Raw genomic sequence first — 55,683 nt, 5'->3', positions numbered from 1 at the left:
GAAAGTGCCGCCCTTCGTCGTCACGCTGGGTGGTCTCACAGTGTTTCGCGGCCTGACGCTGACCATCTCCAATGGTGGACCGATCTCCGGTTTCGACGCCTCGATGCGCTGGTTCGGCACCGGGCTCATCGGACCGGTGCCGGTGCCGGCGATCATCTTCGCGGCGGCGGCCATCCTGTGCCACATCGTGCTGCGCTATACGCGCTATGGCCGCGCCGTCTATGCCGTCGGCGGCAATGCCGAGGCCGCACGCCTGTCGGGCCTGCGCGTCGACCGCATTCTGATCTCGGTCTATGTCATCGTCGGCTTCTTCGCCGGGCTGGCCGCCTTCGTTTTGTCAGCACGGCTCAACTCCTCCGAAGCCGTGGCCGGCATCGGCTACGAGCTTACGGTGATTTCGGCCGTGGTCATCGGCGGCACCTCGCTATTCGGCGGCATCGGCTCGGTCGGCGGCACGGTGGTGGGCGCAGCACTCATCGGCGTGCTGCAGAACGGGCTACAGTTCAACAATGTCTCTTCCTACACACAAAGCATCGTCATCGGCCTGATCCTGATCCTGGCCGTGGCCTTCGATCGTTGGCTGAAGTCGCGGGTGAGGCGGTGAGGGATCGGCCATGGTTCAGATCAGGGCGATGACAGAGAACGATGTAGCGTCGGTATCGCGGCTGCTGGGAGAGTCTTGGCGGCGCACCTATTCGTCGATCCTGGGACCTGAAAATACCGCGCGGCTCTCGGACGACAAGCATGCGCCCGAGCGGCTGGCAGCCGAACTTCTGGACGACAACAAGATGTCGTTCGTGGCCGAACGGCCGGACGGTTCGATCGCCGGCTACGCGATGGCGGCGATGGACGATCGTGGCGATGTCCTGCTCGACCGGCTGCACATCGACAAGTCAGAGTTCGGCAGCGGGCTCGCCACCGACCTGCTGCACGCGGTGCTTGTCGCGCATGCCGGCATCCCCAGCATTGCGCTGGAAGTGATCGAGGGCAACGACCAGGCGATCGCCTTCTATCGCAAGCACGGTTTCGAGGTGGTCGAACACCGCCCGGCCGCGCACGGCGTCGCCGGCCATGCCTCGCTGATCATGCGCCGGCTGCTGTCGAGGGCGTGAAGTGAATGGGAAACCGCAGTAGTCAGGGCCCTACTGCCCTAACCCCTGCGCCGCCACCGCCTGTGGACCGTCCTCGTCGTCCGGCATATCGAGGAGTTCGATCAGCCGCGCCACCTTCGTTCCCGGCAAGGGGCGGCCCTCGTTGACCAGCGCCTCGTCGGCACCGAGCCAGGCGAACGCCTCGCGCAGTTCTTCAAGGGTGGCGCCGGTCAGCGCGATGTCGGCTATGACTGCCTCGTCTACCGGCCCCAACACCGAAATGATGTCGTCGCGTGTCATGGTCACCTCCATGCTAAGTGCCGGCCGGTCGTCGAGATGACGCCGAGACCCGGCCATCCAGCCAACGGATTGCGAGTAAAAACCGCCGACAAAGCAGAATCTGGGTCTTCTTTTCGACTAAGCAAGATGAACGCGCGCGCCTTTTGCCGTCAAGCAGCCGAGTGCGGATCGATGCTGTAGAGATGCACGGGATAGCCGGGACCGATGGCGTCGCGCACCCGGTCCGTCCAGGCGAGGACCGCCGGATAAGCCGCCAGCGCAAAGCCGCAATCTTCGGCACGGTGGCCGTAGGCATAAACAGCAATGTCGGCGATGGTGAGCGTGTCGCCGACAAGGAACGGCGTGTCGTTCAGGCTGCGCTCCAGCGCTGCCAGCGTGCGGGCGCCGGCTTCGCGCTTGGCCGGAACCATCGCCTGGTTGCGCTCCAGCCTTCCGGCCAGCGTCCAGAAGCGCAGGGAGCCGATGACCGGCTCGACATGGTACTGTTCGAAGAACAGCCATTGCATAATTTTCGCGCTGACATAGCGATCCGCCGGCAGCAAGGGCGTGCCTTCGGCGAGATAAATGAGGATCGCATTCGATTCGGCGATCGCACGGCCATCCTCGAGTTCGAGCACAGGAACGGCGCCGGCCGGGTTGAGCTTCAGGAAGGCGTCGGTGTGGCTCTCGCCCTCGAAAATCGACACCAGGCGGCTTTCATAGGGAATGTTGAGCAGGCCGAGCACGACCCTCGCCTTCCAACCGTTTTGCGACGGCAAATAATCATGAAGCGTGAGCATGGCTGTCCTTTCGCTGCGGTCGACGCCTGATTTGCACGGTGCCACGATACCAGCCACCCGAATCCTGCAATGTGTACGCGCGGAAACAGATAAACTATACGCATGAGAGCTTTATTGACTTCGCTGTATGTGCGATTTACCCGATAAACACTTGCGTCGGATAACTGCGCGGGCAAGCAATCAGTTTGCGTGTGAGAGGAATCGCAAGCATGAGCCTTTCGCGCCGAAGCGAGATCGCCGCCGAGGCCGTGGGGCCAACGATTGTCGCCGGCGAAATCCTGGTCGAGATCATGGCGACGGAACGGGGTTTCGGCTTCCTCGAGCCGCAATCGCTTGTCGGGCCATTCCCCAGCGGTGCGCCGGCGATCTTCATCGACCAGGTCGCCCGGCTGGGAGGCGGCGCCGGCATCATCGGCTGCGTCGGTCGCGACGATTTCGGCACGCTCAACCTGAACCGGCTGGAGCGCGACGGCGTCGACGTCTCCGCCGTCGATATCAGCGACCGCTTCCCGACGGGATGCGCCTTCGTGCGCTACCGGCCCGATGGTATCAGGGACTTCGTCTACAACATCGCCGAATCCGCCGCCGGGCAGATCCACCTGACCACTGCTGCGCGCCTGCTGGCGGACAGGGCCGGCCATCTGCATATCATGGGATCGACGCTGTCGGTGGCAGGGCTGAAGGAGATCGTCAGCTACGCAGTGCAGGCGGTTCGTGCCCGCGGCGGCTCGACCTCATTCGACCCGAATGTGCGCAAGGAGCTGATCGACGGCTCCGACGGCGCACTGTTTTCCGCCCTCATCGACGATGCCGACCTGCTGCTGCCGTCCGGCGACGAATTGCTCGCTACGGCGGGCGTCGATGACGAGCATCAGGCGGTGGCGGCGCTGTTTGCCAGGGGCGTCGGCGAGATCGTGCTGAAGCGCGGTGCTGACGGCTCTTCCTGGTTCGGCGCCGACGGCGCCAGGATCGACTGCGCCGGTTTTCAAGTCGAGGAAGTCGACCCGACGGGCGCCGGCGACTGCTTTGGCGCCACCTACCTGACTTGCCGCCGCCAGGGGATGGAGCCCGGCAAGGCGCTGCTTTATGCCAATGCCGCCGGCGCCCGCAACATCACCCGGCGCGGCCCGATGGAAGGCACCGCCGGCTTCGATGCGCTTGACCAATTCATCAAGGGAACAGCGAGACGGACATGAGCGCCAACCCGCTTGCAGGCCTCGCCAGCGCGCGCAAAAACGGCTCGCCCTACGGCATCACCTCGATCTGCTCCGCGCATCCGCTGGTGATCCAGACGGCGATCAGGCGCGCCGTTGCCGACAGGGAGAAAAACCTGCTGATTGAGGCAACCTGCAATCAGGTCAACCAGTTCGGCGGCTATACCGGAATGACCCCGGCGCTGTTCGTCGCCTTCGTGCTGGAGATCGCCTGCCGCGAGGGGCTGGAAGCCTCGCGCATCATCTTCGGCGGCGACCATCTGGGACCGAACCCGTGGCGCGCAGAGCCGGCGGCGCAGGCGATGGACAAGGCCGAGGCCATGGTCGGCGCCTATATCGCGGCCGGCTTCACCAAGATCCATCTCGACGCATCGATGGGCTGCGCCGGCGAGCCGGCGGCGCTTGACGACGAGACCATCGCCACCCGGGCGGCGCGGCTGGCAAAGGCGGCCGAAACGGGCGCGCACGCCGCAGGCAGCACCTTGCCGGTCTACATCATCGGCACCGAAGTCCCCGCCCCCGGCGGAGTCGACCATGCGATCAGCGAGTTGAAGCCGACCGAGGCGGCGGCGGCGCGGCGCACGATCGAGGTTCACCGGGAGATCTTTGCCCGCGAAGGCCTGTCCGAGGCCTTCGGCCGCGTCATCGCCGTGGTCGTGCAGCCGGGCGTGGAATTCGGCAGCCAGAACGTCGTCGCCTACGCGCCCGAGAAATCCAAGGGCCTGACCGGCTTGCTCGATGAGCAGCCGTCGCTCGTCTACGAGGCGCATTCGACCGACTACCAGAGCCGTGCGGCTTTGACCGCGCTGGTCGCAAACGGCTTTCCTATCCTCAAGGTCGGCCCCGGCCTGACCTTCGCCTTGCGCGAGGCGCTTTACGGGCTCGACCTGATCGCCTCCGAAATGGCCAGGGACTATGGCGACCGGTCGCTCGCCCGGACCATGGAAAGCGCGATGCTGGCAGCCCCCGGCCATTGGCACAGCCACTATCATGGCAATGAAGCAGAGCTCTATGTGCAGCGGCATTACAGCTACAGCGACCGCATCCGCTATTATTGGAGCAACCCCACCGCTGTCGCGGCCGTCGAGCGCCTGCGCAAGGCGCTGGACGACGTTGCCATTCCCGAAACGCTGATGCGGCAATTCCTGCCGGCGCTGCCGGCCGAACTCGGGCCGGCGGGCAATCCCGAGGCTATCCTTCTCGAAGCTGTCGATCAGGTGCTGGCCGACTATGACGCGGCCTGCCGTGGGACCTGAGTGCATTGCGCCGGGTTGATCTTTGCCTCAGCCCAGTGTCTCTGACGTTTCCATGAAACCAGCCATGTTCTTTCTCCTGTTCGCGGCCTCCCTGCTGGCGTCGCCGGCACGCGCCGACTGGAAGCCGGTCGAAAAGGTCGAGACCTACGCCATCGCAGGGCGGACCGGCCCGGAACTCTATGCCGCGATCGGCGAAGCCGGCCCCTTGCTCGGCAAGGGTCGGGTCATTGCGCACACCAATTTCAAGCTGACCTGGACCAGGGACTACAGGCCGAAAGGCGACGCCTGCGTGCTCAAATCGGCGCGCCCGAAACTGATCATCACCTACACCTTGCCGAAGCCGGCCGAACCGTTGCCGGCTTCCGTCCAGAAGAACTGGACGGTGTTCATCGCCGGGCTCGCCGCCCACGAGAGAGTGCATGGCGCAGCCATCGCCGAGATGGTGCGCAAGATCGAGGCGGTGAGCGTCGGCCTGACCGTTACTGATGACCCCGCCTGCAGCAAGATCAGAACCGAGCTGACGAGGCAACTCGCCCAGATCTCGCTGGCTCAGCGGCAGGCGAGCCGCAACTTCGACCGGGTCGAATTCGGCCCCGGCGGAAACCTGCAGAAGCTGGTGCTGGCTTTTGTGAATGGGGGGTAGTTTGCCGGTGTGCCGTTCATTGCGCCGGGTGTTTCGAACGACAAGAAAACCGTCCGCATGGCCGCTTTACAGGCAGGCTTGGTAGCGCTACCGTCTGATCGTCGCGCGACCTGTTGGGGGAATGGGAGACGGTCGCGAGGCGGGAGAGGAGCGGTTTCCTTCGGGGCGTCGCAAGAAGCATTCGGGAGGAGATCGATGGCGTCTGTCGCGATCGGCGACGTTTACAAATCGTTCGGGACCGTCGAGGTCCTGCACGGCGTCAGTGTGGATATCGACGACGGCGAGTTCGTCACGCTTGTCGGCCCGTCGGGTTGCGGAAAATCGACCCTTCTCAGGATGATCGCCGGCCTGGAAAAGATTTCTCGGGGCGAGATCGCGATCGGGGATCGGGTCGTCAACAACGTTGCGCCGAAAGAGCGCGACGTTGCCATGGTGTTCCAGAACTACGCGCTCTACCCGCACATGACGGTCGCCGAGAACATGGCGTTCTCGCTCATGCTCAAAGGTGTTTCGAAGGCCGATTGCGCTACCAGCATTCAGCGCCGCCGAAATCCTCGGGCTGGTGCCATTGCTGACGCGATATCCGCGCCAGCTTTCCGGCGGCCAGCGCCAGCGCGTCGCCATGGGCCGGGCGATCGTGCGCGATCCACAGGTTTTCCTGTTCGACGAACCGCTCTCCAATCTCGACGCCAAGCTCAGGGTGCAGATGCGCGCCGAGATCAAGGAACTGCACCAGCGGCTCAAGACGACCACAGTCTATGTCACCCACGACCAGATCGAGGCCATGACCATGGCCGACAAGATCGTGGTCATGCATGACGGCATCGTCGAACAGATCGGACCGCCGCTGGAGCTCTACGACAGGCCAAACAATCTCTTCGTCGCCAGTTTCATCGGCTCGCCCGCCATGAACCTGATCAAGGGCGAGATCGTCACCGACGGGTCTCCGTCCTTTCGCGGCGCCGGGGGAATTTCCGTGCCGCTGGCCGGCGCGCCGGCCGTTGGCAACGGTCATCCGGTGGTGCTGGGAATACGGCCCGAGCATTTGCGGCTATCGTCAGACCAAGGCATTCCTGTCACCGTCGCGGTGGTCGAGCCGACCGGGTCGGAAGTGCAGATCATCGGCCGCACCGCCGGCGGCGACGAGATCGTCGCCAATTTCCGCGAACGCCATGCCTTAACACCGGGCGAATCCATACGGCTCTCTGCCGCGCCTGGCCTGATTCATCTCTTTGACGGCAAGACCGGAACACGATTTGAAACGCGTAACGGATGGTAAGGACCGCATAGCAAGGAAGATAAACCGGAGGAGACGACCATGAAATTCACGAGACGCGATGTAATCCGCACGACCGCAGGTGCCGCGGCGGGAGCTCTGGGAAGCCGGTTCGTCGGCTCGCCGGCTTTTGCCCAGGAGGGCTTGAAATACAAGCCCGAGGAAGGCGCAAAGCTGCGGCTGCTGCGCTGGTCGCCCTTCGTCAAGGGCGATGAGGATCAATGGCTGGCCAACACCAAGCGCTTCACCGAGGCGACAGGTGTCGAGGTTCGTGTCGACAAGGAAAGCTGGGAGGACATTCGCCCCAAGGCAGCGGTCGCCGCCAATGTCGGTTCCGGCCCGGACCTCATGTTCGTCTGGTTCGACGACCCGCATCAATATCCCGACAAGCTGCACGACGTGACCGAGCTCGGCGAGTATCTGGGCTCGAAATATGGCGGCTGGCACGACGGACCAAAGCAATATGCGACGCGGGACGGCAAGTTCGTCGGCCTGCCGCTGGCCACGATCGGCAATGCCATCGTCTATCGCGAAAGCTGGGTGAAGGAGGCCGGCTTCTCCGAATTTCCGAAGGACACGGCAGGCTTCCTCGAGCTTTGCAAGGCGTTGCAGGCGAAGGGACATCCGGCCGGCTTCACGCACGGCCACGGCGTCGGCGACGGCAACAATTACGCGCACTGGCTGCTGTGGAGCCATGGCGGCCAGATGGTCGACGAGAGCGGCAAGGTGGCGATCAACAGCCCCGAGACGCTAAAGGCGATCGGATACGCGCAGGAACTCTACAAGACCTTCATTCCCGGGACCGAAAGCTGGCTCGACGTCAATAACAACCGCGCCTTCCTGGCCGGCGAACTCGGCGTCATCGCCAACGGCATTTCCGCCTACAATACGGCCAAGATCAACAAGGACAACGATCCGAAGCTGGCTGAGATCGCCAAGGACATCCGCACCACCAACCTGCCGATCGGTCCCGTCGGGAAATCGGTCGAACTGTTCCAGGTGACCACCGCAGTCATCTTCAACTACACGCCCTACCCCAATGCGGCCAAGGCCTATCTGCAGTTCATGTTCGAGGATCCGCAGATGACCGACTGGATCACCTCCTCGGCGGGCTATTGCTGCCAGACGCTGAAGGCCTTCGACAACAATCCAGTGTGGACGGCCGACCCGAACAATGCCGCCTATGCCAAGGCCTCGGCGACGCTGCGCCCCAACGGCTATGCCGGGCCGCTCGGCTATGCCTCGGCGGCGACCATGGCCGACTATGTCCTGGTCGACATGTTTGCCAAGGCGGTGACCGGCCAGGCGACGCCGCAGGAGGCGATGGAGGAGGCGGAGAAGCGCGCCAACCGCTACTACCGCGTTTGATCACGGCACCGCCGGGCAGCGTCTAGTGCGCTGCCCGGCCCGTCGCACAATCCCATGGCGGCCGTTGACGCCGTGACCTGATTCCCCGATGAGGAGCCCTCCATGGCCGTGCCGTCCGTTGCCGCCCAGCCGCGTCCGTCGATGCTTTCGCGGATCTCCGAAAGCCGCAACGCGCTGGGCTTCGGCTTCATGCTGCCGGCGGCGGCGCTGCTGCTGGTCTTCCTGACCTATCCGCTCGGGCTGGGCGTCTGGCTCGGTTTCACCGATGCCCGGATCGGCCGCCCCGGCATCTTCATCGGCGTCGAGAATTATCAGTACCTTTGGAATGACAACGTCTTCTGGCTCTCCGTCTTCAACACGCTGCTCTACACGGTCAGCGCCTCGATCCTGAAGTTCGTGCTCGGCCTGTGGCTGGCGCTCATCCTCAATGAAAACCTGCCGTTCAAATCGTTCTTCCGCGCGATAGTCCTGCTGCCCTGGGTGGTGCCCACTGTACTGTCAGCCATCGCCTTCTGGTGGATCTACGATTCGCAGTTCTCCATCCTGTCCTGGGCGCTGCAGCAAATGGGCCTGATCGACCACCGCATCAATTTCCTCGGCGATCCGGAGAATGCGCGCGCTTCGGTTATCGCCGCCAACGTCTGGCGCGGCATTCCTTTCGTCGCCATCACGCTGCTCGCCGGCCTGCAGACCATTCCGCAGTCGCTCTACGAGGCGGCCACGCTCGACGGCGCCAGTCGCTGGCAGTTGTTTCGTTATGTGACTCTGCCGCTGCTGACGCCGATCATCGCCATCACCATGACCTTCTCGGTGCTGTTCACTTTCACCGATTTCCAGCTGATCTACGTGCTGACCCGGGGCGGACCGGTGAATGCCACGCATCTGATGGCGACATTGTCTTTCCAGCGCGGCATTTCCGGCGGCCAGCTTGGCGAGGGCGCGGCCATCGCGGTGGCCATGATCCCGTTCCTGCTGGCGGCGATCCTGTTCAGCTATTTCGGCCTGCAACGCCGCAAATGGCAACAAGGCGGCGGAGACTGACATGGTCAAGACGGCCGCGACAAGGAAGGCGAAACGTGGGGATATCGACGAAGGCGGCATGGGCTACCTGCAGAGCCTGCCGCGCCGCGTGGTGACGGTCTATCTGCCGCTGCTGGTGTTCGTCTTCGTGCTTTTGTTTCCATTTTACTGGATGACGATCACGGCGGTTAAGCCCAATCTCGAGATGACCGACTATGCGCAGTTCAATCCGTTCTGGGTGGTGCATCCGACATTGGAGCATATCCGCTATCTCCTGTTCGAAACCTCCTATCCGGGCTGGCTGCTCAACACGATCATCATCTCGACCGCCGCCACGTTCCTGTCGCTGCTGGCGTCGGTGTTCGCCGCCTATGCGATCGAGCGGTTGCGCTTTTCCGGGGCGCGGCAGGTCGGCCTCGGCATCTTCCTCGCCTATCTGGTGCCGCCCTCGATCCTGTTCATTCCGCTGTCGGTGATGGTGTTCAACCTCGGGCTCTACGACACGCCCTTCGCACTCATCCTTACCTATCCGACCTTCCTGGTGCCGTTCTGCACGTGGCTGTTGATGGGTTACTTCCGCTCCATCCCGTTCGAACTGGAAGAATGCGCGCTGATAGACGGAGCGAGCCGGTGGCAGATCCTCACCAAGATCGTGCTGCCGCTGTCGGTGCCCGGCCTGATCTCCGCCGGCATATTCGCCTTCACCCTGTCATGGAACGAGTTCATCTACGCGCTGACATTCATCCAGTCCTCGGAAAACAAGACCGTGCCGGTGGGTGTGCTGACCGAGTTGGTGCGCTCCGACGTCTACGAATGGGGGGCGCTGATGGCGGGAGCGCTGATCGGCTCGCTGCCGGTGGTGGTGCTCTATTCGTTCTTCGTCGAGCACTATGTCTCGTCGATGACCGGCGCGGTGAAGGAGTGACGCGCCGGCTCACGCGAGGCGACCGCGCGGTCAGATCGCGCCGATGATGCCGCCGTCGACGCGGATGTTCTGGCCGGTGATGTAGCCCGCACCTTCGGAAGCGAGGAAGGCGATGGTCGCGGCAATTTCCTCCGAGGTGCCGTAGCGCTGCATCGGCACGCTGTCGCGGCGCTCCTCGGTGGCCGGCAGGCTGTCGATCCAGCCGGGCAGCACATTGTTCATGCGCACATTGTCGGCGGCGTAGGTGTTGGCGAAGATCTTGGTGTAGGCGGCAAGACCGGCGCGGAACACGGCGGATGTCGGGAACATCGGGCTCGGCTCGACCACCCAGGCGGTCGAGATGTTGATGATGGCGCCGGCCCTCTGCTTGACCATCTGCGGCGCCACGATGCGCACCGGCCGGATGACGTTCATCAGATAGACGTCGAGACCGGTGTGCCACTGCTCGTCGGTGATTTCGAGGATCGGCGCGCGTGGCCCGTGGCCGCCGCTGTTGACCAGCACGTCGATGCGGCCGTAGCGCTCGAGCGTGAGGTCGGCGAGCCGCTGCAGATCGTCATTCGACTGGTTGGAGCCGGTGACGCCGAGGCCACCAAGCTCTTTCGCCAAGGCCTCGCCCTTACCTGAGGACGACAGGATCGCGACCTTGAACCCGTCCGCCGCCAGCCGCTTGGCCGCCGTCGCACCCATGCCGCTGCCACCGGCGACGACCACTGCCACTTTTTCTACATTCATCTTGATTTTCCTTCGCACGGGTTGGCGGGACTCTGAAGCCCATGTTTCCGACCTTCGAGCAATGCTATAAACGGTGTTGCCATCTGGTTCGAACCAGAAAGCCTGAAATCAAGCTGTAGAAAAACTCCTGCATGCCTGAAGCCTTCCTGAGCCTGCCACCATTGAATGCGCTGCGTGCCTTCGAAGCCGCCGCGCGTCATCTCAACTTCCGCATCGCCGCCGAAGAGCTGAACGTGACGCAAGGGGCGGTGGCGCAGCATATACGCGGGCTGGAGGCCGATCTCGGCACAAAACTCTTCGACCGGCTGCCGCGCGGCCTGGCGCTGACCGATGAGGGCCGCGCCTATATGCCCAACATCCGCCGCGCCTTCGAGCTGATCTCGGAGGCCACCTTGCTGCTGCGGCCCGAACCGGCGCGGCTGACGATCAGCGTCACGCCGAGCTTTGCCACCAAATGGCTGATCCCCAAACTGCCGGAGTTCGTCGCCCACAACCCGCTGGTCGATTTGCGAATCCTGGCCAGCGAAAGCCTGTCGAGTTTTCAGGCCGACGGCGTCGACATTGCGGTCAGGCAAGGCCGCCTGCCCTTCGGCGCCGGCCTGATGGTGGATCTTTTGTTTCCACAGCAGATCGTCGCCATCTGCAGCCCTGCCCTGCTGCCGACCGGCGCGAACGAGATCGCGCCGACCGACATCCAGCACCACGTCCTGCTGCACGACGCGCACAATCTATGGCCGGAATTCATGGAAAAGGCGCTCGGCCTGAGGATGGCCGCCGAGGCCAAACGCATGCGCTTCAACCAGACAGGCCTCGCGATCGACGCCGCCATTGCCGGCCAGGGCATCGCGCTGGCCAGCCGGTTTCTCGTATCCGCCGACATTGCCGCCGGCCGGCTGGTGCAGCCGATCAACGCGGAGATGCGTGGGACGCACGATTTCTATGTCGTGATGCCGCGCAAGCAACGGCACCCAGAACCGACGCAAGCCGTGCGGCGATGGCTGCTGGATGAGGGCGATGCGGCGCGGCTGTGATGGATAGCCGATCTCCCCTTTTACCGCCGCCGCGCAATGTCGGCCGCCACCGCCTTCGCCTCCCTGCCGATTTCTCGTAGCAGACCGGTGACCGGATTGTAGAAGCCGACGAGGTAGAGGCCGAGTTGAGAGGCGCGGGCGTTGACGCCACTGCGCTCCGGCTGCAATTCCACGGGCAGAAACTTTTCGTAGCCCGGGCGATAGCCGGTGGCGAGGATGACGGCGTCGAAATTTTCCTGCCTGCCGTCGGTGAACACAGCGCCGCGCTCGGTGAAGCCCGCTATGTCGGGTGCGATCTTGATGGCGCCTTTGGTGATGGCGTCGACCGTGCCGACGTCGATGACCGGGATGCGGCCGACTTCGTCGATCTGCTGCAGGATGCCCTGCTTCGGCCTGACGATGCCGTATTTCTCGAGCTTGCCCAGCGCGAAATCGAGGATGATCGGGAACATCCAGTCGTTCAGCGCCTGCGGCATCGGCCGGCTGGCGATGCCGACCATCTGGATCGGCACGCCGAACAGCTGGCGCGGCACGATGTGGACGCCCTTGCGCACCGAAATGGTCGGACGCGCGCCACTTTCCGCCAAGTCGAGCGCGATCTCGGCGCCGGTGTTGCCCATGCCGACGATCAGCACCGAGCGGCCGGCAAAGGGCGCCGCTTGCGTATAGTCGGCGCTGTGCAGCACCTCGCCCTTGAAAGCCTCGATAGCAGGGAGCCGGGGGACGATCGGCTCGGCATTGTTACCGCTGGCGATGACGACATGGCGCGCCTTGATGTTGTCCGATCCTGTCTCGACCAGAAAACCGCCGTCCCCGAGGCGAATGGCTTTCACCGTCACGCCGAAGCGCGGGCGCAGATCGAATTTTTCCGCGTAGTCGTCGAGATAGCGGACCACCATTTCGCGCGGCACGTAGCGCGGATAATTTTTGGGAAAGGGCAGGAACGGCAGCGACGAGAACGACTTGACCGTATGCAGATGCAGCCGCCGATAGTGCCGCCGCCAGGCGGGCGCGATCTCCTGCGATTTTTCGAGCAGGATGAAATCCACTCCTGCCCGCTTCAGGCAGGCACCGACCGCAAGGCCGGCGGGCCCGGCGCCGACAATAACGACAGTGGTGTCCAAGCGATTCTCCTCCCGCTAGCTCCTTAGGCTACGCGTAGAAGCGCAGGCGGGACAAGGCGCGCCTCACCTTCTCCCCTTGTTGGAGAAGGTGGATCGGCGCGCTAGCGCCGAGACGCCTTCGCATGCGGCGCGCACGCTGCGCATCCTGTCCGGTCTCGGCTCACCCCCGGTGACGAATGTCTATCCCGGCAATCGCCCATGCTGTCGGACGGGCTGCCTGTCGCCGGCCGCACCGCGGTCGAAGAGCTCTCCGTGCATGGCGGCATGGGCCAATCGGCATGCATGCCGCCCCCGCCATCGCGCGCTGGCTGGAAGAGGCCGTGGTTCGGGCGATGGCAATCCGAAGCAGACATGGCTCCGGCCACAGCGATTTGCGGGATGGGAAGGGTGAGGCTGCGCGACGTCGTGTCGATGTAGCCCGCCATCGGCCCGACGGGAGGGCTGGCGTTGCTCCCTAGCCGATATGCTCGGCGCGCAGCTTCTTCTTTATCTGCTCCAGGCCTGCCTCGCCGCCCGTCGCCAGTTCATCGGCGATCCTTGCCAGCTTGTCATCGGCGTTGCGGTATTTGCTGCCCCAGGCGCCGAGCGTCGCCAGCACCGGCAACAGGTCGATGCCCGCCTCGGTCAGCTTATAGATCGCCTTGAGCTTGTGCGTGGGGTCGTCGCTTCTGGTGACAATGCCCTCATCCTGCAAGGTCTGCAGCCGCTCGGCCAGCGTGCGCGACGAGATGCCTTCGCCTGATAGCAGAAACTCCCGGAAGTGCCTTTTTCCCGCGAAAATCATGTCGCGGATGATCAGCAGCGTCCAGCGGTCACCGAGCAATTCGAGCGACAGGCTGATGGGGCAGCCGGATCTTTCCCTGGTCGACATTCTCAATGCTTCCATTTCTAAATCACTTTACTATTGACATCATTTTTCTCTCGTGTCAATGGTTCCGAAAGTAAAGCAATCACCAACGCCGCCTGACCTGGCGCTGGTGACACCAGAGCTCAATCAGGAGAACAACGATGAGAAAACTGATCCTGCAGATGCAGATGTCGGTCGACGGTTTTGTCGGCGCGGCCGGCGATGAGCACTGGCAGCTCTGGGAATGGGGCGCCAACTGCCCGTGGGACGACGACTTGAAGCAGGATTTCAACGCGGTGTTCGCCGGCATCGATACCATTCTGCTCAGCCGCAAGATGGCCGAAGAAGGCTATCTAACCCATTGGGGCAATGCGGCAAAAAACTATCCGCGCGATCCCTTCTACGCCTTTGCGCAGCGCATCGTCGAGGCGCGCAAGGTGGTGCTGAGCGACAAGCTCGCGGCATCGCGGTGGGAGCGCACGACGCTTGCCAGCGGCGACCTGCCGCGCGAGGTCAAGGCGCTGAAAGCTGAAGGTGAAGGCGACATGGCGGTATTCGGCGGCGCCGGCTTTGCCTCGGCGCTGATTGCAGCGGGACTGGTCGATGAGTTCCAGCTGTTCATCAATCCGGCCGCGCTGGGCGACGGCGAGCGGATTTTCGACTGTGGCGGCTTCCTGAAATTGCGCCTGCTCGGCTCTAAAGCCTATGCCTGCGGAATGGTGGTGAACCGCTACGCGCCGGCAATGTGAAGCAGTTCAGAGATTGAATCCGTGGACCGCTTCAACTCTTTGTTTTTGCGAGAACTCCGGACGGATCACCGCAACCCGCTCCTCGTGAACCTGCGCTAGAAATTGATCTCGACCGAAGCGGCACTTCGCTTTGCCGGCCCGTGAAACACCGCCTCGATGTTGTTGCCGTCGGGGTCGAGCAGGAAGGCGGCGTAGTAGCCGGGGTGGTAGGGCCGCTCACCCGGCGCGCCATTGTCGGCCCCGCCGGCATCGAGGCCAGCCTTGTAGAACGCATCGACCATGGCCTTGTCCCTAGCCTGGAAGGCCAGATGATGGCGCCCGGTCAGCTGTCCCCTCGCCGCCCGGCTGTCGAGGCTTGAGATGAACAGCTCGTCGGCCCAGAAATAGTCCTCGGCCTCGCCGCCGATCGGAATGCCGAGCACCTTGAAGACGGCTTCATAGAAGCGCCGGCTCGCCTTGAGGTCCCTGACCACCAGCTGGACGTGGTCGATGAGGCGGCCGCGATGCAGTTCCATGAGCGATATCTCCCGTCGCGAGACCACAAAGCTAGTGCCGCGGAGCGGCTCGTCAATTCGGCAGTCTATCTTGTCGGCGCGCTTGGCAGCCTTACGCCCCTGCTTTTGTCATATCCGGATGGACTTCCACGCAGACCGGATAAAAAATGCAATCGGATCGTCGGATTCGAAATCCCGCCAACGTCCTTCGGACGCAAGCGGCGCAACGGAGCTGGAGCGAGTGGCGCCGCATCGAAACCGATCTCGGGAGAAGAGCATGAACAGTTCCTACCGTTGGGTGATCGTCGCGTGCGGCGCGCTGATGACCTGTGTGGCGCTCGGCGCGATGTTTTCGCTGGCGATCTTTCTCGAGCCGATGGCGCTCGACACCAACTGGTCGCGAACCGGCATTTCCAGCGCCATGACGCTGAATTTCTTGGTGATGGGCGCAGGCGGTTTCGCCTGGGGCGCCATCTATGACCGTGTCGGCGCCCGCCCGGTGGTTTTTGCCGGCGCGGTGCTGCTCGGTCTGTCGCTGGTGGTGGCAAGCCGAGCCCAATCGCTGCTGGTCTTCCAGCTGAGCTATGGCGTCATCGTCGGGCTGGCGGCCAGCGCCTTCTTCGCGCCGATGATCGCGCTGACCACCGCCTGGTTCGAGACCCATCGCAGCCTGGCCGTGTCGCTGGTCTCGGCCGGCATGGGCGTGGCGCCGATGACCATTTCGCCCTTCGCACGCTGGCTGATCACGGCCTATGACTGGCGTACCGCCATGTTCGACATCGGGATCATGGCCTGGGTGCTGTTGCTGCCGGCCGTCTTCCTGGTGCTCCAGCCGTCGGCGGCGGTCGCGGCAGCGGATGGCAGCGCGCCCGCACCTGCCGCGGCCCCCGGCATGTCAGTCGGCCAGGCGTTGCGCTCGCCGCAATTCCTGGTGCTGGGCATGACCTTCTTCGCCTGTTGCGCGGCGCATTCGGGGCCGATCTTCCACATGGTGAGCTATGCCATGTCGTGCGGCGTGGCGCCGATGGCAGCCGTGTCGATCTACAGCGTCGAGGGCCTTGCCGGCCTTGGCGGGCGCGTGCTCTACGGCGTGCTCGGCGACAGGCTGGGCGCCAAGCCGGTGCTGATCGTGGGCCTCGCCATCCAGGCGGTGGTGATCGCCGCCTATCTCGCCGTCGGCAATCTCGAGCAGTTCTATCTCCTGGCGATCATCTTCGGCGCCACATATGGCGGCGTCATGCCGCTCTATGCGGTTCTGGCGCGCGACTATTTCGGGCCACGCATCATCGGCACGATACTTGGCGCCGCGACCCTGTTGTCCAGCCTCGGCATGTCGTTCGGCCCGCTCGCCGGCGGCATGATCTTCGACGCCTATGCCAGCTATTCCTGGCTGTTCATCGGCTCGGCGCTGATCGGCCTCGGTGCTGCCGGCATCGCCATCGCCTTCCCGCCGCAGCCCGGCCGAGAGAGGCTGCAGGCGGCATGAGCGAAATTTCCCCTCGAGGGGAAATACTCATCACCCTGTCCCCGTTCCCGAGCGCAGCTCTTCTCTGCCCTCGTCGTCGCGGCTGAGCCTGGCGTCCGAGATCAGCACCACCGGGCATTGGCAGCGCTGCAGCACGCCGGTGGTCGTCTCGCCGAAGAAGAGTTCCTCGCCAGGGCGCCGCGCCACGCCCATGACGATCAGCGCCGCCCCCCTGCCGGCCTGGCGGGCAATGGCATCGGCGGCGGCGGCCCGGCTGCGGATGGCCGTCTCGATCTCGACGCCATAGCGGTCGGCTAGTGCGACGGTATCCTTCAGCACCGCCTCCCTGCGGCGATGCGAGACAGTGTCGCGCGGTTCGTCGCGGCCGACGCGCGCGACATAAAGTATCTTGACCCGCGCACCCGTGACCGCTGCAATCGCCAGCGCCATTTCGGCACCCCGGCGGGCGATCGCGGTGCCGTTGACCGGAACCAGAATCTTCCCGCCTTCAGGTCCTAGCCTTGGCATCTGGCGGCCGGCGCCGGTCGCCTTCAGCACCAGGCATAGCGGGCCCTCGAAGGCGCCGGCGATCTCGTTGATGCGGCGGGCAAACCCACCTTTCGACGTGACCGCGCGGCCGAGCCCGATCAGCAGCAGCCCATAGCCTTTGCGCGCCTCCTTGGCAACCGTTTCGGCCGAAAGCTCGGCCTCGTGGCGCCGCGTGACAGGCGCCGCGCGGGCCAGCTCCTCGTCCGAACTCCTGGCGGCCTCGCGGCTGTCCTCGGCACCCTTTTCGATCGGCTCGAGCTTCGCATCCGTGCCGGGCTCGGCCTCCTCCCCCTCGCCTCGGGCATGCAGCACCGTCGTCGGCCTGCCGGCGCCCACGACTCCTGCGAGGTAAGCAGCAAAGCGGCCGACAACGCCCTCATCGGTCACCACCAGCAGTCGTTCCAGATTGGCGATGAAGCCGCGTTGGTCGATCTCCTCGCGCTCCAGACGCTTCTTCTCGTTCTCGCCCATCGGCAAGCGGCCGAGTGCCCAACGCAAGGTCGGCGGCATGGCGAGCGTGGTGATGACGGCCATGGTCACGATCATGGTGAAAAGATCGTGCGACAGAACGCCGATCGACAGGCCAATCGAGGCGACGATGACTTCGGTCGAGCCGCGCGCGTTCATGCCGCAACCGACGGCGATGCCTTCCTTGCGGCTCATGCCGGCAAGCTCGGCGCCGATGAAGGCGCCGGCGAATTTGCCGAAGCTGGCGATCAGCACCAAAGCGGCCGTGAGTAGCGCAAGCTCGTGGTCGACAAGCACGGTGAGATCCGCCGAAAGGCCGGCGACGCCGAAGAAAACCGGCATGAACAGCGCCATGATGACGCCGCGCAATTGCCCTTCGATATGACGCGACAGGATCGGCGATTCCCCAACCAGTATGCCGGCGACGAAGGCGCCAAGCACGGTGTGGACGCCGATCAGATCGGTGATCAGCGCCATTGCGCCCATGATGGCGAGAATGACGGTGACGACGGCGTATTCGCTGCGGAACGTATCGTTGGTCCAGCGGATGGCGTCGAAGACGATGCGGCGGCCAATCGTGAAGGAAAACCCCATGAAGGCGGCAACGCCGACAATGGTGAAGGCAAGGCTGCCGAGCTCGAAGCGCCCCTTGGTGGCGATGCCGATGGTGATGGCGATGATCACCCAGCCGATCGTGTCCTCGATGATGGCCGACGAGACGATGGTCTGACCGAGATCGCGGCGCATGAAGTTCATCTCGCGCACCGCCATGGCGACGATCTTGACCGAGGAGATCGACAGCGCCGTGCCGAGGAAGAGACCGGCGACAATGCGCTCGGTTCCGTCGGCCAGCAGCGAGGCCGGCATGAGCTGTGCGGCGGTGAAGCCGAGCGCGAAAGGCACGGCGACGCCCGCGGCGGAGATGGAAAAGCACGCACGGCCGACCCTGCGCACCAGCCGCAGATCCGTCTCCATCCCGGTGAGCAACAGAAGCATCAACACGCCGAGCTGTGCGATGGCGCTGATCATGCTCTTTTGGGTGGCGTCGCCTGAAAAGATCACGCGTTCTGCTTCCGGCAATAGCCAGCCGAGCAGCGATGGCCCGAGCAGGATGCCGCCGATGAGCTGACCCATCACCGCCGGCTGGCCGAGACGCTCCAGCAATTCGCCGATGCCGCGGCCGACGAGAAGCAGAAGGAGGATTTCGAGAACGAAAATGCCCTCGCTGGACATGCCGGTCTTTTCGGCTGCCAACGATGCGGCCGGCATGAATGCGAAGGCTGCCGCGGCAAGCGCGACCGACCGGCGCCGGTTGACCACGAAGGACATGCACCCCCTCATCGTGCCCGGTATAACGTTTGCGGGCGAGATCGGTTGCACGCCACGCTCCCTTGGCGCGCCGCAGGTTCCTCCTTACCTGAATCGCATAACGGGCCTATCTGACTGCGGATAAACCGCCGAGACCCGGGCCGGCGACGGAACATTTTCAACCGATTGCGCGTTGCGCGGATGGGGATGACCGGCGTCGTTTCGGCCGGCCATGGCGTTGGGAGGCGCGTGGCAAGGGATGTCCCAGGTCAAGACCGTGAAAACCGACGAAGCGGCTGCAGCGCCGCGGGCCTCTGATGCGTTCGCGCTGAAGCTCACCTCATCGGAATTCGTGGCCACCATGTCGCATTTCCACCGCGCCGAAATCGCCCGCATGGCCGGCTGGCGCGACCGGCTGGACCGTACCAGCAACTGGGCGATTACTGTCGTCGCCGCCATGCTCTCAGTCTCACTCTCGACGCCCAGCGCCCATCATGGGGTGCTGCTCTTTGCCATGCTGCTGACCACGCTGCTGCTATGGATCGAGGCGCGGCGCTATCGTTTCTTCGACGTCTACCGGGCCAGGGTGCGCCAGTTCGAGCGCTATTATTTCGCGCAGATTTTCTCGCCGCAGCCCGACTACGCCTCCAACTGGCTGGCCATCGTCGGCGAAGGCCTGCGTTCGCCGCGCTTCCTGATCTCGCAACGCGCGGCGTTGGTGCGCCGGCTGCGCCGCAACTACATTTTCATGTACACGATCCTGATGCTGGCGTGGGTGCTGAAGATCACGACGCCCAGTCTGCAGCGCGAAGGGTCGCCGATAGGCTTGGGCGCGTCATTTCTCGACGCCGCGCGCGTGGCGCAGCTCGGCCCGGTTCCAGGCATCTATGTCGTGTGCATGGTCGGGCTGTTCTATGTCGGCCTACTCGCAGCCGCTTTCCTCATCTCAAGCGACGAGGGCGAGCTTTCGCATGGCACCGTGCATGTCTGAGAGCGGCCTCGAAAAGCGCAATCTGCCGCGGTGATCTTCAGCAGACATTGTCGACCATCAGAGCGGTCGCTTCCGACCGGCTTGCGGCTTCCTCAACCGGAAGCCGTGCGCGATGGCGCTTGTAGGCGGTGAGCGCGATGACCAGCACGCAGCATACGGCGTTCAGCCAGTTGATCGCCGCCAGAGCGGGATCGTTCAGATTGATGTGGGCGTAGAGTCCCGTCGTGGCGTTGGCGCCTGTCCACAACAGCCAGGTCGCGTAGGAAATCGCCGACGCCCCGTGCCTGTCCCGGGCCACCCGCACGATCTGCGGCAGGTAGGACACCACCCGCAAGCCATTGAAAATAGTGAAAAGATAAAAAGACAGATCAGCAAGTGTCATCCGAAACCCCTGTCATGGCCGGACGTCCCATAGCGTTCCTTGCAGTGGCGGCATGTGAGCCCGTTCACATGCCGGTTTCGATTTTCCTGTTGCGGCCCGGCATCCGGATTCTTTCGCCATGGGGGCGTTCGCCGTGAGCCAGCCCGACGAGGTCGACATGAACCAGATCCTGTTTCGGCCGACGGCGCGGGAGTGCTAAACAGATCTCGTGCTTGGGCAAAGTTCGGGTTGACCGCTGCCAAGCGCGCGGCGACTATCCCTGCAACGTGCAGGAGGACATGAGAATGGACGAACCCGATCGCTGGCGGCACATGGCGAGCGCCCCCAAGGACGGCAGCCGCATCCTGGTCACGGTCAGGCCATCGGAACAGGGGCCGGCCGAGGTCGACCTCGCTTACTGGTCGCGCGCCGACCAGTTCGGCACGGAGGGCTGGCGCTCTTCCGATTCGTCGCCAGGACGGGTGATCGAATACCCCGAACCGGAGTTGAAATGCTGGATGCCGCTGCCGACGGCCAATCTGAGCCGGGCTTCAATGCCAAGTCCGTGGCAAGGCGAAGACGTCCCGCTGCTCGACGGCTCCGGGATATGATCTCGGCGGGATGACCGTAGGAAATACGCTGCCGGCCCAATACTTGACGGCCTTACTTCGGCCGACGCACCGATCGCACCATGCCGCCAGGGCCGCTGCCGCAAAAGAAGCGGTCGCCGCCGTCGGATTCGAGCCCGGAAACGCCCACCCCCGCCGGCATGTCGAGCCGTTCCAGCACCTTGCCAGTTTGCGGATCGACGCGCCGGACATCGCTCTGGTCGCCTTCCCAGGTGCCGTGCCAGAGCTCGCCATCGACCCAGGTCACTCCGGTGACGAAGCGGTTTGAGTCGATGGTGCGCAGGATTTTCCCGGTCTCGGGATCGATCTGGTGGATCTTGCGCTCCCGGTTCTGCCCCACCCAGAGCGTGCCCTCGGCCCAGGTCATGCCGGAATCGCGGCCGCCGCCGGGCGCCGGGATGGTGGAGAGCACCTTGCCGGTATCGGGGTCGATCTTCTGGATGCGGTCCCCGGCGAGCTGGAACAGATGCCGGCCGTCATAGGCGGTGCCGGCATGTGCCGCGACATCGATCGAGCGCAGCGTCTCGCCGCTTGCCGGATCGAAGGCGGTCAGCCGCTCGCCCGTCGCAAACCAGACATTCTGTCCGTCGAAGCTCACGCCGTGCACGGTGTCGACATCAGGAAAGGGCCCGTATTCGCGCAGGATTTCCGCTGCTGAATGTTTCATGTCCTGGTCCTCGATCATGGTCACCTTTCCTAGCCGTTCGGCAGCGGCGACGGGAGTAACAAGGTGGTCGTGAAACCAGCGACCGGTGGCGTCATCCAGCGCCGCGCCCGGCCGTGGCCGAAGGACTGCACTTTGCCGGTCTCGGCCAACTGCTCGAGCGCCCGCTGTACGCTGCGCTGTCCGGCGCCCAGCGCCAGCGCCAACGCCGAGCTGGCCCAGGATTCACCATCGGCCAGGAAGGCCAGCACCGCGGCGTGCCGCTCCTCGATCGGCCGCGCCAGCACCGCCACGGAGCCTGCTTCGCGCGGCTTTAGCGCAAAGCCCTGGCTGGTCGCGCCGATGCCCGCCAGCGGCCGCAATTCGGCGCGCAGCCGGCCGATCTCGACCCGCAGCCTGGCGCGATGCGATTCATCGGCATGCCGGCCGCCAAAGGCGCGGGCAATCAGCGTCGCCCTCGGCACATCCGCCGGCCAGGCTTCGGCAAGCGCGCGCGCCAGCGCAAACAGCACCGGCCGCGTTGCCAGCGAGATCGTTGTTTCCTGCTTGTGCACGATATAGCGGAACGTATCGACGACCAGCGCGCGCGACGCCTGCAGCGCCTCGACTTCTTCGAGCAACAGCGGATGCTCCTCGCCGCCTGCGATCAGCCGCGCCGCCGGCGTCTCCAGCGCCAGGAAGGCGCTGTCGACCTCCGCCATGAGACCCGGAATGCCGGCCCGGCGGGCGGCATGGCGCGCCCACTCAAGGGCTGCGCGCGCGGCCTTCGTCTTCAGGCGCCGCATGGCGATGCCGGCAACCGCGAGTTCATGCGCGGCGCGTGAGGCCGGCGGAAGCGGCGACGGATCGAGCCCAGCCAGCACGTCTTCAGCCTCGTCGAGGCGGCCGATCAGCAGCAGGCGGCGCACTTTGAGATGCCCGGCATGCGCCGCGTTCAGCCGGTCGCCATGCTTTTCCAATGTCGACCGCGCCGCGTCGAGCGCCTTGGACGGCCAGCCGAGATCACGCGAAACAAGTGCGATCTCGGCTTCGGCGACAACGCACCTGGCGCGCGCCACCGCCTCCTTTGGACCGAAGGCACGGCCGGCCCTACGCAACAGTACTTTGGCGCGATCGAAATCGCCGAGCTGCGCCATGGCAATGCCGCGCAACGCCAGCGCCGGGGCATCCTCGCGCAAGGCGACGCGGTCGAGTGCCGCCAGCGGATTGCCCGCCGCCAGCGCCAGCCCTGCCGCGGTGATCAGCGAGTCCATGCAAATCCCGTCACATTTGTAACTCCCACCGCTCCCCTTATCGGCCCTAACTTAAGTCACCACCGCCAAGCAGCAAGCCGCGGACGGCGACCTAGCCATCTGGACTGGTTGAAGACGCCCAGGCCTGCGTTGACGGCAATATTCGCATTCGCTAGCCTGAGCATCTCAGACAGTCGTGTTAAGCTTCTCAATAAGGAAAAACCGACCATGCCTGCTTCCGAGGACTTCGAGCCCACCGTGCGGCCTCGCCACCCCTGCTGCGGTGGCCCGCCTGCAAATGCCGTCACATTTGTAACTCCGCCCTCGCCGCCTCGCGGCCCTAGCCTGCCTCACGATCAACAGGCAACGACAAGCCACAACGGCTCAACAACTGGCAAAGGAAACAAGCAATGACCAAGCACGTGGCAATGAAGACCCCACCGGTCGTTTCAAGGCAAGAATGGGAAGCCGAGCGCGAAAAGATGCTGGTGAAGGAAAAGGCAACGATGCGCGCCAGGGACGCGCTGTCGGCCGAGCGCCGGCGCATGCCATGGATGGAAGTAGACAAGGCCTATGTGTTTGAAGGTCCCAACGGCAAAGCGAGCCTGCTCGATTTGTTCGAGGGCCGGCGCCAGTTGATCGTCTACCGCGCCTTCTACGAACCCGGCGTCCACGGCTGGCCCGAACATGCCTGCCGCGGCTGTTCGCTCGGCGCCGACCAGGTCGGCCATCTCGCCCATCTCAACGCCCGCAACACCACGCTTGCCTATGCCTCCCGCGCGCCGCAGGCCGACATTGCCAGCTTGAAGCAGCGGATGGGTTGGGAGATGCCCTGGTACACAATCACCGACAGTTTCGACAAGGATTTCGGCGTCGACGAATGGCACGGCCACAACGTGTTCATCCAGGACGGCAAGAAAGTGTATCGCACCTACTTCATCAACAACCGCGGCGACGAGCAGATGGGCACGGTCTGGAGCTACCTCGACGCAACGCCGCTCGGCCGCCAGGAAATCTGGGAGGATTCGCCCGAAGGCTATCCGCAGACCGAGCTCTACAGCTGGTGGAACTGGCACGACAATTACGACGCCGCACCCGACAAGACGTGGGAGGAAGTGTCGGCGGCCGGCGAAGCCGCGTTCCGCAACAAGGACGGCAAGTAAGGACCTGGAGCGGCGCCCATCCAGCTTGGTTTCCTGTCCCTCACGGGACAGGAAAGCCGGGCATTGATCATCAAGGGATTATGACCATGAGCGATATCGGCACAGGCACCGGCAGTGAGGTCCCTCAACGCTCCGATGCAGTTTCTCTCCGCACCGCCGAGTGGCTATGCCTCGCCGCGGCCCCTGTTTTCGCCGTGATGGCGCTGCTCACCTGCATTCACGCTGGCGACGGCGCCATGTCGTGCCTGGGGGCCGATGCCTCCCCGCTCACCGGCATGCCGCTGATGTATCTCTTGATGAGCGCCGTCCATCTGGCGCCTTGGCTGCGCGTGATTTCCGGCCGGCCGGTCCGGCGATAGGCTGGACCGCCGCCGCCATGCTAACGCTCTTTACGTCGGAGAGAGACTATGAAGCTGGTCAGGCTGAGAGCGCCGGGCGGGTTGGACAAGCTAGACCTGGTCGAGGAGGATCAGCCCCGGCCTGGGCCGGGAGAAATGCTGGTCAGGATTCGCGCCTGCGCGCTGAACATGCGCGACGATTTCGCCGTACAGGGCAAGGTGCCGCTCGCCGACGGCCGCGTGCCGCTGTCGGATGGCGCCGGCGAGGTGATCGCGATCGGTGACGGCGTCGACACGTTCAAGCCGGGCGACAGCGTCGTCAGTGTTTTCTACCCCTGGTGGCTGGCCAGCGACATGAGATCCGATACAAGCCGCGACATTCCCGGAGACAGTTTCGACGGCTTCGCCAGCGAGTATGTGTGCATGCCGGCGCAGGCCTTCACCACGGCGCCGGCGGGCTATACGCATCTCGAGGCGGCAACGCTGACCTGCACGGGCGTCACCGCCTGGCGCGGCCTGGTGACATGCGGCAAGGTAAAGCCCGGCGACACGGTGCTGATCCTTGGCACCGGCAGCGTGTCATTGTTTGCGCTGCAATTTGCCAAGGCCGCCGGCGCAAGGGTCATCGCCACGTCGTCCGATGAAGAGAAGCTGGAGAAGCTAAGACGACTCGGGGCCGACAGCGTCATCAACTACAAGGCGGTGCCGGAGTGGGGCGGCAGGGCCAGGGAACTGACGGACGGACGCGGCGTCGATCATGTGATCGAGGTCGGCGGACCGGCGACGCTGGCGCAGTCGATAGCGGCCTGCCGGACAGGCGGGCATATCGCACTCATCGGCGTCCTGACCGGCTTTGCAGCAGAAGTTTCAATCCCGGCGCTGTTTTCAAACCAGATCCGCATCAGCGGAATTTCCATCGGCAGCAAAGCCGACCAGCAGGACATGATCCGTGCGATAGAGGTCAACCGCCTGAAGCCTGTCATCGACAGCAGCTTTCCACTGCAGGATATCGCCGCCGCCTTCAGGCACTACGAAGCGCAAAGGCATTTCGGCAAGGTCTGCCTCGAGCTTTAGATCCTGCGATCGGCATTCCTACCCAGCGGCCGGCGCCAGCGTCCCGCTTGCCATCAGGCCCCAGAGCTGATCGGCGGTCAGCTGTTTGGCCGAGCCGTCGTAAGCCACCCTGCCGAGGCTGAGCACGACGATCCTGTCGGCCAGCGCCCTGACCGTCGACAGGTCGTGCGTGACCAGGATGACGCCGGTGCCGCTGGCGGCGATCGAACGGATCAGCTTGACGACCTGCGCGGTCTGCTTGACGCCGAGCGCGGCGGTAGGCTCGTCGAGGCAGATCAGCTTGACGTGATCGGCAAGCGCGCGGGCAATGGCGATGGACTGCCGCTGGCCGCCCGACAGCGAGCGCACCAGAACGTTTTCGTCGCGAAGCGTGACGCCCAGCGCGGCAAGCCGGGCACGACACTGCTCGGCGGCCTTTCGGTCGTCGCGAAACGGGAAGACACCGAGCCAACGCCGCGTTTCCTCACGCCCGAGGATCATATTGTGGGCGACGCTGAGGTTCGGGCAGAGCGACAAATCCTGATAGACGGTCTCCAGGCCGGCGCCGCGTGCATCCTGCGGGCTCCTGAAGGAAATCGGCTGGCCCTCGAGGGTCATCGCGCCGGCATCGGGCTGGATGGCGCCCGAAATAATCTTCACCAGCGTCGACTTGCCGGCGCCATTGTCGCCGAGCAGACAGACGATCTCGCCTTTGCCGACCGTGAAACTCGCCTCTTCCAATGCCGTCAGCGCGCCGTAGGATTTGCGGGCGCCGGCAATCGAGAATGCCGGACCTTGCGGGGCCTCTCCATTGCCCTCCGTCACGGCAGGGCCGGCCGAGGCGACGGCACCATTGTCCGCCACCGTGAAGTTGGTCGCGGCGGCCCGAGCGCGCCGGCCGCGAAAACCGATCGCAGCCTGGTCGGCCACCAACGCCAGCAACAGCATGCTTCCCACCGAAATGGATTGCCACCATGATTGCAGGCCGACGAAGATCAGTCCTGCATTGAGGATGCCGATGGTGGCAACGCCGATGGCGATGCCGAGCGGCCGGCCGGAGCCGCCGGAAAAAGCGACGCCGCCAAGGATCGCGGCGGTGAGCACGTCGAGCTCGAAGCGAACGCCGATGGTCGGCGTGATGCTGCCGAGACGACCGGCGATCAGAACCGAGACCAGGCCGATCAGCAAGCCATTGGCGGCGTAGAGGCCAACCACCGTGCGCCCCACCGGAATGCCGCAGAGTTCGGCTGCGCGCGGGTCGCCGCCTATGGCGTAGAGCCTCAAGCCGGTGACCGTGCTGGTCAAGATAAAGGCTCCGATGACAAAGACAGATGCGGCGATGATCACGGTGTACTGGATGCCGAAGATCTTGCCCCGCCCCAATTCGAGCAGAGCCTCGGGAAAACCATAGACCGCGGTGCTGGAGACGACGAAGGCAAGGCCGCCATAGAGCGCCAGCATCGCCAGCGTGACGATCAACGGCGAGATGCTCAGCCTGCGCACCAGCAGACCGTTGAGCAGACCGAGCAAGAGGCCGAGACCCAGGCCGACGCAGATCGCCAGCAGCGCGCTCTGCGTCGCCACTGCAACCTTGGCGGTGATGATGCCGATCAAGGCGACCATGCTGCCGATGGAGAGGTCGACATAGCCGGCGATCAGCAGCGCGGAGGTGCCGAGCACGGCGATCAGGATCGAGGTCGAGTTGACGCCGATGACGACGAAATTGTCGAGGCTGAAGAACGATTTGTTCAACAGCGAGAAGGCGACGATCAAGCCCAGCGCGACCAGCGCCAGCCCGATGCGGCCAGACGCTTCGCCCGGTGCCTTGACGCCCGGCAGCAAGGATGAAAACCGGCCCGTTTGCAGCGGTGTCGTCCCCGTTCGAAGGCTGTCTGTGCTCATGCTTGCCTCTGCTGAAGCGGGCGGTTTCAGGTCAGGCTGAACCCGCCCGTATCGCGGGAAAAACGGGCGCTACTTTGCCTCGGACGACCAGGGGAAATTCACATACTGGTCGCGCGTATCGTAGCAGATGTTGCCGTACATCCTGAGATAGATGTCGCGGCGCTTCGGGTCCTTGTAGACCGCGGCCGGGTCGGCGACGTCGGCCTCGTACTGGGCCATGTAGTCGCTGGTCAGCGCCACGGGCAGGATATCCATCGCCTGCGGGATGCTCTTGCCCTCCAGCCAGTCGGCCGCGTGCTGGCCCATGGCATAAGCGAAGACCGGCGACGCCAGGCTGATGCTTGCCTTGTAGGGACCGCCGCCTTTCTTGATCGCGGCGACCGCTTCCGGCTCGCCGTCGATGCCGCCGAGGAACTGGTCCGGCCGCGCCTTGCCCGCCGCTTCCAGGGCAGCCAGCGCGCCGAGCACGACGGTGTCGGCGCCGAGCACGACATCGACGTCGGGATGGGCCTGGAGAATGGTGCTCATCGTGGCAAAGCCGCCTTCCTTGTTGACGGGATTGGGTGAGATGTCGGCGACGATGGTGACACCGGGCATTGCCTTGAAGATGTCGCGCATGGCGGCAAAGCGCGGCGCCAGGAATTCCATGCTGTCATGCGACAGGATGACGACATTGGCCTTGCCGCCGAGCTTGTCCTTTATGTAGGCTGCGGCCGCTTCGGCCAGCACCTTGCCGGTCTCGTATTGCGGCGCATTGAGCAGCGAGGTGGCTGGCGGCGGCACGATGGTGCCGACATAGGCGCCCGACCAGATAAGCTCCTGCAGGCTGCGGCTCATCGAGGCCGGGTCCACGGGCGCCGCCACCAGACCGCCGATCTTGGAGGCGAGAAACAATTGCACCTGCTCGACCCCCTTGGCGGCGTCATTGTTGGCAAGCGCGCGGCGATATTCCAGCCCGCGATCCTTGGCGGCGGCGGCCAGGCCGCGGTCGACGCCCTGCATGAATTCACGCTCGTTATCCTGCGCGAAGGCCAGCACCTTGTTCAGGCCGGGCGGTGGGCTGCAGGCCGGCGCCTTCGGATCGAACGGCGCAAATACCGCCGGCTTGGTGAGCCCGGCCGGGCCGTCCTGCGCGCTTGCCAGAATGGTACCGCCCGCGAGCACAGCGGCAACGCCGAGCAGCGTCGCCAGCATCATGTTCCTGTCAGATCGCATTTTACTTCCTCCCTGTCGTTGATTGTTGCCGCGCTTCGTAAGCCTCGCGGTCGCTACTCTTCCCAGTCTCCCCAGATACCCACCTTCCCGCTTGCAAGTCAAAAGTTTTTCCAGTGGAATTAATTAATCAGAGATAGTCGGGTGGCTCGCCCACGCGATCACGCCTTGGCGATCAGCGACTGGACGGCTTTGGCCAATTCCGTGCCGAGCACGCGATGCGCGTCGCTGTCGAGGTGAATGCCGTCTACCGCGCTCGATTCGACGACGTCGCCGGCGTTGAAGAAGGCGGCGCCGGCGCGCCGGGCCGCATCGCGGAACAGGCCGGCAAAGTGCATCGACTTTGCGGCGCCGCCCAGGAACATCTGGCCGAACCAGTCGACCTCCAGCATCGGCGGCGGCGCTACTATCAGGACCGCGGGCGCCACGCCCGCGGCGCCAGCTTCGCTGCGCAGGACAATTCTGGCCAAAATCTCAATGGAATCAGCGACGTCGTTCGGGGTTACCGAGAACCTATGCTTGAGATCGTTGGTGCCGAGCATAAGGATGACGAGGTCGAGCGGCATATGCGTTTCCAGGCACACCGGGAGCGATTTGAGCCCGTTCTTGTGGAGACCTTCGATCGGATCGTCGTGCACGGTGGTGCGCCCGCCCTGCCCTTCTTCGATCACATCCCATCCGCTGCCGAGCTGGCGGCGCATGATGCCCGGCCAGCGCCGGTCGGGCGTGAAGCGGCGCCGTCCGACGCGGGCCAGGGTGGGAATGGCGCCATAGGTATTGGAATCGCCAAAGCACATGATGGTCCGGGTCTGCGTCACGGCATTGCTCCTCCAGGCTTGCATACTTTGAACGCCAGCAGGCTGGCCGGCGTCAACTACATTTTTCCATCGGGTGGATTTAAGTGTTGCCTTGCCGTGCCCGCATTGCTACGTCAGCGCTTTGATCGGCTCGCCTTGCGGCCAACCTCCTTGCGCAGGGGAAAGCGTGACCGGCACCAGCTTCTTCAGTCTCGAAAAGATCGCCGAGGGCCGCAGCGGCGGAACCACGCAGGCCGAGAGCCGCGTCTACAACGAACGCCTGATCGTCTCGCTGATCCGCCGGCACGGCCAGCTGGCCAAGACCGATTTGACGCGGCTGACCGGGCTGGCCGCGCAAACCATCACCACCATCGTCAACCGCGCCGCCGACAACAAGCTGCTGCTGCGCCTGGAGCCTTTGCGCGGACGGCTGGGGCAACCCTCGGTTCCCTATGCGTTGAACCCGAAAGCCGCGTACGCCTTCGGCCTCAAGGTCGACCATCGCAGCGCCGATGTCGCCCTGGTCAATTTCGTCGGCAACGTGATGGCGTTCGAACGCACACTGTTCGACTATCCGACGCCCGTCGAGGTGATGAAATTCGCCAAGGGCGCCATCGCGCGCATGTGCCGCAAGCACAGATCGATAGAGCAAGACCGCATCGCGGGTCTTGGCATCGCCTCGCCATTCCATCAGTGGAACCTGAGCGAAGAGGGCGCGGTGCCGGCGAGCAGGCTGGATGCCTGGAGGGAAATCGACATTCGCGCAGAACTGGACCGGGCGTTCGACTGGCCGGTGTTCCTCTACAACGACGCCACGGTGTCGGCCGCGGCCGAACTGATGTTTGGCGCCGGCGGATCGCGCGCCGACTTTCTCTATGCCTATGTCGGGCACTTCATCGGCGGCGGCCTGGTGCTCGATCATCACTTGTTCCCCGGCCGCAACAAGCTGGCCGGGGCGCTGGGCGACATGCCGGTGCCCGCGCCGGGGCGCAAGGGCGACCGGATGACCCCGTTGCTGCGCGTCGCTTCGCTGCATTCGCTGGCCGGCAAGCTCAACGACCAGGACAATGGGGATGAGGGCGCCGGCCGCATCTGGTCGTCGCCCGACGACTGGGGCGGCCTTGGAGAGCCGCTCACCGCGTGGATCGATGAGGTTTCGGACGGGCTTGCCTATGCCGCCCGCAGTGCCGTTGCCTTGCTCGACATCGACAATGTGGTGATCGACGGCGCCATACCGAATGGCGTGCGCAAGGAGATCGCCAAGGCCATGCGCAGAAAGCTGGCACGGATCCTTGTCGATCGCCCCGAGCCGTTCTCCGTCATCGAGGGGACGTTTGGCCATCTCGGCCCCGTTATCGGCGGCGCCAGCATTCCGTTGCTGGTGAAATATTCGAACGACAAGGAACTGCTCTTCAAGGAATAGGCGCGCAGCCGCCGGCACCAGGCATTCCCCAAACAGCGAACTGTGAGACTTGTCACATACCTGCTCGTGAAGCGCGTGCTACTTGCACCCTGCGGTCGGTCGACGCCGAAAGAAATCGCCTGCCCTGGTCTGGCGGTGACGGGCCTTTCACTTTATGCTGTGGCAGGTTGCATACTCTCAACGGACCTTGATGCCGCAAGCGGTGTTCTCGTCGGCGTCAGGCCGCGACCAGGAGTTTTGTCATGCTCCGACTTTGCGGATTCATCGCGGCCTTCATCCTTGCCGGCCTCACAAGCTTCGAGGCCTGCGCCGATCGAAGGGTCGCGCTTGTCATCGGCAATTCCGAATACCGCAACATTCCGGCGCTGAAGAACCCGGCCAAGGATGCCCAGGACGTATCGGCCACGTTCCGGCTGGCGGGCTTCGAGGTTTTCGTCGCCGAGAATCTCACCAAGCAGCAGTTCGAAGGCCAGTTCCGGGACTATCTGGCCGCCGCCGACGGCGCCGATCTCGCCGTCGTCTACTATTCCGGGCACGGCTTTCAGATCGGCGGCGAGAATTTCCTGATACCGGTCGACGCCTCGTTGAAGAAGGCGGCCGATATCGAGGTCCAGGCCATCAAGCTCAACGACGTGCTGGAGCAGTTGCGCTCGAAGTCGAAGATCCAGGTGATCATCCTCGATGCCTGCCGCAACAACCCCTTCCCGCGCAACAATTACTGGCTGCGCGACCAGCTTGTCACCGCCGGCAATACCGGGCTGGCGCAGGTGCGAAGCTCGCTCAACACGCTGATTGCCTTCGCCACCGAACCAGGCGCGGTCGCCTATGACGGCAGCGGCGACCTCAGCCCGTTTTCATCGGCCTTTTCGCGGCGCGCGCTGGCGCCGAACCAGGAGATCCGAACGGTCATGTCGGCGGTGCGCCGCGATGTCGTGCAGGCCACCAACGGCATGCAGGTGCCCTGGGAAAATTCGTCGCTGATCGACGACGTGGTGCTGGTGCGCCGCAACAATCGGCCTTCGCTGCCGCCAGTGCTGGAGAAGGTGGTGCTGTCGGGGGTCGGTCCTGTCGCTCTCGGCCTGCCGGAGCCGGTCGATATCGATGGCGGCGCTATCAGCGTCAGCATCGAACGGCCGCCGGCAATGGGCCGTCTGGTGCTGGACGGCAAAGACGTCGCGGTGGGCGAACCGATCGCCGGCAAGGACCTGCCGCGCCTGCAAATGGATGTCCCCAAAGGAGCCGCCACGCAGGACGAGGTGGATATGCTGGCCTATGCCACGCATGACAATTGGGGCGGCGGAAGCCAGGGCATATTGGTGTTCCGCGTCAAGAGCGGCGAAGGTGCGGCGGGTCAGCAGATCATGGCTTCGCTCGAGGCCGAGCAGAAGCAGCAGGTGCTGGAGCGCGGCATCCACATCACCGGCGCTGCCGAAGCAATCGAGAACCGCAAGCTTGATATTCCCGTCGGCGTCGGCCCGGTCGCGCTCAATCTGGATTTCCCCACCGACGATCCGGCGGTCAGCCTGAAGGTCACGGGGTATCCGGCAACGGGAACGCTGTCGCTCCCGGATCGGACCTTGTCGCCGCAATCCAGCCTTCTGGCCGGTGAAGTCGACCATCTTCGTTACGAGCCGCAGATCGGCGCCGGCGCGCCGGTCGAGGTCGGCTTCGAAATCCGTGCCGACAGCAGCTCCGCCAAGCCGGCGACGATGAAGCTGTCGCCGACGGTCGATGCTTGCGATACCGCCGCCGGCGAGCCTCTCGACCTGCAAGGGGTGGTGCCCGGCCTGCTGCCCAACGAGATCGGCGCAGGTGCGGTGGCGGTCTGCGAGGCCGCGGTGAAAACCTATCCCGATGTCGCCCGCTTCCGCTACGAACTCGGCCGCGCACTGCTTGCGGCCGGCAAGGTCGGCGAGGCCAGGACAGCCATCGAGGACGCCGCCAAGAAAGGCCATGTGCGCGCGGTGTTCGAGCTTGGCTATCTCTACGCAATTGGCGTTGGAACCGGCGTCGATCACACGCAAGCCAACGCCCTCTACAAGGCAGCTGCCGACAAGGGCGATCCCTACGGGATGATGGCCTGGGGCCGCGCTCTGTTCAACGGCTACGGCATCAAGCCCGATACCGGCCAGGGCCTGGACCTGCTGCTCAAGGCGGCGGCGATGGGGCACACCTATGCCATGAACGAGCTCGCATCGATCTTCACTCAGGGCCGTAACGGCGTGCCGGCCGATGCGGCCCGCGCCGTTGCCTTTCTGCAGGCGGGTGTGCAGCGCCAGGACATGTATTCGATGAACCTGCTCGGCCGCAATTACCTCGCCGGCCAGGGCATCGACAAGGATCCGAAGACGGCGCAGGCGCTGTTCCAGCAGGCCACCGATCTTGGCCAGGCCTACGCTCCGGGCAGCCTTGCCCGCATGTACAGGGATGGCATCGGCGTGCGCCAGGACCCTGCGGAAGCGCAAAGGCTCTTCGAACTGGCGACCGCGCGCGGCGATCCGTCGAGCGCCTATGATCGCGCGGCGCTTGAAATGGCGAAAGGCGACACGGCCGATCAGGCTGTCGCGGTGCGTTTCCTGGCATTCGCCGTCGCGCTCGATCTGCGCAAGGAGTTTCCGGACGCCAAGAAAGGCCTGGCGCAGTTCGGCTCGAAGCCGAAAACGGCGGCTCTGGACGCGCTGCGTCAGGAGCTCAAGTCGAAGATCCCCACGTCCGGTTCGCTGGACTTGCAACTGGTCAATGCGGCCCGGGGGGTCTGGGAAGAAGCCAATCCGCGTCGGGATTTGTTCTGAACAATAAGGAGGCCATGGTGGGCAAGGCATTCAAGCAGACATTCATCGGGCAGGCATTCATCGGGATAATTCTATCCGGCGTTCTGGCCGGGCTCATGGGCTGCACCTCGGTGTCGCCGATGTTTGAGCCGGCACCGCCGGTGGAACATCGCAAGGTGGTTCGCGCGGCGCCGCAGCCGAAGGTGATCAGATACAAGAAGGCGGTCGCTCGCAAAGTGGTGAAGCCGTCCGAGGAGACTCCACAAAAGCCGCCTGTGATTCCTGCCCTTGGCGGAGGCGGAGGCGCTGGCGGAGGAACCGGCAGTGGCGGCAACAGTTGGTGACGCGATCGTCAACCAAAGCAGGCGCCGCCGCGCTCAGCGACCCCAAAGGGTCTTGTTGAATTCCGCATGGGCTTTGGACAACGTCAAGCCGACGTCGTCCATCCACGCCTCGGCATTGGCCGCCCCGCGCAACGCTGCGCGGAAAAAGCGGCCGACGACCGCCACCGGATCGAACCGGCGAGCCGCCAATGCCCGATGAGCGTGTTGCGTTTCGAGATAGCGAGCCAACGCAATGTCGTGTCGCGATGGCGCAGCAAGCTCCTGCCGGTCGCGTTCAGGGTGGTCATGCCAGATGGGCCATTCGGTCGAGCCGGGGTGAAGCACGGTGTCCTCCTGCGAAAAGAGATTCAGTGCGGACAATCTGCTCAAGCGTCGTGAGAGACGCGTGGGAACCTGCGTGATGGAATCGTGAAAAGCGCCTCGGCGGCGGAATAAATGTTGAAATGGAGCAAGCTTGAGCGGATCGTCGTCACGCTGTGACCGTGGCGGATCCGATGACCGGGCCTTATCTTCACCTGCTGGGTGGTTTCGACTTTGCCGGCGTCGGGGCCGCGGTTCCGGCCACCAGCCGCAAGGCGCGTGCGATGGTCGCCTATCTCGCACTACAGTCGGGGCATTCGCAGTCGCGCGAGAAGCTGGCGACCTTGCTCTGGAGCATCAACAGCGAGGCGCAGGCGCGAATGAGCCTACGGCAAGCGGTATCGTCCGTCAGGAAGGCCATGCAAGCGTGCGGCGGTGGCCGCTTCCTGACCGACGGCGACAGCGTCGCTTTGCATCTCGATGGCCTTGATTTCGATGTCGCGCGGTTCGAGGCGCTGGTCGACAGCCTGGCACCCGAAGACCTCGAACTGGCGCTCAATGTCTACCGCGGCGATCTGCTCGACGGCTTCGGCCTGAAGGAGGAGCCATTCGAGGACTGGCTGAGGATCGAACGCGAGCGGCTACGGGCTTTGGCTGTCGCGGCGCTCGACAGGCTCGTCGCGCACTATTCCGCGACGAAGGATCCCGCCGGATGCGTGCGCGTGGCGACGCGCCTGCTGGCCATGGAGCCGCTGAGAGAGGACGTCCACCGTGCCCTGATGCGCGCCTATGCGGCGCAAGGCAGGACCAATCTCGCGCTGAAGCAATATGAGCACTGCCGCACTGCGCTTCAACGCGAACTCAACCTGCAGCCCGAGCCGGAGACACGGCAATTGTTCGAGACGCTGCGGACACGCCGCACGATAGCGCAGGCACGGCCAGCCACGGCCGATGCGGACGACGCTACCGGCTTCAGCCCCGAACTCGCAGCCCCCCCGACCCACTATGTCAAATCGGCCGGGATCAACATCGCGTATCAGGTGACCGGCGACGGTCCGGTCGACCTGATCCATGTGCCGGGATGGGTCTCCAACCTCGACCACGCCTGGGGCTCGCCGCGGCTTTCGCATGTGCACCGGCGGCTCGGCACTTTCTCGCGCCTAATCCGCATGGACAAGCGCGGCACCGGGCTCTCGGACCGCAATGTCGGTCTGCCGACCCTGGAAGAGCGGATGGAAGATGTGCGGGCAGTGCTGGATGCGGTTGGCTCGAAGCGCACGGTGCTTTTCGGCAGCTCCGAGGGCGGCCCGATGTGCATGCTGTTCGCGGCGACCTATCCCGAGCGCACAGCGGCACTCGTGCTCAATGGGGCCTACGCCCGCGGCAGGTGGTCACAAGACTATCCGTGGGCGAAGACAAGCGAGCAGGTGGAAGAGGATCTGGCGATCGTCGAGAAAGAATGGGGAGCGGCGGCGGATATGAGCAACGCGGCGCCCAGTCTGATGAGCGACACGTTCGAGACAGAATGGTTCGCCGCCTATCTCAGGAATTCTGCCTCGCCCGCCGACGCGATCGCCCTGTGGCGCTGGGGAGCCGAAATCGATGTTCGCGACATTCTGCCTGCTGTCCATGTTCCGACACTGATCATGCAGACGACTGGCGACGGCTGGGTGAAGCGGGAAGAAGGACGTTACCTGGCGACGCACATCGAGGGCGCCCGATACATTGAGTTCGCAGGCCGCGACCACGTCATCTGGGGCGAGAATTCCGATCGGATCGTCGACGAGATCCAGGCTTTCGTCACCGGCGCCTTGCCGGCGGCCCCAGGCGAACGGCTGCTTGTGTCGGTGCTGTCCCTCGATATGACGGGCTCGCCTTTCGGCATCGACCCGGCCGAGCGGCACGCCGAAGCGCTCCGTGGCGAACTCCTCGCGGCCGAAGGCAGAGAGATCAGCCGATCGGACGGCAAGGTGCTCGCGGTGTTCCAGCGGCCAACGCGGTCGATCCAGTGCGCGATCGCCATCCGCGATCGCTTGCGGCAATCCGGTGTCGAGGTCCGCTCGGCGGTGCATATCGGCGAGTGCGAGCAGCGGGGCCATCAATTTTCAGGCGCGGCGATCGAACTGTCATCGCGTCTGCTTGACCATGCGCGGCCGGGCGAAATCATCGCATCAAGGACGGTGCGCGATCTCGTGGTCGGCTCCGGCCTGCGGTTCGAGGAGCGTGGCGAAATGGCGGCAAGCGGGCTGCCCGGCGCGTTTCCGTTCTATGCGGTCGATGGTTCGGCTTGAGCCGCTAGGTCACCTCTTCCCTGCCCCGAACCGCAGCCCGTCCATCAGCAGCTTGACCAGCCGGCGCGAGCGGTTGCGCCAGTCCTTGGTGTCGGGGGCCGAGTAGATGCCGCCGAGTGCGTGCAGCACATCGGAGGCGTCGACGTCGCTGCGGATCGAGCCTTCCGCCACTGCCGCCTCGACCAGTTGCCGCAAGGCCAGCGACACCCGGCCCGACATGTCGGAGAACACGGCGGAATTCGTGTTGAACAGGATGCGCAGGCTGGCCGCCAGGCCGCGCTTGGTGGCGATGTAGTCGACGAAGCGCTGCATCCATTGCTCCAGCGCCACATCGGCCGAATGGTGGCTGGCGAGGTCATCGGCAGCCGCGCAGAGCGCCTCGACTTCACGCCGATAGACCACTTCGACCAGATGCTCGCGGGTTGGAAAATGCCGGTAGAGCGTGCCGATACCGACGCCCGCCTGGCGCGCGATCTCCTCCAGCGAGGCATCGACGCCGTGCTCGGCAAAGGCCGCTGCCGCGACCTCGACCAGCCGGTCGCGGTTGCGCTGCGCATCGGCGCGCAGCGGCCTTGGCGCTGCGGCTTCGCGCTTCTCGTCGGCAATTGCTTGCGACTGCTCGGTCAATTTTTTCTCCACTGTCGATATATGGGGGCTTGAACCCAAAGGGGTAAGCCCCCAACTAGATAAACGGAGGCGCCTCCGTTTTAGTGGAGCAGTCTTATCATATAATCAGGAGAGCCGGTATGTCACGTGTTGAGATTGTGAAGACTGAAGCATCCCCTGCCGGCTGGAGAGTCGGGGCGGCAGAGCTGCCAATCTTCCCCCTCGTGGGGGAGATGTCCGGCAGGACAGAGGGAGCGCTGTCCCGCCGACCAACACCCGCTTGGAAAGGTCTATTTCGACGCATGTAAATCGGGAACGTCGCATTCCTTCGCGCCCCCCTCTGCCCTGCCGGACATCTCCCCCACAAGGGGGGAGATTAGGCGCACCGTCGCCTCTTCCCTTGTCCTCTCCCACTCGAGCCCATTTCAATCCCCTAGCGTCAAGCAACTGGAGCCAGACGCCTCATGACCGACCAAACCAAATCCACCACTATCCCAATCCGTCTCACCATCAACGGACACAGTCACGAACTGCAGGTCGAGCCGCGCGTCACGCTGCTTGACGCCTTGCGTGATCGCCTCGACCTGACCGGCACCAAGAAGGGTTGCGACCAGGGCCAGTGCGGCGCCTGCACGGTGCATGTCGAGGGACAGCGCGTGCTGTCCTGCCTGACGCTTGCAGCACAAGTCGAAGGCCGCGAGATCACCACCATCGAAGGATTGGCCGGCGATGACGGCACGCTCAACGCGGTTCAGGCTGCTTTCCTCGACCAGGATGCTTTCCAGTGCGGCTACTGCACGCCGGGACAGATCATGTCGGCGGTCGCCTGCATCCGCGAGGGCCATGCCGGCTCGGATGACGAGATCCGCGAATACATGGCCGGCAATCTGTGCCGCTGCGGCGCCTATCCGCACATCGTTGCCGCCGTGCGCCAGGCGGCACTGGAGGTCGCGTCATGAGGGATTTTTCCTACGTTCGCGCCGATAGCATCGATGCGGCACGACAGGCAGCCGCCCTGCCTGGGGCCATGCTGCTTGCCGGTGGCACGACGCTGGTCGATCTCGCCAAATGCGGCGTGGCCGAACCCGACAGCCTGGTCGACATCACCCATCTCAAAGGGCTCGACGCCATCAAGGTCGACGCTGACAGTGCCATGATCGGCGCGCTGGCCAAGATGAGCCACGTCGCCGACCATGCCGAGATCAAGAGCCGCTTTCCCGCGGTCTCCGAAGCGCTGTGGCAGGCGGCTTCCGCGCAACTGCGCAACATGGCGACCATCGGCGGCAATCTGATGCAGCGCACGCGCTGCCCCTATTTCCGCGATCCCGCGAATTTTTCCGCCTGCAACAAGCGCTCGCCCGGCAGCGGCTGCTCGGCGATCGGCGGCGTCACCCGCGGCCATGCCGTGCTCGGCACCAGCGACGCCTGCATCGCCATGTATCCCGGTGACCTCGCCACCGCGCTGGTCGCCTTCGACGCCGTGGTTCATCTTGGCGAACGCCAGGTTGCCGTCGACGACTTCTTTCTCCTGCCCGGCGCCACGCCCGACAGGGAACATGCCATCCAACCGGGCGAGATGATCACCGCCATCAGCATACCGGCTTCCGGCACTGCCCGGCGTTCGACCTATCTCAAGATCCGCGACCGGCAGTCCTATGAGTTCGCGGCTGCAAGTGCCGCAGTCGGCATCGACTTCGAAGCCGATGGCCGCACCATTCGCGACCTGCGCGTCGCGCTGGGCGGCGTCGCGACGAAGCCGTGGCGGGCGCACGCCGTGGAAGCGGCGTTGAAGGGCAAGGCGCTCAGCGAAGACAGGGTGCGGGCAGCCAGCTTGCTCGCCATGGAAGGGGCGATCGACCACGGCGCCAACCACTACAAGATCGAACTGGCGCCGCGCGTCGTTGCCCGCGCCATCCTCAAGACGGGAGCCATGTCATGACCATTCACGACCCGAGGACACGGCACGGCGACGCTTCGGACGGCACTGCCGATCAGGTTGGCGGGCGGCTGTCGCGCGTCGACGGCCCGGCCAAGATTACCGGTGCGGCAAAATATGCCGTCGAGCAGCAGCTCGACGGGCTAACCTACGGCGTCCTGGTCGAAAGCACGATCGCATCAGGCAAGGTGCGCTCGATCGACACGTCAGCCGCCGAGGCGGCACCTGGTGTGCTCAAGGTGCTGACGCCGGACACCATCATGCCGCTGAAGACTGCATCGGACTGGTTCGGCACACCGCCGCCGGACAAGCCCTACTGCCCGCTGGCGCGCGATATCACCTTTTCGGGCCAGCATGTCGCCGCGGTCATCGCGGAGACCTTCGAGCAGGCCGTTGCGGCCGCAGCCCTGGTCAAGGTCAGCTATGACGAGGCGCCGGCCATCGTCGACCTCAGCGACGCCAAGGCGGGCGACGGCATTCCGATCGCCGCCATGACCAAGGAATGGGGCGATGCGCAGGCCGCTTTCGCCGCTGCCCCGGTGCGCGTCTGCGGCGCCTATAACACGCCGCGCGAATACCAGGCGCCGATGGAGCCGCATGGCCTCATCGCCCGCTGGGAGGGCGACAAGCTCACCGTGTGGGAACCGAGCCAGTGGCTCGACGGCATGGCCCGCACCTATGCCGAATGGTTCGGCGTGCCGTTCGAGAATGTGCGCCTGGTCTCGCCCTATATTGGCGGCGGCTTCGGCTCCAAGGCGCTGGCGCTCGGCCATGGCGCGGTGGCTGCTGCCGCAGCCAAGATGCTGGGACGTCCGGTGCGGGTCGTGATGACGCGGCCGCAGACTTTTACCGGCTATGGCGGCCGCGCCGCGACCCGCCAGACGGTGACGATCGGCGCCGACCGTGACGGAAAGATCCAGTCGATCGTGCATCGCGGCGTCAATGAAACGTCGATCGACGGCATGTGGGTCGAGCCTTTGGGCGTGGTCACCTCGATCATGTATGCGACGCCCAACTTCTCCTCGAAGCAGAATGTCGTGCGGGTGAATTCGGTGGTGCCTGGCGCCATGCGCGCGCCGGGCGAAAACCCTAGCGCCTTCGGCATCGAAAGCGCCATTGACGAGCTCGCCTACGAGGTCGGCATCGATCCGCTGGAGATCCGGCTGAGGAATTACGCCGAGCAGGATCCGCACGCAAAAAAGGCTTGGTCGACGCGGCAGTTGCGCGAGGCTTTCGCGGCTGGCGCCGAACGCTTCGGCTGGCCCCAGCGCACGCCCAAACCGCGTTCGATGCGCGATGGCAACCAGCTGATCGGCTGGGGCGTCGCCGCCGGCACCTATCCGGTACGGCGCGCTTACGGCGAGGCCATCGTGCGTATCCTTGCCAACGGCTCGGTCGAGGTCGAAAGCTCCTCGATCGACATGGGCCAGGGCACCTACACGATCCTGGCGCAGACGGCGGCCGAAACGGTCGGCGTGGCGGCCGACCATGTCGTCGTGAAGCTCGGCGATTCCCGGTATCCCCGCGCCGGCGTGGCCGGCGGGTCGCGGCTGGCCGGCGTGATGACGGGCGCGGTCTACAAGGCGGCGACATCGGCGCTCGATCAGCTTGTCGGACTGGCGATCAGCGATCCGCGCTCGCCCTTCCACGCGCTCCAGGCCAACACGCTGGTCGTCGCCAATGGCCGCATCAGGTCGCCGCGCGGCGATGGTCCCGATGTCTCGATCGCCGACCTGCTGGCCAGCGGCGGCCGCGACCGCATCGAGGCCACCGGCGACACCATGCCGGCGAACTCGACCGCCGAGGATCGCTACAAGAACTACACCACCATCGCGGCGGCACTGCCGCACACCGAGGGCGACTATTCGCGCCACTCCTGGTGCGCGCATTTCATCGAGGTGCGCGTCGACGAGGATTTCGGCACCGTGCGCGTGTCGCGCGTGGTGTCGGCGCTGGATTCCGGCCGGCTCTACAACCCGAAACTCGCGGAGAGCCAGTGGAAGGGCGGCATCATCATGGGCATCGGCCAGGCGCTGCTGGAAGAAGGCATTGTCGACCGCAGGCATGGCCGCATCGTCAACAACAATCTCGGCGACTATCTGGTGCCGACCAATGCCGACATCCCCGATATCGAGGTCATCTCGGTCGGCATTCCCGACCTGCACTCTTCGGTGCTCGGCGGCAAGGGTGTCGGCGAACTGGCCATCGTCGGCGTAGCGCCAGCGATCGCCAATGCGGTGTTCCATGCGACGGGAAAAAGAGTGCGGGATTTGCCGATCACGCTGGAGAAGTTGATCTAGGAAGCGGCGTGCGTAATCTCCCCCCTCGAGGGGGAGATGTCGCCGAAGGCGACAGAGGGGGTCGCCTCTCGTAGAGCGCCAACCTCCTTCCGCCGCAGTAGGTCGAGCCCGGTCGGACCGACCCCCTCTGCCCTGCCGGGCATCTCCCCCTCAAGGGGGGAGATTGGCAGCTCGCGCGCCTCGGCTACCAGTCGAGCTTGAACGCAAGCTTGCCGAAATGCTGCCCGCCTGCCGACATGTGCGCGTAGGCTTCGGCCGCCTGCTCCTGGCTGAACACCTTGTCGACGACCGGGTCGATGCGGGCGGCGGCGATGGCGCGGACGGCTGCGCGAAGGTCAGATACCGACCCGGTGTTGTTGCCGACCACCTTCAGTGCCTTGATGATGATCGGCAGCAGGTCGACCGTGGCCTCGGCGCCGGTGACGAAACCGATGGTGAACAGCGTGCCGCCAGGCGCGGTGGCGTTGACGGCGCGGGCGAAGGTGGCGGTGCCGGCGGTCTCGACGACGAGGTCGGCGCCGAGGCCGCCGGTCAGTTCCAGCACCTTGCCGTCCCAGTCGGGCGTCGCGCGGTAGTTGATGAGATGATCGGCGCCGAGCGCCTTCGCCCGCCCCAGCTTCTCGTCCGACGAAGAAGTGATGATGACGGTTGCGCCGGCGGCTTTCGCCAGCTGCAGGGTGAAGATGGAGACGCCGCCGGTGCCGAGCAGCACGACGACCGAGCCCGGCCCGACATCGGCGGCGCGGACGGCGTTCCAGGCGGTGGTCGCGGCGATCGGCAGGGTCGACGCCGCCTCGAAGGAGAGACGAGCCGGTACCGGCACGAGCGAGTTGGCCGGCAGCGCGACATATTCGGCGAGCGACCCCGGCAGCGAAATTCCGCGCATCTGCGTCATCTCGTTAGGCCGGGGCGGACCGCCGATCCAGCGCGGCTTGGCATGGGCAACGACGCGATCGCCGACGGCGAAATCCGTAACGCCCTCCCCCAGCGCGACGATCTCGCCGGCGCCGTCGGCGACGGGAATGAGCGGAAAGCCGGGCACGCGATAATTGCCGCTGGCCACCGCCACATCGACGAAATTCAGGCTCGCGGCGCGCTGGCGGATCAGCACTTCGCCGCGCTGCGGTTCAGGCGTGGCAATGGTGGTGGCGCGAAAGGCGTCCAGCTTGGCGGCGGTCAGTTCGATGGCTTTCATGGCTCACGCATTCCTGTTTAAGGGGTCAATCGTCAGGATTGAGTGAAGCTATCTGCTGCGCTACAAGCAGATAATCTGGAATTTTTACATTTGAATCCTGTGCTTTATGCAGCAATCACACGACCCCGCCAGCCTTGCCGAAATGGCCGCCTTTGCGGCCATCACGGAAGCGCGCTCCTTCACCAAGGCAGCGTTGCGCGTCGGGCGCGACTCGACGGTTCTGTCACGCCGCCTGCAATCGCTGGAGGAGCGGCTCGGCGTGCGGCTGCTGCACCGGACCACCCGAAGCGTGTCGTTGACGGAGGCCGGAGCGGAGTTCCTGGTGCGTGTCCGCGCCATCCTGGCCTCGGTAGACGAAGCCGAGGCTGCTGCTTCCGCGCATGCCAGCGGGGCTCCGCGGGGCTTGCTGCGGCTGGCGATGCCGGGAACCTTTGGCCGTATGTGGATCGGGCCGCTGCTGCCGCAATTTCTAGCGACGTTCCCGGATGTCCGCATCGAGGCCGAGTTCTCCAACCGGTTCGTCGATCTCGTTGCAGAGAACTTCGATGTCGCCGTCCGTCTCGGCGCGCTGGAGGACTCGCGCCTGGTGGCGCGCAAGATCGCGACACGGCGGCGGTTGCTGTGCGCTGCTCCCTCCTACCTCGCCCGCCGGGGCACGCCGGAAGCGCCGGAAGCGCTCACAGAACACGCCTGCCTCGGCTTCTCCGGCTTCCAGACCTTTCCAACCTGGGAGATGACCGACAGTTCGGGACGCCGCGTCAACGTCGACGTCTCGGGGCCGATGGTGTGCGACGATGCCGAGGTGCTGGTCGAAGCCGCGGTGCAAGGCCTCGGCCTGATGATGAGCACCGACTGGCTTGTCGGACGCGAACTCGCCGACGGACGGCTGGTGCCGGTGCTGGCGGACTGGACGCTGGCCGACGAAGGCGCGGTCTATGTCGTCATGCCCTCGGCCAAGGGACAAGCCGCCAAGACACGCGCCTTCGCCGAGTGGATCGGCAAGCGCTTCGCGCCGGAGCCGCCCTGGACGTCGAGGCCGGTCTCAAAGGCTTGATCAATGGGGCGCGCCGGGGGCTAAGACGGCATATGCCGCTGTCACCAGGCCTTTTGTCCTGTATGATCTCGTTGAATGTAGCTTGGGAGGGGATCATGCAAAGTGCATTGGCGAAGTTCATGATGGCAGGTTCCGTTCTGGCCGCGCTGCAAGCCGCGCAGCCGGCTTTTGCCGCGTCCTGCAACTGGAGCGCCAAGATGGAAGAAGACGAAGGCGGCAGCGTGCTGACGGCTTCGGTGTGCGGCGGACCGAAGGCCGATGCGCATCTGATGCTCGTCTGTTTCGACAAGCCGGTGCTGAGCTACGATCTGGGTGCGGCCGGCCAGCAGCTGGAACCCGGCATCAGCGCTTCCTTCACCTTCAAGGGGGGTGACAAAAGCGTGACCAAAAAGCTCGACCTCGAGGCCATGTACAATTACTTCACGGCTGAGCTGAGCAAAGACGATCCACTGCTCGGCTTGTTGCGCGGCAAGGGCGACGTCACGGTTACGGCCGACAAATATGGCGAGAACAGCTTTCCGCTGACGGGCTCGAGCGCTGCGATCGGTAAGGTGCTGGCGCAGTGCGGCAAAGGTTCGGCCGGCGAAGCGGACTGAAGCTCCCTACTTTCGACCACGCAGCTTGGTCCCGCGCCTCCGTCAGGGCAAAGCCAAGCAGGTTCTCGCCGCGCCCGGTTTGCCGTTTCGCTCATCGACGGGGGCACGGGTTTGGAGGCGGCAATATGCGGCCTGAGTTTTCAACGCGAGCTGCGCTTTCCCTCCGGTGTCGCCACCAGCGAGGCGGCGGCGGCATTGGCCGTGGCGATCGCCGCTTCCATCGGATGGCCACGCGCGAGGCCTGCCGCGAAGGCGCCGACGAATTCGTCGCCGGCGCCATGGGTGCTGACGACCTTGACCGGGACGGCCGCCAGTGCGAAGGCCGCGCCGGTCCGGTCGCAATAGGCGACACCTTCGCCGCCGGCGGTGACGATCGCCGAGGGGTAGGCATCGATCAGCCGCCGCGCGGCTTCGGTTGCGCCGGCGAGCGTATCGACGACCGGAATGCCGGCCAAAAATTCCGCTTCGATGGCGTTGACGATGACGATGTCTATCAGAGCGGTCAATTCGGCCGACAGTGTTCGCGCCGGTGCGGCGTTGAGCACGACGCAGCCTCCGGATGCCTTCACCGCGCGCGCGGCAGCGATGTTGGCGGCATCGGGCACTTCGTTCTGCAGCAACAGCACTGCCGTCCGTACCACCACCTCGCCCGCAGCCGCGATGTCATCACCGCCCAGGGTGAGATTGCTGCCGGAGACGATCACCGCGCCATAGTCGCCATCGCTGTCGAAGATCGCCACGCTCATGCCGGAGCCTGCGCCTGCCGCCACGCGCACGAAGCGGCGATCGACGCCGGCGCGATCGAGATTGGCCAGCAGCGCCGTGCCGAAATCGTCGTCGCCGACGGCGCCGATCATCGCCGCGCGCACGCCGGCGCGTGCCGCCGAGGCCGCCTGGTTGCCGCCCTTGCCGCCGCATTTCGGCTGCCAGGCATGGCCGGTCACAGTCTCGCCCTTGCGCGGACGGTCGGGCGCGTCGACCATGATGTCGTAGTGCAGGCTGCCGAAGACGGTGACCAGCGGAACCGTCATGTGCCGCGGTCTTTTCGCTTCGAGGTGACCGCCGACATGGTGCGGCCGAGATTGCGCTCCGCCGCCTGGTAGTCGCGCTGCGCCACCGCCACGAACAGCGCGTCGAGGATGTTGAGCTGCGCGATGCGCGCCGCCGCGTTCTCGCCCATCAGCGGCGATCCCTGCGCCGTCGAGCACAGCACGATGTCGGCAATCCGGGCCAGCGGCGAGTTGTCGTAGTTGGTGATGGCCAGCGTGCGGGCGCCGCTCTTGCGGGCAAGATGGATGGCGTCGATGACGGCCGACGTGTTGCCGGAATGCGAGAAGCCGACGGCGATGTCGTCGGCGCCGAGGAGCGAGGCCGACATCAGCATCATGTGCGAGTCGTCATAGACAGACGCGCGGATGCCGATGCGCAGGAATTTGTGCGAGACGTCGCGGGCGATCTGGGCGGAGCCGCCGACGCCATAAAAATCGCGGTTCCTGGCGCGGTAGAGCAGATCGGCGGCACGGTCGAAATCGTCCATGTCGAGGATCGCGAGCGTCTCCTCCAGCGCCTGGATCGAGGTGCGGAACACTTTCTGCACGATCTCGGCCGAGCTGTCGTCGACCGACAGTTCCTGGTGCATCTCGGCGGTCGGGAGGCGGCTGTATTCATAGACGGCGGTGCGGAAGTCGCGGTAGCCGGAGAAGCCGAGTTTCTTGGCGATCTTGACCACCATCGCCTCGGACACGCCGGCCTCCTCGGCGATCTGCTTGAGCGGAATGGTCTCGTCGAAACCGCGCCGGCCGAAGACGGTTTCCACCACCTTGGCCTCAAGCGGGGTGAGATGCGGCATCATCATGCGGATGCGCGGCCCCACGGCTTTCAGATCGAGATTGCTCAACGTCATCCACGTCCCCTCGTCTCCGGCCCGAGCATGGCTTCCTGGACGATAGCCTGCGACGTCACGGCGTCCTGGCTGTCCATGGCGGCGGACAGGCGGTTATCCTTCTCCAGCCGGTCGACAACGCGCAGCAGGCGCTTGACGGTGGCGATGTTGACTTCGCATTCGCGCACCGGATCGAGCCCGGTCATGTCGGGAAAGGTGTCGAAGTAGATGGCGCCGGCATAGCCATCGCACCGAATCTGGCGCAGCAGTTCGATGGTCTGCAGCGTGTGCACCGCGCCGACCATCAGGCCGTCGTCGCGCTTGGCATAGCCATCGTTGAGATGGACGCCGAGCAGCTTGCTGTGGCGAGCGATCAGCGCCGCGGCGAAGGCCGGCTGTTCGTCGGCATAGAGCACATGGGCGAAATCGAGCGTGACGCCGAGATTGGGTAGGCCGACCTCGCGGATCGCCAGCAAGGTGGTCGCCGCATCCGGCATCAGCGAGTAGGAGCGCGGTTCGTTCGGCTTGTACTCCAGGCTGATCTGGCAGCCGGGATCATGCGCGGCAACTTCACGAATCCCCTCGATTTCGTGCTGCCAGAGCGTCGCATAGTCAGTTTGAAATGCATAGTCGAAGCCATCCTGGCCCAGCCACAGCGTCATCAGACTGGCGCCGGCCGCGCGCACCGCATCGATACCGGCCTTGGTCAAGTCGATGGCTTCGCGGCGCACCGCCGGGTCCGGATTGGTGAAGGCGCCGAGCTTGAAGGCCGGATTGGAGTAGTAACGCATGGCAAAGCCATTGATGGAAAGCCCGAAATCGCCGAGCTTTCGGGCGATTTCAGCCGGCTTTTCACTGAGATGGTCGGGGAAATTAAGATCAAGGTCGGTCAGCCCGTCGACCTTGGCCGCGCGGGCTGCCATCTGCAGCATGGACGGCTTGCCGGTAAGATCAGGCCATTCGGCTTGCGGCCGCGAGGCGAAGGAATTCAGGCGGGTGGCGAAGCGACTGTTTGTCATGATGGACCTTTCAGTGATTTACTTCATATAAGTACGAATATTTGTAAAGTTCTCATTTGCGAGGCGGTTTGTAGCGCGCAACATCCTGCTTGGCCGAGATCTTCGGCTGCGCCTCTGCATCCATGCCGGGAGTTTCGAGTCCCGCAACGGTGCGGATGCTGGTGCAAGCCCTTGCGCCCTGCCTGCCGATTGACCAATCTGGCCGACACTGTCATGAGCCGCGGTTGGGGGATCGCACATGCCAACGCTTTATCAACTGAAACCGGCCTTTCAGGCCAGGCTGCGGCCGCTGGCCGACCGGCTGGCCGATGCCGGCGTCACCGCCAACCAGATCACGCTTCTCGCCGCCGCGCTCTCCATCGCCACCGGCCTGGTGGTCGCGGCCTTTGCCTTCCATCCCCTGGTTTTCCTCTTGATGCCGGTGGTGCTGTTCGTGCGCATGGCGCTCAACGCCATTGACGGGATGCTGGCCAGGGAACATGGGCAAGCATCAAAACTCGGCATGTATCTCAACGAACTCTGCGACGTCGTCTCGGACCTGGCGCTGATCCTGGCCTTTGCCACCTTGTTCCCGGCCTGGGGTGTCGTCGCCTTCGCTATTACCGCCATGCTTGTCGAGTTCGCCGGCGTGCTTGGCGTTGCCGCAGGCAGCGGGCGCAACTATGCCGGGCCGTTCGGCAAGAGCGACCGAGCCCTGGTGCTCGGCGTCATCGCCTTCCTCATCGCCTGCGGCCTGTGGTTCCAAGCGATTGTGCCCTTTGTGTTTCCGGTCATGGCTACACTGTCAGTCGTAACCGCCATCAACCGGATACGCGGCGGCCTTAGAGCGGGCGGCGCATGATGCCAAAGCGTCAGGCACCCGACCGCCAGAGGGAAACCATGATCCACCAGACCATTGCAGCCGGAGCACCGGCAAGCCTCGAGCGCATCGCGCAGGAGCGCACGTTCAAGAGCCATGACGGCACCGAGATCTTCTACCGCTACTGGCCGGCCGCCGGGTCGACGCCAAAGGGTGCGATCCTTCTGTTCCATCGCGGCCACGAGCATGGCGGCCGCATGGCGCATCTGGTCGACGAACTCGCCATGCCCGACCATGCCTTCTACGCCTGGGACGCGCGCGGCAATGGCCGCTCGGCCGGCGAGCGCGGCTATGCGCCATCCTTTGCCGCCCTGGTTCGTGACATCGACTGCCTGGTGCGTGAGATCGGCCGGGATGGTTTTGGCCAGCGCGACATCGCGCTGATCGCGCAGTCCTTCGGCGCCGTGCTGGCCGCTGCCTGGGTGCATGACTATGCGCCCGACATCCGCGCGCTGGTGGTGGCTTCACCGGCCTTTTCGGTCAAGCTCTACGTGCCCTTCGCCAAAGAGGGCATTGCGCTGTGGCAGAAGCTCAAGGGCCGCTTCTTCGTCAATTCCTACGTCAAGGCGAAGTTCCTGACGCATGATGCCGAGCGCATCGCTTCCTTCGACGCCGATCCGCTGATCACGCGACCGATCGCCTCCAACATCCTGGTCGAGCTTTACGACCACGCTGCCCGCATCGTCTCGGACGCGCGCGCCATCACCGTGCCGACGCAGCTCTTGATCTCCGGCAGCGATTGGGTGGTGCGGCATGGACCGCAGCACGAGTTCTTCGTCAATCTCGGCAGCAGCGCCAAGGAGCGGCATGTGCTGCCCGGCTTCTTCCACGACACGCTGGGCGAGCGCGATCGCAAGCAGGCGCTGGACCTGATCCGGCCATTCCTCGAAAAGCAATTTGCCACGCCGGAGAAAACCATCGACTTGCTTCAGGCCGACCGCGCCGGCTACACCCGCGACGAGGCCGAGAGGCTGGCCTCGCCGCTGGCGCTGCTGTCGCCAAAGGGTATCTACTGGGCGATAAGCCGCGCCTCGATCCGCATGGGCGCCTGGCTGTCTTCGGGCATGAAGACCGGCATCGCCACCGGCTTCGATTCCGGCTCGACGCTCGACTATGTCTACGAGAACGACGCGCGCGGCATCGGCTTCATCGGCCGCATGATAGACCGCACCTTCCTCGACGCCATCGGCTGGCGCGGCATCCGCCAGCGCAAGCTGCATCTGGAAGAGCTGATCGGCAACGCCGCCGCCAGCCTGAAGGCAGCCGGCCGTCCCGTCCACATGCTCGACATCGCCGCCGGTCACGGCCGCTATGTGCTCGATGCCGTCGCCAAATGCACTGAACCACCAGCAAGCGTGCGGCTGCAGGATTATTCCGAACTCAATGTCGGGCTCGGCTCGAAGCTGATCGCCGAGCGGCGTCTGCCGACCAGCGTTACCTTCCATCAGGCCGACGCCTTCGATGCCGACATGCTGGCTGGGTTGACCCCGGCGCCGGACCTCGCCATCGTCTCCGGACTTTACGAATTGTTCGCCGACAATACGATGATTTCCCGCTCGCTCGGCGGGCTGGCGAGCGCCATGCAGTCCGGCAGCCTGCTCGTCTACACCAATCAGCCGTGGCATCCGCAGCTGGAGATGATCGCGCGCAGCCTGACCTCGCATCGCGGCGGCCAGGCCTGGGTGATGCGGCGGCGCACGCAGGGCGAGATGGACCAGTTGGTGACGGCGGCCGGTTTCGAGAAGATCGAGCAGCGCATCGACCAATGGGGCATCTTCACTGTTTCGGTCGCTCGGCGCGTCTGAGACCATGGCCGCACCTGCGACTGACCCTGCCCCGGCTCGGGAACACAATTTGGGTATCGTGCTGAGGGCCGCCCTTTGGCTGGCGCTGCTGGCGCCGTTCTTCTATTCGACCTACGGCTTCGCCAACTGGCTGGCGTCGCGGCGCGACCATGTCGGCAGCATCGTGTTTGCCTGGGAACACGCCATCCCGTTCGTCGCCTGGACGATCGTGCCCTACTGGTCTATCAATCTGTTCTACGGCCTGTCGCTGTTGCTCAACACGACCAGGCGCGGCGTCGACCGGCTCGCCGGCCGCTATCTCTCGGCGCAGATCATTGCCGTCGCCTGCTTCGTCGCGTTCCCGCTGACGGCGACCTTCGTGCGGCCGGAAACCACCGGCTTGCCGGGTTTCCTGTTTGCGGTGCTCGGTGGTTTCGACAAGCCGTTCAACCAAGCGCCATCCCTGCACATCGCACTCCTGGTGATCATCTGGGACCATTGGCGTCACGTTCTGGCACGTCACCGTCTCGGCGGCATTCTCCGCCCGGTCTGGCACGTCTGGTGTTTTCTCATTGGCGCCTCGGTGCTGACGACCTGGCAGCATCATTTCATCGACATTCCGACCGGCGCCCTGCTCGGCCTGTTTGCGCTGTGGCTGTTTCCGTCCAACGGCGAGCTGCCATTCTGGGGTTTTCGGTTGACCGCCGACCCAAGGGCGCGGCGGCTGGCGGGTTATTACGGGCTGGGGGCGGCCCTTGCCCTGGCCGGCGCTGCCGAGGGCGCGTTGGTCTCCGCCGATTTTCTCATCCTGTTGTGGCCGGCATTGGCGCTGGCCATCGTCGCCTTCGGCTATGCTGGGGCCGGCGCCAAAGTGTTCCAGAAGGCAGCCGATGGTAGCGTCTCACTGGCCAACCGTATCCTGCTCCTGCCCTACCGGCTTGGCGCCCGGATCAATGTGTGGGTATGGACCCGCCAACTGGCGCCGCAAGTGGAGATCACCGACGGTGTTTTCCTCGGCCGGTTTCCGAGTGCCGACGAGGCCAACCGCTTCGGCACAGTGATCGACCTTGCCGGCGAGATGGAACGGCCGCGCGGCGTGACCTGCCGCTGGATCAGCTACGCGATGCTCGACCTCGTGGCGCCGCCTCACGACAGGCTGGAGCGGGCCGTGGCGGCGATCGAGTTGGCGCGCCGGCGCGGCACCGTTCTGGTCTGCTGCGCGCTCGGCTTCCAGCGCAGTGCAGCCATCGTCGCCGACTGGCTGGTGGTGACGGGGCGCTCGTACACAGCTGCACAGGCGCGCAAGAAACTCGCCGCGTCGGGCAGGCCCGTGCACCTTCAGATCGGGCTGGAAGAACCGAGGCTGGAAGAACCGACATGAGTTGGCCGGCATGAGTGGCGAGAATGTTCCCGAGAACGCCGAAATATTCGCCGCCGGACTGATGGTGCAGGCGGTGTGGCCGATCCTGCTCGTGGTGGCGGCTGTGATGGCAGCGCCGGTCATCGGCCTGGTGGCCGGGCCGCAGACGACAGCGCTGTCGGCGGCCTGGCTGGTCGCGGCGGCGAGCGCCGTGGCCACGCTGGCACTTTCGGCCTTGCTTTTGTTCGACGCCCTGCTGTTCCGGCTGATGGCCAGCCACGCCAGCGAGGCCGCCGGCGGTGCCGCAGTCGACGATGTGCTGACGCGCATGCGCCTGAAATCCACCGCTGCCGGCGGCCGCTCGCTTAACCATCGCATGGCAGGCACGCGTCGCCTGCTGACAAGGCAGCGCATGGCGCTCGCCATGTTTGCTGCGGCATCCCTTTTCGCAGCATTTGTTTGAGCCATGACCAAGCTTCACCTGCGCGCCAACACCTTCACCTTGCTGCAGACGGTGACGTCGGTCGGCCTGTCGGCGGCGGCCTGGGTGGTAACCGGCGTCAGACCAATCTGGAACGGCAGCCAGCCGTCGGAGCGGCAGCGCATCTACTTCGCCAACCATGCCAGCCATGGTGATTTCATCCTGCTGTCGGCCTGTCTGAGTGAGAAGGTGCGCGCCCGGACCCATGCGATCGCGGCGGCCGAATATTGGGGCAAGTCGCGGCTGCGCCGCTTCATCGCGCAGGACATGCTGTCGTCCGTGCTCATCCACCGGCAGTGGACCGACGAAACGCAACACCCGATCTCGATCATGCTGTCGGTGCTCGACGACGGCCACTCGCTGATCCTGTTTCCCGAAGGCACTCGCAACACGACGGAGGCGGATCTGCTGCCGTTCCGCTCCGGCCTCTACAATCTGTCGATGGCGCGGCCGGATGTCGAACTCATCCCGTGCTGGATCGAGAACATGTCGCGCGTGCTGCCCAAGGGCCAGTTCCTACCGGTGCCGCTTTTGTGCCGCGTCGTCTTCGGTCCGCCGGTGGCGATCGCGCCCGGCGAAGAACGCCGCACCTTCCTCGAGCGCGCGCGCCAGACGCTGCTGTCGCTCAACCCGCGTCCCGATCGGGACCACTAGCATGACCAGGCAAAGAGACTTCGTATGACACTGCCGCCAATGCATGAAACCGTCATCCTGCTGGCCGGCCTGATCTGCGTGCTGACCATGGCGAGCATCGTTGCCGGTATCCTCTCATGGCGGGCGCCGAAGCCGCTGCCCTCGACGCTCGTCAACTTGAACCAGCGCATCAACGCCTGGTGGGTGATGGTGCTGGCGATCACCGTCGCCTTCTTCTTCGGCCGCACCGGCATGACCATCCTGTTTGCGCTGATCTCGTTTGCCGCGCTGCGCGAGTTCGTGACGCTGACGCACAGCCGGCGCAGCGACCACTGGGTGCTGCTCGGCATGTTCGGCATCATCATTCCCTTCCAGTACTGGCTGGTGTGGACCGCCTGGTACGGGCTCTTCACCATTTTCATCCCCGTCTACTGCTTCCTCTTGATGCCGGCGGTCACCGCGCTCAACGGCGACACCGAGCGCTTCCTCGAGCGCGTGTCCGCGCAGCAATGGGCGGTCATGATCTCGGTCTACTGCGTCAGCCATGTGCCGGCGCTGCTGACCCTCAACGTGCCCGGTTTCGAGGGCCGCAACCTCCTGCTCATCGCCTTCCTGATCATCACCGTGCAAGGCAGCGACGTGCTGCAATACATTTTCGGCAAGCTGTTCGGCAGGCATCTTCTGTCGCCCTCCGTCTCGCCCTCGAAGACCTGGGAAGGGCTGGTCGGCGGGCTGGTGTCATCGAGCCTGCTCGGCGCGCTGCTGTCGTTCCTGACGCCGTTCTCGCCGCTGGCGGCGGCAGGCGTCGCCTTCATCGCCTGCCTGATGGGGTTCCTCGGCGGGCTGGTGGCGTCGGCGATCAAGCGCGACCAGGGCGTCAAGGACTGGGGTCACCTGATCGAGGGTCACGGCGGCATGATGGACCGCGCCGACAGCCTGGTCTTCGCCGCACCGGTGTTCTTCCACATCGTCCGCTATTTCTGGACGTGAGCGAAGCCGTTCAATCGCGGATGGCCCGGCCTGCCTGCTGCAGCAATTCGAAGGCGGCGAAGCGCTTGTCGTGCCAGGGCACGAGGTCGCCACCGGCCGGGCGATAGATGTCGCCGATGCGCGACATGCCGGTCATCGCCGCGATCACATCGGGAAATTTTTGCGCCGCCACCGCAGCCAATATGGCTGAGCCGAGCAGCACCGGTTCGGGCGAGGTCGAACCGGCGACGGTCAGGCCTGTGGTGTCGGCCAAAAGCTGACGTACCAGCTCGCTTTGCGCCGCACCGCCGCTGACGACGATAGTGTCGATGGCAATGCCTTTTTTGGCCATCGCCGCCAGGATCTGGCGAACGCCGTAGCCGATGCCCAGCAGGCCGCCGACATAGAGCGCGACCAGACTGTCGAGGGACGTGTCCATGCCAAGCCCGGCGATCAGGGCCTTGGACTCGGGATCGGCGAAGGGCGAGCGGTTGCCGAGGAATTCCGGCACAACATGCAGTCCATCGGCCAGGTGCGCTACGGCGGACAGGTCGGCGGACTGCTTCGCCGCCTGCTGACCAAGCCAAGCGGTCAGGCCGAGACCTTCCGCCTTGGCTTTTGCGGATGCCTCAGCCGTGGCCGGATGGAAAGCGACGAGGTGGTCGATTGCAGCACCCGCCGCCGATTGCCCGCCTTCATTGAGCCAAAGCCCCGGCACCATCGAGGAAAAATACGGACCCCAGACGCCGGGCACGAAGGCCGGCTCGCTGGTGCTGGCCATGGTGCAGGCCGAAGTGCCGAACACATAGGCCATGCGCGACTGCAAGGTGCCGACGGAGCCCTGCCCGCCAACCGTGCCGACTCCCCCGGCATGGGCATCGATCAGGCCGGCAGCAACCGGCGTTCCCGGCAGCAGGCCGAGATCGGCCGCGGCGGCCTCAGTCAGGCCTTGGGCAAGCGCGGTGCCGCCCTCGACGATCTCGGTGCCGATGCGGGCAAAGCCTTCATCGGCGAGCGCGCCGAGGCCGATGGCGCGGAAATAGGCTTCGTCCCAGCGCCGCTCGTGGCCGAGATAGGTCCATTTGCAGGTCAGCGTGCAGATCGAACGCCGCAGGCTGCCGGTTGAGCGCCAGGTCAGATAGTCGGTGAGGTCGAAGAAATGCTCGGCCGCATCGAAGGTGGCGGGCAGGTTCTCGCGCAGCCACAGCAGCTTCGGCGTTTCCATTTCCGGCGAGATGGTGCCGCCGACATAGTCGAGCACGGCGTGCTTGCCGGCATTGATGCGCTGCGCCTGATCGAGCGCGCGGTGATCCATCCAGACGATGATGTTGCGCTGGCTGTCGCCGGAACTGCCGACCGGCAACGGCGCGCCGTCCTTGCCGACCACGACCAGCGAACAGGTGGCGTCGAAGCCGATGCTGGCAATGTCGCGCCCAGCGAGCCCCGACTTCGTCACCGCCTCGCGCACGCTGGCGCAAACCGCACGCCAGATGTCCTCGCTCGACTGTTCGGCGATTTCGCCGGGCTCGATGAACAGAGCGATGTCGCGCTTCGCCGAGGCAAGCATGGTGCCCTTGCTGTCGAACACCCCCGCCCTGGCACTGCCAGTGCCGACGTCGATGCCGAGGAAGTGGGACATGGGAACCTCAGAAGTTAGGCAGTAGGGTGTAGGGTGTAGGGTGTAGGGTGTAGGGTGTAGGGTGTAGGCGAGATGGTCAGCAGTGAACGGTCAGTTGCAAGAGCCTCTCCCCATTTCCTACTGCCTAACGCCTACTGCCTCACAAATCATTGCTCTGCGGCAGGATAACCAGATCCCGGATAGTGACATTTCTCGGCCGCGTCAGCATGAACAGCACGGCTTCGGCGACCTCGACCGGTTGTATCAGGCCGCCCTTGGCCAGTTCATCCTCAAGCTTGTCCTTCGGCCAGTCGCTGATCAGCGCTGTCACCACCGGCCCCGGCTGCACCGCGCCGACGCGCAGGCCATGCGGGGCGACCTGGCGGCGCACCGTATGGACGAAGGCCTGAACCGCGTGTTTCGACGCTGTGTAGATCGGCTCCCAGACCACGGGCACCAGTCCGGCGATCGAAGACGTGACGATGATGTCGCCGGTCTTTCGTTCGACCATATGCGGAAGCACCGCGTGTATGGAGCGGAACACCGCGTTGATGTTGAGGTTCAGCATGCGGTCCCACACATCGGGGTCGCCTTCGAGCACCGGGCCTCCGACATAGGCGCCGGCATTGGCGTGGAAGATATCGAGCTGGCCGGCCTTGTCCAGGATTTGCGGCATCATCGTCGCGACGCTGGCCGGCTCCATCAGATCGATCACCAGCGGGATCGCGTTGGGACCGAGTTCGGTGCAGACGCTTTTCAGCGCGTCGGCGGCGCGGTCGACGAGCACAACGCGAACGCCGGCGGCAATCAGCGCTCTCGCGCATTCCAGGCCTATGCCCGACGCGGCGCCGGTGATCGCCGCGACCTTTCCACTCAAATCCTGAGCCATTCTATCCTCGTATCGATTGCGGTTGCGTTCAGGCGCGGCCGTGGGAAACCCGCGAGCGGCGTGCCAGGGAGTCGACGATGACCGCAATTGCCAGAACGGCGCCGGTGATCATGTAGCGAAGCGACGATGACAGATCGAGCAAGGTCAGCCCGCTGGCGATCGACTGGATGACGATGATGCCGAGCAGCGCGGAATAGGCGCTGCCACGGCCGCCAAACAGGCTGGTGCCGCCTATGACCGCCGCCGCAATGGCGTTGAGGTTGACGTCGCCGGTGCCGGCCTGCTGGCTGGCGGAGGCCAGGCGCGCTGCCGACAGCACGCCGCCGAGGGCGGCAAACATCGAGCACATTACGAAGGCGCTGAGGTAGATCGAGCGCACCTTGATGCCG

Annotated in this window: 53 protein-coding genes and 1 pseudogene (2 of these 54 cut by a window edge); 32 read left to right on the top strand and 22 right to left on the bottom strand. The window is 64.8% G+C overall.

Annotation, left to right across the window (positions count from 1 at the left end; translation table 11 throughout):
- Together NKJ18_RS21515 and NKJ18_RS21510 are read left to right on the top strand one after the other, a co-directional pair.
- Positions 1 to 604 carry the 3' portion of an ABC transporter permease gene (locus NKJ18_RS21515; RefSeq protein WP_023685887.1) on the top strand. It extends 413 nt beyond the left edge of the window, so 604 of the gene's 1,017 nt are visible here — the last part of the coding sequence; the start codon falls outside the window, past its left edge; its stop codon occupies positions 602 to 604.
- Between the two features lie 10 nt (positions 605 to 614).
- Positions 615 to 1,112, top strand: coding sequence for a GNAT family N-acetyltransferase (locus NKJ18_RS21510; protein WP_352759564.1), 498 nt, complete (start codon positions 615 to 617; stop codon positions 1,110 to 1,112).
- A 30-nt stretch (positions 1,113 to 1,142) separates the two neighbouring features.
- Here NKJ18_RS21510 and NKJ18_RS21505 read toward each other — a convergent pair whose 3' ends face one another.
- Positions 1,143 to 1,391 (bottom strand): hypothetical protein, encoded by a 249-nt coding sequence (locus tag NKJ18_RS21505; RefSeq protein ID WP_352537542.1) that lies wholly within the window; start codon positions 1,389 to 1,391, stop codon positions 1,143 to 1,145.
- A gap of 149 nt (positions 1,392 to 1,540) precedes the next feature.
- Complete coding sequence (locus tag NKJ18_RS21500) at positions 1,541 to 2,170, bottom strand: glutathione S-transferase family protein (protein WP_352544056.1); 630 nt, start codon at positions 2,168 to 2,170, stop codon at positions 1,541 to 1,543.
- Between the two features lie 209 nt (positions 2,171 to 2,379).
- On the opposite strand from NKJ18_RS21500, the gene NKJ18_RS21495 reads away from it, so the two are divergent.
- The 7 genes and pseudogenes from NKJ18_RS21495 to NKJ18_RS21465 all read left to right on the top strand — a co-directional run bounded on the left by NKJ18_RS21495 (position 2,380) and on the right by NKJ18_RS21465 (position 9,872).
- Positions 2,380 to 3,366 (top strand): tagatose kinase, encoded by a 987-nt coding sequence (locus NKJ18_RS21495; protein ID WP_031198058.1) that lies wholly within the window; start codon positions 2,380 to 2,382, stop codon positions 3,364 to 3,366.
- Positions 3,363 to 4,640, top strand: a complete 1,278-nt coding sequence (locus NKJ18_RS21490) for a D-tagatose-bisphosphate aldolase, class II, non-catalytic subunit (protein ID WP_023827252.1) — start codon at positions 3,363 to 3,365, stop codon at positions 4,638 to 4,640. The genes NKJ18_RS21495 and NKJ18_RS21490 overlap by 4 nt, the downstream gene beginning before the upstream one ends.
- A gap of 52 nt (positions 4,641 to 4,692) precedes the next feature.
- Positions 4,693 to 5,283 carry a DUF922 domain-containing Zn-dependent protease gene (locus tag NKJ18_RS21485; RefSeq protein WP_502900815.1) on the top strand — a complete coding sequence of 197 codons (591 nt, stop codon included), beginning with the start codon at positions 4,693 to 4,695 and terminating at the stop codon, positions 5,281 to 5,283.
- A gap of 195 nt (positions 5,284 to 5,478) precedes the next feature.
- Positions 5,479 to 6,562 (top strand): annotated as a pseudogene (locus tag NKJ18_RS21480) (ABC transporter ATP-binding protein).
- Positions 6,563 to 6,601: 39 nt separating this feature from the next.
- Entirely contained in the window at positions 6,602 to 7,927 is a 1,326-nt protein-coding gene (locus NKJ18_RS21475) for an ABC transporter substrate-binding protein (protein WP_023693796.1), read from the top strand.
- A 141-nt stretch (positions 7,928 to 8,068) separates the two neighbouring features.
- The gene (locus NKJ18_RS21470; protein WP_373432851.1) at positions 8,069 to 8,968 is read left to right on the top strand and encodes a carbohydrate ABC transporter permease; all 900 of its coding nucleotides are present in this window, start codon (positions 8,069 to 8,071) and stop codon (positions 8,966 to 8,968) included.
- Position 8,969: 1 nt separating this feature from the next.
- A complete protein-coding gene (locus NKJ18_RS21465; RefSeq protein WP_023673469.1) occupies positions 8,970 to 9,872 on the top strand; it encodes a carbohydrate ABC transporter permease in 903 nt (300 codons plus the stop codon).
- 30 nt (positions 9,873 to 9,902) lie between these two features.
- Here the strand turns inward: NKJ18_RS21465 and NKJ18_RS21460 are convergent, their stop codons facing one another.
- A complete protein-coding gene (locus NKJ18_RS21460) occupies positions 9,903 to 10,607 on the bottom strand; it encodes an SDR family oxidoreductase (protein WP_352759560.1) in 705 nt (234 codons plus the stop codon).
- A 131-nt stretch (positions 10,608 to 10,738) separates the two neighbouring features.
- Here NKJ18_RS21460 and gcvA point away from each other — a divergent pair, with 131 nt between their 5' ends.
- Entirely contained in the window at positions 10,739 to 11,638 is a 900-nt protein-coding gene (gene gcvA / locus NKJ18_RS21455; RefSeq protein ID WP_023733984.1) for a transcriptional regulator GcvA, read from the top strand.
- Between the two features lie 20 nt (positions 11,639 to 11,658).
- On the opposite strand, the gene NKJ18_RS21450 is transcribed toward gcvA, so the two are convergent.
- Both NKJ18_RS21450 and NKJ18_RS21445 read right to left on the bottom strand, forming a co-directional pair.
- Entirely contained in the window at positions 11,659 to 12,762 is a 1,104-nt protein-coding gene (locus NKJ18_RS21450; RefSeq protein WP_352759558.1) for a flavin-containing monooxygenase, read from the bottom strand.
- Positions 12,763 to 13,216: 454 nt separating this feature from the next.
- Positions 13,217 to 13,633 (bottom strand): winged helix-turn-helix transcriptional regulator, encoded by a 417-nt coding sequence (locus NKJ18_RS21445; protein ID WP_023673465.1) that lies wholly within the window; start codon positions 13,631 to 13,633, stop codon positions 13,217 to 13,219.
- A gap of 137 nt (positions 13,634 to 13,770) precedes the next feature.
- Between NKJ18_RS21445 and NKJ18_RS21440 the strand changes: the two genes are divergently transcribed.
- Positions 13,771 to 14,358 carry a dihydrofolate reductase family protein gene (locus NKJ18_RS21440; protein ID WP_023673464.1) on the top strand — a complete coding sequence of 196 codons (588 nt, stop codon included), beginning with the start codon at positions 13,771 to 13,773 and terminating at the stop codon, positions 14,356 to 14,358.
- Between the two features lie 95 nt (positions 14,359 to 14,453).
- Here the strand turns inward: NKJ18_RS21440 and NKJ18_RS21435 are convergent, their stop codons facing one another.
- The gene (locus tag NKJ18_RS21435; protein ID WP_155922514.1) at positions 14,454 to 14,882 is read right to left on the bottom strand and encodes a VOC family protein; all 429 of its coding nucleotides are present in this window, start codon (positions 14,880 to 14,882) and stop codon (positions 14,454 to 14,456) included.
- Positions 14,883 to 15,129: 247 nt separating this feature from the next.
- Here NKJ18_RS21435 and NKJ18_RS21430 point away from each other — a divergent pair, with 247 nt between their 5' ends.
- Positions 15,130 to 16,338 (top strand): MFS transporter, encoded by a 1,209-nt coding sequence (locus NKJ18_RS21430; RefSeq protein WP_023735437.1) that lies wholly within the window; start codon positions 15,130 to 15,132, stop codon positions 16,336 to 16,338.
- A gap of 30 nt (positions 16,339 to 16,368) precedes the next feature.
- Here NKJ18_RS21430 and NKJ18_RS21425 read toward each other — a convergent pair whose 3' ends face one another.
- Positions 16,369 to 18,663, bottom strand: a complete 2,295-nt coding sequence (locus NKJ18_RS21425; protein ID WP_352759555.1) for a cation:proton antiporter domain-containing protein — start codon at positions 18,661 to 18,663, stop codon at positions 16,369 to 16,371.
- Between the two features lie 238 nt (positions 18,664 to 18,901).
- Between NKJ18_RS21425 and NKJ18_RS21420 the strand changes: the two genes are divergently transcribed.
- The gene (locus NKJ18_RS21420) at positions 18,902 to 19,633 is read left to right on the top strand and encodes a DUF2270 domain-containing protein (protein ID WP_023673885.1); all 732 of its coding nucleotides are present in this window, start codon (positions 18,902 to 18,904) and stop codon (positions 19,631 to 19,633) included.
- Between the two features lie 37 nt (positions 19,634 to 19,670).
- On the opposite strand, the gene NKJ18_RS21415 is transcribed toward NKJ18_RS21420, so the two are convergent.
- Positions 19,671 to 20,015, bottom strand: a complete 345-nt coding sequence (locus NKJ18_RS21415; protein WP_023673886.1) for a PQ-loop domain-containing transporter — start codon at positions 20,013 to 20,015, stop codon at positions 19,671 to 19,673.
- Between the two features lie 284 nt (positions 20,016 to 20,299).
- Here NKJ18_RS21415 and NKJ18_RS21405 point away from each other — a divergent pair, with 284 nt between their 5' ends.
- A complete protein-coding gene (locus NKJ18_RS21405; RefSeq protein WP_023689804.1) occupies positions 20,300 to 20,605 on the top strand; it encodes a hypothetical protein in 306 nt (101 codons plus the stop codon).
- 52 nt (positions 20,606 to 20,657) lie between these two features.
- Here NKJ18_RS21405 and NKJ18_RS21400 read toward each other — a convergent pair whose 3' ends face one another.
- Positions 20,658 to 21,290 carry a Vgb family protein gene (locus NKJ18_RS21400; RefSeq protein WP_023730380.1) on the bottom strand — a complete coding sequence of 211 codons (633 nt, stop codon included), beginning with the start codon at positions 21,288 to 21,290 and terminating at the stop codon, positions 20,658 to 20,660.
- Positions 21,291 to 21,319: 29 nt separating this feature from the next.
- Positions 21,320 to 22,540: a hypothetical protein gene (locus NKJ18_RS21395; protein WP_023685490.1), complete on the bottom strand. Its 1,221-nt coding sequence runs from the start codon at positions 22,538 to 22,540 to the stop codon at positions 21,320 to 21,322.
- A gap of 389 nt (positions 22,541 to 22,929) precedes the next feature.
- Between NKJ18_RS21395 and NKJ18_RS21390 the strand changes: the two genes are divergently transcribed.
- The 3 genes from NKJ18_RS21390 to NKJ18_RS21380 all read left to right on the top strand — a co-directional run bounded on the left by NKJ18_RS21390 (position 22,930) and on the right by NKJ18_RS21380 (position 25,094).
- Positions 22,930 to 23,682 (top strand): DUF899 domain-containing protein, encoded by a 753-nt coding sequence (locus NKJ18_RS21390; RefSeq protein ID WP_023695474.1) that lies wholly within the window; start codon positions 22,930 to 22,932, stop codon positions 23,680 to 23,682.
- A gap of 86 nt (positions 23,683 to 23,768) precedes the next feature.
- Positions 23,769 to 24,041, top strand: a complete 273-nt coding sequence (locus NKJ18_RS21385; RefSeq protein WP_352521023.1) for a hypothetical protein — start codon at positions 23,769 to 23,771, stop codon at positions 24,039 to 24,041.
- Between the two features lie 48 nt (positions 24,042 to 24,089).
- A complete protein-coding gene (locus NKJ18_RS21380) occupies positions 24,090 to 25,094 on the top strand; it encodes a zinc-dependent alcohol dehydrogenase family protein (RefSeq protein ID WP_023693809.1) in 1,005 nt (334 codons plus the stop codon).
- Between the two features lie 18 nt (positions 25,095 to 25,112).
- Here the strand turns inward: NKJ18_RS21380 and NKJ18_RS21375 are convergent, their stop codons facing one another.
- The 3 genes from NKJ18_RS21375 to NKJ18_RS21365 form a co-directional block, all read right to left on the bottom strand.
- A complete protein-coding gene (locus NKJ18_RS21375) occupies positions 25,113 to 26,975 on the bottom strand; it encodes an ATP-binding cassette domain-containing protein (protein ID WP_352759552.1) in 1,863 nt (620 codons plus the stop codon).
- A 69-nt stretch (positions 26,976 to 27,044) separates the two neighbouring features.
- Entirely contained in the window at positions 27,045 to 28,190 is a 1,146-nt protein-coding gene (locus NKJ18_RS21370) for a sugar ABC transporter substrate-binding protein (RefSeq protein WP_032905967.1), read from the bottom strand.
- A gap of 158 nt (positions 28,191 to 28,348) precedes the next feature.
- On the bottom strand, positions 28,349 to 29,005 hold the full coding sequence (locus tag NKJ18_RS21365) for an SGNH/GDSL hydrolase family protein (RefSeq protein ID WP_023733972.1): 657 nt from the start codon (positions 29,003 to 29,005) through the stop codon (positions 28,349 to 28,351).
- Positions 29,006 to 29,171: 166 nt separating this feature from the next.
- Between NKJ18_RS21365 and NKJ18_RS21360 the strand changes: the two genes are divergently transcribed.
- The 3 genes from NKJ18_RS21360 (at position 29,172) to NKJ18_RS21350 (ending at position 33,522) form a co-directional block, all read left to right on the top strand.
- Positions 29,172 to 30,407 carry an ROK family protein gene (locus NKJ18_RS21360; protein WP_023733971.1) on the top strand — a complete coding sequence of 412 codons (1,236 nt, stop codon included), beginning with the start codon at positions 29,172 to 29,174 and terminating at the stop codon, positions 30,405 to 30,407.
- 242 nt (positions 30,408 to 30,649) lie between these two features.
- Complete coding sequence (locus tag NKJ18_RS21355) at positions 30,650 to 33,199, top strand: caspase family protein (protein WP_352759550.1); 2,550 nt, start codon at positions 30,650 to 30,652, stop codon at positions 33,197 to 33,199.
- Positions 33,200 to 33,213: 14 nt separating this feature from the next.
- On the top strand, positions 33,214 to 33,522 hold the full coding sequence (locus NKJ18_RS21350) for a hypothetical protein (protein ID WP_352759548.1): 309 nt from the start codon (positions 33,214 to 33,216) through the stop codon (positions 33,520 to 33,522).
- A gap of 33 nt (positions 33,523 to 33,555) precedes the next feature.
- Here NKJ18_RS21350 and NKJ18_RS21345 read toward each other — a convergent pair whose 3' ends face one another.
- Positions 33,556 to 33,846, bottom strand: coding sequence for a hypothetical protein (locus tag NKJ18_RS21345; protein ID WP_352759546.1), 291 nt, complete (start codon positions 33,844 to 33,846; stop codon positions 33,556 to 33,558).
- Positions 33,847 to 34,016: 170 nt separating this feature from the next.
- On the opposite strand from NKJ18_RS21345, the gene NKJ18_RS21340 reads away from it, so the two are divergent.
- On the top strand, positions 34,017 to 36,113 hold the full coding sequence (locus NKJ18_RS21340) for an alpha/beta fold hydrolase (RefSeq protein ID WP_352759544.1): 2,097 nt from the start codon (positions 34,017 to 34,019) through the stop codon (positions 36,111 to 36,113).
- A 9-nt stretch (positions 36,114 to 36,122) separates the two neighbouring features.
- Here NKJ18_RS21340 and NKJ18_RS21335 read toward each other — a convergent pair whose 3' ends face one another.
- Entirely contained in the window at positions 36,123 to 36,740 is a 618-nt protein-coding gene (locus NKJ18_RS21335) for a TetR/AcrR family transcriptional regulator (RefSeq protein WP_352759542.1), read from the bottom strand.
- Between the two features lie 443 nt (positions 36,741 to 37,183).
- Between NKJ18_RS21335 and NKJ18_RS21330 the strand changes: the two genes are divergently transcribed.
- Genes NKJ18_RS21330 through NKJ18_RS21320 form a run of 3 tightly spaced genes read left to right on the top strand, consistent with a single transcriptional unit; the run spans position 37,184 to position 40,955 of the window.
- Entirely contained in the window at positions 37,184 to 37,678 is a 495-nt protein-coding gene (locus NKJ18_RS21330) for a (2Fe-2S)-binding protein (RefSeq protein WP_023672519.1), read from the top strand.
- Entirely contained in the window at positions 37,675 to 38,658 is a 984-nt protein-coding gene (locus NKJ18_RS21325; RefSeq protein WP_023703067.1) for an FAD binding domain-containing protein, read from the top strand. Before NKJ18_RS21330 ends, NKJ18_RS21325 begins: the two co-directional genes overlap by 4 nt.
- Positions 38,655 to 40,955 (top strand): xanthine dehydrogenase family protein molybdopterin-binding subunit, encoded by a 2,301-nt coding sequence (locus tag NKJ18_RS21320; protein ID WP_352759540.1) that lies wholly within the window; start codon positions 38,655 to 38,657, stop codon positions 40,953 to 40,955. Before NKJ18_RS21325 ends, NKJ18_RS21320 begins: the two co-directional genes overlap by 4 nt.
- Positions 40,956 to 41,139: 184 nt before the next feature.
- Here NKJ18_RS21320 and NKJ18_RS21315 read toward each other — a convergent pair whose 3' ends face one another.
- Positions 41,140 to 42,150 (bottom strand): zinc-dependent alcohol dehydrogenase family protein, encoded by a 1,011-nt coding sequence (locus NKJ18_RS21315; protein ID WP_352759538.1) that lies wholly within the window; start codon positions 42,148 to 42,150, stop codon positions 41,140 to 41,142.
- A 106-nt stretch (positions 42,151 to 42,256) separates the two neighbouring features.
- Here NKJ18_RS21315 and NKJ18_RS21310 point away from each other — a divergent pair, with 106 nt between their 5' ends.
- Together NKJ18_RS21310 and NKJ18_RS21305 are read left to right on the top strand one after the other, a co-directional pair.
- Positions 42,257 to 43,204: a LysR family transcriptional regulator gene (locus NKJ18_RS21310; RefSeq protein ID WP_023688979.1), complete on the top strand. Its 948-nt coding sequence runs from the start codon at positions 42,257 to 42,259 to the stop codon at positions 43,202 to 43,204.
- A gap of 95 nt (positions 43,205 to 43,299) precedes the next feature.
- The gene (locus NKJ18_RS21305) at positions 43,300 to 43,800 is read left to right on the top strand and encodes a hypothetical protein (RefSeq protein WP_352759537.1); all 501 of its coding nucleotides are present in this window, start codon (positions 43,300 to 43,302) and stop codon (positions 43,798 to 43,800) included.
- Positions 43,801 to 43,940: 140 nt separating this feature from the next.
- On the opposite strand, the gene NKJ18_RS21300 is transcribed toward NKJ18_RS21305, so the two are convergent.
- Genes NKJ18_RS21300 through NKJ18_RS21290 form a run of 3 tightly spaced genes read right to left on the bottom strand, consistent with a single transcriptional unit; the run spans position 43,941 to position 46,701 of the window.
- Positions 43,941 to 44,831, bottom strand: a complete 891-nt coding sequence (locus NKJ18_RS21300) for a ribokinase (RefSeq protein WP_352759535.1) — start codon at positions 44,829 to 44,831, stop codon at positions 43,941 to 43,943.
- A complete protein-coding gene (locus NKJ18_RS21295; protein WP_023730361.1) occupies positions 44,828 to 45,703 on the bottom strand; it encodes a MurR/RpiR family transcriptional regulator in 876 nt (291 codons plus the stop codon). Before NKJ18_RS21295 ends, NKJ18_RS21300 begins: the two co-directional genes overlap by 4 nt.
- Positions 45,700 to 46,701 (bottom strand): TIM barrel protein, encoded by a 1,002-nt coding sequence (locus NKJ18_RS21290; RefSeq protein ID WP_352759533.1) that lies wholly within the window; start codon positions 46,699 to 46,701, stop codon positions 45,700 to 45,702. The genes NKJ18_RS21295 and NKJ18_RS21290 overlap by 4 nt, the downstream gene beginning before the upstream one ends.
- 238 nt (positions 46,702 to 46,939) lie before the next feature.
- Here NKJ18_RS21290 and NKJ18_RS21285 point away from each other — a divergent pair, with 238 nt between their 5' ends.
- From NKJ18_RS21285 to NKJ18_RS21260, 6 genes are read left to right on the top strand one after another with little or no spacing between them, the layout of a single operon-like run.
- Positions 46,940 to 47,542, top strand: coding sequence for a CDP-alcohol phosphatidyltransferase family protein (locus NKJ18_RS21285; RefSeq protein WP_027048772.1), 603 nt, complete (start codon positions 46,940 to 46,942; stop codon positions 47,540 to 47,542).
- A 41-nt stretch (positions 47,543 to 47,583) separates the two neighbouring features.
- Complete coding sequence (locus NKJ18_RS21280; protein WP_502906172.1) at positions 47,584 to 49,365, top strand: bifunctional alpha/beta hydrolase/class I SAM-dependent methyltransferase; 1,782 nt, start codon at positions 47,584 to 47,586, stop codon at positions 49,363 to 49,365.
- A gap of 4 nt (positions 49,366 to 49,369) precedes the next feature.
- Positions 49,370 to 50,725, top strand: a complete 1,356-nt coding sequence (locus tag NKJ18_RS21275) for a phosphatase PAP2/dual specificity phosphatase family protein (protein ID WP_502906171.1) — start codon at positions 49,370 to 49,372, stop codon at positions 50,723 to 50,725.
- A 10-nt stretch (positions 50,726 to 50,735) separates the two neighbouring features.
- On the top strand, positions 50,736 to 51,167 hold the full coding sequence (locus NKJ18_RS21270) for a hypothetical protein (protein ID WP_352759527.1): 432 nt from the start codon (positions 50,736 to 50,738) through the stop codon (positions 51,165 to 51,167).
- Positions 51,168 to 51,170: 3 nt separating this feature from the next.
- Positions 51,171 to 51,839, top strand: coding sequence for a lysophospholipid acyltransferase family protein (locus NKJ18_RS21265; RefSeq protein ID WP_023672504.1), 669 nt, complete (start codon positions 51,171 to 51,173; stop codon positions 51,837 to 51,839).
- Positions 51,840 to 51,878: 39 nt separating this feature from the next.
- On the top strand, positions 51,879 to 52,808 hold the full coding sequence (locus NKJ18_RS21260; protein ID WP_352759592.1) for a phosphatidate cytidylyltransferase: 930 nt from the start codon (positions 51,879 to 51,881) through the stop codon (positions 52,806 to 52,808).
- Positions 52,809 to 52,818: 10 nt separating this feature from the next.
- On the opposite strand, the gene NKJ18_RS21255 is transcribed toward NKJ18_RS21260, so the two are convergent.
- The 3 genes from NKJ18_RS21255 to NKJ18_RS21245 form a co-directional block, all read right to left on the bottom strand.
- Positions 52,819 to 54,426, bottom strand: a complete 1,608-nt coding sequence (locus tag NKJ18_RS21255; RefSeq protein ID WP_352759525.1) for an FGGY-family carbohydrate kinase — start codon at positions 54,424 to 54,426, stop codon at positions 52,819 to 52,821.
- A gap of 139 nt (positions 54,427 to 54,565) precedes the next feature.
- Positions 54,566 to 55,294 carry an SDR family oxidoreductase gene (locus NKJ18_RS21250; RefSeq protein WP_023672501.1) on the bottom strand — a complete coding sequence of 243 codons (729 nt, stop codon included), beginning with the start codon at positions 55,292 to 55,294 and terminating at the stop codon, positions 54,566 to 54,568.
- 28 nt (positions 55,295 to 55,322) lie between these two features.
- A protein-coding gene (locus tag NKJ18_RS21245; RefSeq protein ID WP_352759524.1) for a sugar ABC transporter permease crosses the window boundary here: on the bottom strand, positions 55,323 to 55,683 show its end. The gene runs 899 nt beyond the window's last position; the window shows 361 of its 1,260 coding nt (coding positions 900–1,260); the start codon falls outside the window, past its right edge; its stop codon occupies positions 55,323 to 55,325.

The organism is Mesorhizobium sp. M0217 (genome assembly GCF_040321955.1).
Lineage (GTDB): Bacteria > Pseudomonadota > Alphaproteobacteria > Rhizobiales > Rhizobiaceae > Mesorhizobium.
This window is presented reverse-complemented; position numbering and strand designations above follow the sequence as displayed.

Coding starts and splice junctions, on each gene's coding strand:
- NKJ18_RS21465 (WP_023673469.1), top strand. CDS start 8,970: ATGGTCAAGACGGCCGCGACAAGGAAGGCGAAACGTGGGGATATCGAC.
- NKJ18_RS21445 (WP_023673465.1), bottom strand. CDS start 13,633: ATGTCGACCAGGGAAAGATCCGGCTGCCCCATCAGCCTGTCGCTCGAA.
- NKJ18_RS21490 (WP_023827252.1), top strand. CDS start 3,363: ATGAGCGCCAACCCGCTTGCAGGCCTCGCCAGCGCGCGCAAAAACGGC.
- NKJ18_RS21255 (WP_352759525.1), bottom strand. CDS start 54,426: ATGTCCCACTTCCTCGGCATCGACGTCGGCACTGGCAGTGCCAGGGCG.
- NKJ18_RS21250 (WP_023672501.1), bottom strand. CDS start 55,294: ATGGCTCAGGATTTGAGTGGAAAGGTCGCGGCGATCACCGGCGCCGCG.
- NKJ18_RS21290 (WP_352759533.1), bottom strand. CDS start 46,701: ATGACAAACAGTCGCTTCGCCACCCGCCTGAATTCCTTCGCCTCGCGG.
- NKJ18_RS21510 (WP_352759564.1), top strand. CDS start 615: ATGGTTCAGATCAGGGCGATGACAGAGAACGATGTAGCGTCGGTATCG.
- gcvA (WP_023733984.1), top strand. CDS start 10,739: ATGCCTGAAGCCTTCCTGAGCCTGCCACCATTGAATGCGCTGCGTGCC.
- NKJ18_RS21415 (WP_023673886.1), bottom strand. CDS start 20,015: ATGACACTTGCTGATCTGTCTTTTTATCTTTTCACTATTTTCAATGGC.
- NKJ18_RS21385 (WP_352521023.1), top strand. CDS start 23,769: ATGAGCGATATCGGCACAGGCACCGGCAGTGAGGTCCCTCAACGCTCC.
- NKJ18_RS21350 (WP_352759548.1), top strand. CDS start 33,214: ATGGTGGGCAAGGCATTCAAGCAGACATTCATCGGGCAGGCATTCATC.
- NKJ18_RS21475 (WP_023693796.1), top strand. CDS start 6,602: ATGAAATTCACGAGACGCGATGTAATCCGCACGACCGCAGGTGCCGCG.
- NKJ18_RS21425 (WP_352759555.1), bottom strand. CDS start 18,663: ATGTCCTTCGTGGTCAACCGGCGCCGGTCGGTCGCGCTTGCCGCGGCA.
- NKJ18_RS21375 (WP_352759552.1), bottom strand. CDS start 26,975: ATGAGCACAGACAGCCTTCGAACGGGGACGACACCGCTGCAAACGGGC.
- NKJ18_RS21395 (WP_023685490.1), bottom strand. CDS start 22,540: ATGGACTCGCTGATCACCGCGGCAGGGCTGGCGCTGGCGGCGGGCAAT.
- NKJ18_RS21315 (WP_352759538.1), bottom strand. CDS start 42,150: ATGAAAGCCATCGAACTGACCGCCGCCAAGCTGGACGCCTTTCGCGCC.
- NKJ18_RS21320 (WP_352759540.1), top strand. CDS start 38,655: ATGACCATTCACGACCCGAGGACACGGCACGGCGACGCTTCGGACGGC.
- NKJ18_RS21485 (WP_502900815.1), top strand. CDS start 4,693: ATGAAACCAGCCATGTTCTTTCTCCTGTTCGCGGCCTCCCTGCTGGCG.
- NKJ18_RS21420 (WP_023673885.1), top strand. CDS start 18,902: ATGTCCCAGGTCAAGACCGTGAAAACCGACGAAGCGGCTGCAGCGCCG.
- NKJ18_RS21310 (WP_023688979.1), top strand. CDS start 42,257: ATGCAGCAATCACACGACCCCGCCAGCCTTGCCGAAATGGCCGCCTTT.
- NKJ18_RS21325 (WP_023703067.1), top strand. CDS start 37,675: ATGAGGGATTTTTCCTACGTTCGCGCCGATAGCATCGATGCGGCACGA.
- NKJ18_RS21300 (WP_352759535.1), bottom strand. CDS start 44,831: ATGACGGTTCCGCTGGTCACCGTCTTCGGCAGCCTGCACTACGACATC.
- NKJ18_RS21505 (WP_352537542.1), bottom strand. CDS start 1,391: ATGACACGCGACGACATCATTTCGGTGTTGGGGCCGGTAGACGAGGCA.
- NKJ18_RS21370 (WP_032905967.1), bottom strand. CDS start 28,190: ATGCGATCTGACAGGAACATGATGCTGGCGACGCTGCTCGGCGTTGCC.
- NKJ18_RS21270 (WP_352759527.1), top strand. CDS start 50,736: ATGAGTGGCGAGAATGTTCCCGAGAACGCCGAAATATTCGCCGCCGGA.
- NKJ18_RS21340 (WP_352759544.1), top strand. CDS start 34,017: ATGACCGGGCCTTATCTTCACCTGCTGGGTGGTTTCGACTTTGCCGGC.
- NKJ18_RS21400 (WP_023730380.1), bottom strand. CDS start 21,290: ATGAAACATTCAGCAGCGGAAATCCTGCGCGAATACGGGCCCTTTCCT.
- NKJ18_RS21260 (WP_352759592.1), top strand. CDS start 51,879: ATGCATGAAACCGTCATCCTGCTGGCCGGCCTGATCTGCGTGCTGACC.
- NKJ18_RS21390 (WP_023695474.1), top strand. CDS start 22,930: ATGACCAAGCACGTGGCAATGAAGACCCCACCGGTCGTTTCAAGGCAA.
- NKJ18_RS21470 (WP_373432851.1), top strand. CDS start 8,069: ATGCTTTCGCGGATCTCCGAAAGCCGCAACGCGCTGGGCTTCGGCTTC.
- NKJ18_RS21355 (WP_352759550.1), top strand. CDS start 30,650: ATGCTCCGACTTTGCGGATTCATCGCGGCCTTCATCCTTGCCGGCCTC.
- NKJ18_RS21380 (WP_023693809.1), top strand. CDS start 24,090: ATGAAGCTGGTCAGGCTGAGAGCGCCGGGCGGGTTGGACAAGCTAGAC.
- NKJ18_RS21265 (WP_023672504.1), top strand. CDS start 51,171: ATGACCAAGCTTCACCTGCGCGCCAACACCTTCACCTTGCTGCAGACG.
- NKJ18_RS21460 (WP_352759560.1), bottom strand. CDS start 10,607: ATGAATGTAGAAAAAGTGGCAGTGGTCGTCGCCGGTGGCAGCGGCATG.
- NKJ18_RS21430 (WP_023735437.1), top strand. CDS start 15,130: ATGAACAGTTCCTACCGTTGGGTGATCGTCGCGTGCGGCGCGCTGATG.
- NKJ18_RS21330 (WP_023672519.1), top strand. CDS start 37,184: ATGACCGACCAAACCAAATCCACCACTATCCCAATCCGTCTCACCATC.
- NKJ18_RS21285 (WP_027048772.1), top strand. CDS start 46,940: ATGCCAACGCTTTATCAACTGAAACCGGCCTTTCAGGCCAGGCTGCGG.
- NKJ18_RS21275 (WP_502906171.1), top strand. CDS start 49,370: ATGGCCGCACCTGCGACTGACCCTGCCCCGGCTCGGGAACACAATTTG.
- NKJ18_RS21405 (WP_023689804.1), top strand. CDS start 20,300: ATGGACGAACCCGATCGCTGGCGGCACATGGCGAGCGCCCCCAAGGAC.
- NKJ18_RS21440 (WP_023673464.1), top strand. CDS start 13,771: ATGAGAAAACTGATCCTGCAGATGCAGATGTCGGTCGACGGTTTTGTC.
- NKJ18_RS21500 (WP_352544056.1), bottom strand. CDS start 2,170: ATGCTCACGCTTCATGATTATTTGCCGTCGCAAAACGGTTGGAAGGCG.
- NKJ18_RS21295 (WP_023730361.1), bottom strand. CDS start 45,703: ATGACGTTGAGCAATCTCGATCTGAAAGCCGTGGGGCCGCGCATCCGC.
- NKJ18_RS21305 (WP_352759537.1), top strand. CDS start 43,300: ATGCAAAGTGCATTGGCGAAGTTCATGATGGCAGGTTCCGTTCTGGCC.
- NKJ18_RS21495 (WP_031198058.1), top strand. CDS start 2,380: ATGAGCCTTTCGCGCCGAAGCGAGATCGCCGCCGAGGCCGTGGGGCCA.